The organism is Shewanella sp. 5_MG-2023 (genome assembly GCF_030547465.1).
Lineage (GTDB): Bacteria > Pseudomonadota > Gammaproteobacteria > Enterobacterales > Shewanellaceae > Shewanella.
Genome location: NZ_JAUORC010000001.1, coordinates 1 through 57,671, shown reverse-complemented (window position 1 = coordinate 57,671; position 57,671 = coordinate 1). Strand labels below are relative to the sequence as shown.

Below are 57,671 nucleotides of genomic sequence, written 5' to 3'. Positions count from 1 at the left end.
TTCGCCGTATCATGCCGTAAAAAGCGCGAGCTGTAAAGGCTTGAAACACTAAAGCATAGGTTCTTTTTCAATATGTTGCCATCCTTGAGCTGTTAAGATTTGATAAGGACGATATAAACGCTTGTAATTCATTTTACGATTTTCATCAATTTGGTAGCCTAAATAAAGAAATTGCTTATGTTTTTGCTGCGCGAGCTGGCATTGCAATAAAATCATATATGACCCTAAGGAACGTTTTGCATATTCGGGGTCAAAATAACTGTAAATTGCCGACATTGAATGCGTCATCATATCGGTTACAGCAACGCCAATGAGCTTTTGTTGGTCATAAACTTCAATGAAGGTATCAGGTAGCCACTGGCAAGCAAGAAAGTCGTTAAACTGGCTCTCAGAGGGAGGATACATAGGACCATCAAAATGGCGACCAATAATATATTGTTCATATAATTGATAATGTGCCGCCGTACGCTCGTGCGTAACTTTCCAGGTTAAATCTTGATTATTCTTTAAGGTTCTTTTTTGTCTTTTGGATACCTTAAACTGGCCAACATCCACTCGAATGGACTGACAAGCCTGACAGCTAGGACATCTGGGTTTGTAAATTGAACTGCCATTACGTCTAAAACCCATTCCTAACAATTGTTCGAATAAGTTTGCGTCAAGTTCAGACTCTTGAATAACAAGTAATTGCTCTTGTAAACCGTCAATATAATTACAATCAAACGGCTGGGTTAGGCCAACGCTAATGCTTCTAGAACTCAAAATAGACCTCTTGTTGTAACCAAGTATCATCGTTAATAACTTGATTTCGTAATTGTTTTAGTTGAGCTAAAAATGCTTTTCTGGGAACGTCTACGGCGCCTAAATTGGCTAGGTGAGGGTTCATAATCTGTGCATCAATGAGTTTAAAACCCTTGTCGAATAAATGCTGGTTGAGCATAGCAAAGGCCGCTTTTGAGGCATTAGATTGACGATGAAACATTGACTCGCCACAAAACACGCTTCCCACTGCAATGCCGTATAAGCCGCCAACTAGCTCATCATTATCCCACACTTCAATTGAATGTGCTTTTCCCAGTTTATGCAGCTGTATATAGGCCTGCTGGATGTCAGATGAAATCCAAGTGCCTTGCTGTGTGAGCCTAGGTTGTGAGCAAGCATGGATAACCTCAGTGAAGGCTTTATTAATACTAAAGCGCCATGGACTTTTTTTGAGCAGCTTTAACATACTTTTATTTACTGCATGTCGCTTGGGGATAAAAATGGCTCTAGGATCTGGTGACCACCAAAGGATGGGGTCGTGTTCATTAAACCAAGGGAATATGCCTTGATAGTAGGCTTCCACAAGGCGTTGCGGGCTTAAATCACCACCAACAGCTAGTAAACCATTGGGATCTGACAATGCTTGTTGTGGATCAGGAAACAAAGGCAGTTTATTTAAATAGGACAGTGAGTTCACAATTGAGTATATTAATGAGTAGACCTTATGCATACGTTAGCGGAATTTTGCCTATGTTGAAACTCACAAACTGTTCTCGAGCACTTTTTAGTGCGATTTTGTTTATCTTAATCTCAGTGCCAGCAAGTGCGGCCTACGACCGAAATCAAGCTGTCCCAGTAGAAAAGGTTGTCTACGGCCAAGTTGAATCAATTAAACATGTCACTCAAACCCAGTTGGTGGAAGATCGAAATGTTGGCTGGAAAACATTTGGCGGCGCCTTGGTGGGCGGCGTTATTGGCCATCAATTTGGTGGTGGCTCAGGCCAAGATGTTGCAACTGTGCTTGGTGCGTTAGTGGGCGGCGCTGCTGTAAATCAGTATGGAAACACGACCAGAACATTAGAATATAAACTCATTGAAATGATGATAAACCTTGATGATGGTAGCCAAGTGATGGTGATTCAAGATCAAGATCCTGGCATGGCATTTAACGCAGGTGACGAAGTGAGGGTGGTTTATCTAAAAGGCTATGTCAGAGTTGATTTAGCCATGTAAGTCTGGATGTGATTTACACAATAAAAAAGGAGCCTAAGCTCCTTTTTTATTGTGTAAACGCACCTGAAACTAGAAACCGCGAGGTAAGGTACTTTTACCTGCCGCAGCTAGTTTTTCACGCCATAATTCTTTTGGCGTTTTACCACCAGAAGTTGACGTTGCTGGTGTACTTGCAACTTTAACAGCAGGCTTTTTAGCAACTGCTTTTTTTGCGACAACTGCTTTAACCGGCTTATCTGCTACAGGCGCAACAGCGGTTTGACCTTGTGTGGCTTCAAGGTGCATTTTCTCAAGTTCGCTAAAGCGTATCGACTTGCCGCCATCAATTTTGTACCAACTGCCTTTCTGTTCAATTTCAACAGATTTACCAGTTTGATTTTCAAGAGCCGCGGTTAATTCAGCGATAAGCGCTTCTTTTGTCAAGTTTGACATTTTGAGACCTATTTTTATTTATTGAATAGTTTATTTAATGTGTTCAACATCCCGTGGGCTAATTTTAATGTTTAATGTACTTAAAAGTCCAATTTATGCAAAAATCGCTCAGCTATTAGCCAATCTTAACAAGGGTTTTTCAATAAGTATTGGTCTGCGTTACACTATTACTATCAATAAATTTAGGGTTAGTTTTATGTCATTAACGTCTGTATCTCGCCAACAATTGTCTAAATATCTCAATGATTTTCTGAATGTGAATCAGTTTAAAGATTACGCTCCCAATGGGCTGCAAGTGCAGGGCACTGAACACATCAGCACGATTGTGACTGGCGTTACCGCTTGCCAAGCATTAATCGATCAAGCTGCAGCATTAAATGCAGACGCGATTTTAGTGCACCATGGTTTTTTTTGGAAAAATGAACCCGAAGTGCTTACTGGTATGAAATACCAAAGAATAAAATCACTAATGACCCACGATATGAATTTATTCGGCTATCATTTACCTTTAGATGCACATCAAACACTGGGTAATAATGCTGAATTAGCTAAAGAATTAGGTATTGTCGATGTTGAGGTGTGTACCGATATACCGCAAAATTTACTATGGCAGGGGAAATTTCCTCAGCCATTAACTGTTGCACAAGTTAATGCATTATTAACAGAGAAGCTTAATCGAGTGCCATTACACATTGGTGACGAGACTGAGGTTATTTCATCTATTGCTTGGTGTACTGGCGGGGCGCAGGATTATATTGATCATGCTGCAGGCTTGTACGTTGACGCCTTTATCAGTGGTGAAGTGTCAGAAAGGACCTTTCATTGCGCTATGGAGCAAGGGATCCATTACTTTGCCGCAGGTCATCATGCTACAGAGCAATTTGGTATAAAAGCTTTAGGTGAACATTTAGCCAATGAATTTGGTTTAACCCATCACTATATTGATATTGTGAACCCTGTGTAATGTTTGTCACCTGAGCGCAAAATAACTACAGATAAGGAATAAATGGATGACTGAGTATTTTTTACAAGCGTTTATATATTTATCAGCTGCAGTTATCGCCGTACCATTGGCTCAACGTTTAGGGCTTGGCTCAGTGCTTGGCTATTTAATTGCCGGACTGGTCATTGGTCCCATCATCGGCCTTGTTGGCAGTGAAACCAGCACCATTCAGCATTTTGCTGAATTTGGTGTAGTGATGATGTTATTTCTGGTGGGCTTAGAGTTAGAGCCTAAAATGCTGTGGTCCATGCGGCATCGTCTTATTGGCATGGGCGGCTTACAAGTTGGCTTGTCAGTGGGCGGTGTGATGGCCATTGCGATGTTATTTGATATTCAATGGTCAATCGCATTAACCATAGGTTTGATTTTTTCATTGTCTTCAACAGCAATTGTATTGCAGACCTTTAATGAAAAAGGCTTAATTAAAACGCCTGCCGGTCGAAATGCATTCTCAGTGCTTCTGTTTCAAGATATTGCCGTGATCCCCATGTTGGCGTTAATCCCATTGCTAGCGTTACCTGAATTAGTCGCAGTGACACAAACAGCGGTGTCTGAGGCAGCAGCCCATCATGAAGAGTTATCCTTGGTGGCTGAACTCTCCAGTGGTGTGTATGCCATCGTTTTAGTGCTCTCAATCGCTTTTGTTATTTTTGGCGGCCATTATTTAACTCGACCCATTTTTAAATTTGTTGCAGATTCTGGTGTCAGAGAGATTTCAACTGCTGCGGCATTATTGTTAGTTATTGGCATTGCGGCATTAATGAGTTTGGTTGAGGTTTCACCTGCTTTAGGCACATTTTTAGCAGGTGTGGTACTGGCTAATAGTGAGTTTAAGCATGAACTTGAGGCGAATATTGCGCCGTTTAAAGGTTTATTACTGGGGCTATTTTTCATTACCGTGGGGGCGGGGATTGATTTTGACATCTTATGGCAATATCTAGGAGCCATTTTAGCCATTACTTTTGGGGTGATGTTTTTAAAGGCATTGGTGTTATTTATATTGTCTTTTATATTCCGAATTACAGGTAGTGATAGGTGGCTGTTTACCCTAAGTCTCGCTCAAGCGGGTGAATTCGGTTTTGTGTTATTGAGCTTTAGCCAACAAAATGATGTATTACCCATTCATATCGCCCAGCCATTATCTATTGTGGTTGCCTTGTCGATGTTTTTGACTCCAGGCTTATTCATCTTCTATGAAAAGTTTATTGTGCCCAAATATGAAAAGAACTCAAACGAGCGGGAACAAGATACGGTTGATGAGCAAGGTGTGGTGATCATTGCCGGTATCGGTCGTTTTGGTCAAATAGTCAATCGATTACTGTTATCTAACGGGGTGAAAACGGTTGTACTAGACCGTCAGGCATCCCAAGTGGATACATTGAGAAAAATCAAAACCAAAGCCTTTTATGGTGATGCCACCAGGCCTGATTTATTAGAAACAGCAGGTGTTGCCAACGCTGCCGCCTTTGTCATTGCCATTGATGATCAGCAAAGTAGTATTGAGTTGGTTAAGTACCTTAAACATAAATACCCACAGCTTAAAGTCATCAGCCGTGCTTTTGACCGTGGTCATGGGCACTTATTGCGAGAAGCTGGCGCAGATTTTGTCGAGTCAGAAACCTTCCACTCCGCCCTGAAAGTTGGTGCGGCGTCGATGCGGGCAATGGGATTTTCTGATGAGTTAGTCAGTCAGCAAAAGCTAACATATCAAAGAGTTGAAAAAGAAGCGGCAGATGCCTTATATAAAGAATGGTTGAAGCGACCTGAAGGTGAACGCTATGGCAATGATTTCATCAGTCTGTTTATGCTTTACGAAGAGCGAATGAAGCAAGCCATTGAAGCAGATACAGAGGCTTATAATAGCCGTAACTTTGCCAAAGAGGCGCCTTGTGATAGCTCTGATGATTGTCAAAATCCAAGTCAAAAACCATCTCAAAGTCTAGTATAAATCTCAGCCTAAAATCTGAGTGCTAGTGCCATAAAAAAGGCCATCTTTTGATGGCCTTACTATTCAAGCTTTGTTGCTAATTACATGACTCGCATGCCAGGTTTCGCGCCTGCATGAGGCTCTAAAATCCAGATATCTTTTCCACCAGGGCCGGCGGCTAATACCATGCCTTCAGATTCACCGAACTTCATTTTACGTGGTGCAAGGTTGGCAACCATCACAGTGTGTTTGCCAATCAAATCTTCTGGTGCGTAAGCAGATTTAATGCCTGCAAAAACCTGCTTGGTTTCGCCGCCTAAATCTAACTCTAAACGGAGTAGTTTATTGGCTTTTTCAATATGCTCAGCTTTTGAAATAAGCGCGATACGCAAATCAACTTTGGCAAAATCATCAAAAGTAATTTCAGGGCTTAGGGGCTCTTTCTCAAGCTCAGTTTGAGTAGCTTCCGGCGCAGCATCAGTCACTTTACTTGTAGTTACTTGTAAGTTTTCAGTTGATGCCTCAATGATAGCTTCAATGCTTTTCATTTCAATGCGCTGTATTAATGCTTTAAACTTAGCAATTTCATGGCCAGCTAGATCTACAGCTAAATTATCCCATGTTAATGGCGTCTGTAAGAAAGCTTCAACATTGTCAGCTAGCTTAGGTAGTACCGGTTTAAGGTAAGTGACTAAGATGCGGAACAAGTTAAGTGCATTGCTACACACTTGATGGGCTTCATCTTGCTTGTCTTCTTGTTTGATTAACTGCCAAGGCGCGGCATCAGCAACATAGGCATTTGCCATGTCAGCTAAAGCCATAATTTCACGCATCGCTTTACCAAACTCACGAGTCTCATATAAATCAGCAATGATATCCTGTTTAGCTAAAAAGGCCTCAGTCAAAGTCATATCGTTGATTTTAGCTAACTTGCCGTCAAAACGTTTACTGATAAAACCAGCGGTACGTGAAGCTAAGTTCACTAATTTACCAACTAGATCAGAGTTCACTCGCTGTGCGAAGTCTTCTAGATTTAAATCTAAGTCATCAACACGGCTGTTTAATTTCGCCGCGTAGTAATAGCGAAGATACTCAGGATCTAAATTATCTAAATAAGTACGCGCTTTAATAAACGTGCCTTTTGACTTAGACATTTTGGCACCATTTACCGTAACATAACCATGTGCATAAACAGCAGTAGGTTTACGAATACCCGCGCCATCTAGCACTGCAGGCCAAAATAAACCGTGGAAGTTGACAATATCTTTACCAATGAAGTGATAAAGCTCTGTTGTAGAGTCTTTTTTCCAAAATTCGTCAAAATCAAGGTCACCACGTTTATCACATAAGTTTTTAAACGAGCCCATGTAACCGATAGGTGCGTCTAACCATACGTAGAAAAATTTACCTGGTTGCTCTGGTATTTCAAAACCAAAATAAGGCGCATCACGGGAAATATCCCATTGCTGCAGACCTTGTTCGAACCATTCTCTTAGCTTGTTGGCAATTTCAGGTTGTAGTGAACCTGATGCAAGCCATTCACTTAACATGGTTTCAAATGCAGGTAAGTCAAAGAAGAAATGTTCACTGTCCTTCATTACTGGCGTAGCACCTGACACGACCGAGTAAGGATTGATTAAATCTGTGGTGCTATAAGTCGCACCACAGTTATCGCAGTTATCACCATATTGATCTTCACTCTTACATTTCGGGCAAGTGCCTTTGACAAAGCGGTCTGGTAAAAACATTTCTTTTTCAGGATCGAATAATTGAGAAATGGTTTTGGTTTTAATGTAACCACCATCACGCAACTTCAGATAAATATCGCTGGCAAGCTCACGGTTTTCTTTACAGTGCGTGCTATGGAAGTTATCAAAGTTGATATTGAAATCAGCGAAATCTTGTTCATGTTCTTTTTGAACTTGAGCAATCATTTCTTCTGGTGTAATACCCAGTTGTTGGGCTTTCAGCATGATTGGGGTGCCATGGGCATCATCTGCACAAATATAGTGACATTCATGTCCACGAAGTTTTTGGTAACGAGACCAAATATCAGTTTGAATATACTCAAGCATATGACCTAAATGGATAGGACCATTTGCATATGGGAGGGCACTTGTCACCAGAATTTTACGTTGTGAATTTGTCATTTTGTCTCAACAATCGATTACACCAAATATATGTTGATGATACTAACCGATCAAAGTGATTATTTCATCAAACAACAACAAAATGGGCTAAATTTGCGCTCATTTTTCTTGAATTCTGGTACACTTGAACAAATTTATCGCTGGGAGTTCTGCTTTTGTCTACTTCGCATACAGATTATCAATTAAGTGCTGACCTATTAGGTCCCGTGTTGAGTATTTTAGATGCATATCAAGATCCATATTTAGCCGAAGGGCTTGTATCTGCAGGTTGTGTCACTAAGCTTTCAATTGAAGGCAAACGTTTATCACTTGGGTTAGTTTATCCATACCCATGTATGACGCAATATCGTGATACTGTCATGGATGTGACTAAAAAATTAGCCGTACTTGATGCTATTGATGAAGTAGAGTGCGAAATTGATTTTCAGCCAAGAGTATTTTCTGCGGTTAGCTCTGTAGCGCCATTGCCAAATATTAAGCAAGTCATTGCTGTGGCTTCAGGTAAAGGCGGCGTGGGTAAATCAACCACGGCAGTTAACCTTGCATTAGCTTTAAAAGCAGAAGGTGCTGAAGTGGGCATCTTAGATGCTGACATTTACGGTCCTTCAATTCCTATGATGCTGGGTTTACAAGGTTTTAAACCGACTTCACCTGACGGGAAAATGATGACCGCAGCCAGTGCTCATGGCATTACTGCCCAATCAATCGGCTTTATGTTAGGTGATGGCGAAGCTGCAGTATGGCGTGGCCCAATGGCGGCCGGTGCTTTAAATCAGTTATTAACTGAAACCCAGTGGCCAGAACTTGATTATTTGGTTATCGATTTACCACCTGGAACCGGTGATATCCAATTAACCCTTTCGCAAAAATTTCCTGTGAGTGGCACGGTTGTGGTGACTACACCGCAAGATATTGCCCTTGAAGATGCGAAAAAAGGCATTACCATGTTCCAAAAAGTGGATATCCCAGTGTTAGGGATTATTGAGAACATGAGTTTTCATTTATGTCCAGAATGTGGCCATAAAGAACACCCATTTGGTACTCATGGTGGCAGTAAAATTGCCGAGCGTTATGAAGTACCGTTATTAGGTGCTTTGCCGCTTAATATCAACATTCGTGAATCAATGGATGAAGGTAACCCTGCAGTTGTGAGTCAGCCTGATTCTGAAGTGGCAGGGATTTATCGTGAGATCGCTCGTAAAGTTGGGGCTCAACTAGCCAAACAACAAAGTAAAAAGACAGTATCAATTAGTATTTCAGACGACGAGTAAGGTTTTAAATAATGAATTCTCCGCAATGTGTCATTATCGGTATCGCGGGTGCGTCAGCATCAGGTAAAAGTTTAATTGCTCAAACTATTTTTGAAGAGTTAAAGCGTGATTTAGGTACCGACCAAATTGGCGTAATCAATGAAGATGCCTATTATCGCGACCAGAGCCATTTATCAATGGAAGATCGTGTTAAAACCAATTATGACCACCCTAAAGCATTAGATCATCAGTTGTTGGCTGAGCATCTAAAACAGCTAAAACGAGGCGAGTCGGTTGATATTCCTTGCTACAGCTATAAGGAACATACTCGTATTGGCAAGACCTTAGATATGCAACCTAAAAAGGTGATTATTTTAGAAGGTATCTTATTATTAACGGATCCTAAACTGCGTGAATTAATGGATGCCAGTGTATTTATGGATACGCCGTTAGATATCTGTTTTTTACGTCGTCTATCACGTGATGTTGCTGAGCGCGGGCGTACCATGGAATCTGTGATTTCTCAGTATAAAGCGACCGTTAGGCCGATGTTTTTACAATTTATTGAGCCATCTAAGCAACATGCTGACATTATCGTGCCTCGTGGTGGTAAAAACCGTATTGCAACCGATATTCTTAAAGCAAGAATACAGCATTTATTGGCACGCTAGATATTAGCACGCTTAATATAGCCGTGTTTTGCGGATTAAAATTGTATTAAGATAAAATGATGACACAGAAAGGCTCCTACAAATGGGGCCATTCTTTTGTGTAAAACCGCTTGAATCGACATGCTAATATCAAGCTGGCAGTCAGATAACACTCAGGAACGAGAATGGCATCAGTATTTGTTAATGGATTACCACAACAGCAAATTAACCCACTGGATAGAGGTTTAGCCTACGGTGATGGTGCATTTGCCACCATGCGTGTGTTACAGGGTAAGGTGTTATTCATTGATGAACATATTGAGCGATTGCAGCAAGCATGTTTGCGTTTGGGCTTTGCATTACAAAATCAACTTGAGTTAATAAATCAGCTTGAGCAGCACGGCCAGGTTTTAAACCAAGGCTGTATCAAAATACTCATTAGCCGCGGTGTAGGTGGTCGAGGTTACAGTGCCCCAGACATTGTGGAGCAAACAAGCGTCATTTCCTTACATGATATTCCCGCTCACTATCAGCAATGGCAACAGCAGGGGATCAGTTTATCTTTAGCGGCGATTAGCTTAGCGCGCCAACCAATACTTGCTGGGATGAAACACCTTAATCGGCTTGAGCAAGTACTGATAAAGCAAAACCTATTACCACAAGGTTGCGATGACTGGCTGGTACTTGACACCGATGGCAATGTGGTTGAATCATCAATGGCCAATGTCTTTATTGTAGAAGGCCAAAATGTTTATACCCCAGCAATCAGCCACAGCGGTGTATCAGGGGTGATGCGACAACAAGTTATTATCGCGTTATTAGAAAACAACATTAACGTTTACGCTGAACCAATCAGCTTATCCAGGCTTAAGCAAGCAGATCATGTTTTTATCAGCAACAGCCTGTTGGGCGTTGTTAATATTAATCATCTTGATGATAACCAATATTCCAGCTGGCCTATGAGCCATAACTTAATTAAACAGTTACAATTATCACTCTAATATGAAAAAAATACTGACCGTTTTACTCGCATTTTTGATGACCCTAACCACAGTGGCTTGCATTGTCGGTTACTGGGGATATCAACAGATAATTGCTTATCCCAATCAGACTCTCACCGTCGATGCGCCTGTTGAGTTAACTATTTCACAGGGCATGAATGTCACCAAGCTTGCTAAAGATTTAGAGCATAAACAATGGCTAACAGATAGCTGGAAATTAAAATATCTGGTTAAGCTTAAACCTGAATATGCCCATATCAAAACAGGCTTATATCAAATTGAGCCGGGTGACAGCTTGGCCTCTTTACTGAATAAGATTAATTCGGGTGACCAAATCAGCTTTTCAGTAACGTTAATCGAAGGCAAGACCATTAAGGAATGGCAACAAGTGTTGGCCACATCACCGCATCTAACTTTTGATGAGCAAGTGTTCAATCGAGTGTTATTGAAAAATGGTGACGATTCAAATTTACCAGAAGGTAAGTTTTTCCCTGAGACCTATCAATATCATGCAGGCGATAGTTTAGAGTCGGTGCTGCAACGCAGTTATACATTAATGCAAACCACTTTAGAGGCTGCGTGGCAACAGCGCGATAAAGATCTTAAACTAAAAACACCCTATGAGTTATTGATCATTGCTTCAATCATCGAAAAAGAAACAGGCAAGCCAGAAGAGCGCGATTGGGTCGCTGCAGTATTTAATAATCGCTTAAAATTAGGCATGCGTCTTCAAACAGATCCGACCGTTATTTATGGCATGGGCGATCGCTACCAAGGTAATATCACTCGCAGTGATTTACGAGAACACACGGCATTTAATACTTATCGTATAAATGGTTTACCGCCAACACCGATTGCAGCGCCAAGTAAAGCTGCTTTGTTTGCAGCAGCAAAACCTGCTGAAGTCGATTATTTATACTTTGTCTCAAGAAATGATGGCAGCCATGTTTTTTCAAAGACACTTGCACAACATAACCGTGCAGTTAACGAATATCAGAGAAATAGAAAATGAGTAAAAACAACGCTAAATTCATTACAATTGAAGGATTAGAAGGCGCGGGTAAGTCCAGCGCAGTTGAATTAGTAAAGCAAATTATTACAGACCATTGTCATCAAGCGCCAATATGCACCCGTGAGCCAGGCGGTACGCCATTAGCAGAAAAAATTAGAGATTTAGTCAAAATTGCTGATGATAGTGATCCACTGTGTGATGAGGCTGAATGTTTACTGTTTTACGCAGCCCGTACTCAGTTAATTTCAAATGTCATTAAGCCCGCTTTAGCCAACGGAACTTGGGTATTAGGCGATAGACATAACCTCTCGTCGTTAGCTTACCAAGGCGGCGGTAGAGGATTAATGCCATTAGTAAAATCCATTAGTGATGCTTGCTTACAGGGCTTCAAGCCCGATTTAACCCTTTATTTAGATATTGAACCGCAATTAGGCTTAGCCCGCGCAGCCAAACGTGGTGAGTTAGATCGCATCGAGCAACAAGAATTGGATTTCTTTATTCGTGCTCGAGAAACCTTTTTAGCGTTTGCTGCTGAAGATAGCTCAATTTTAGTTATTGATGCTAGTAAACCCATTGATCAAGTCCATGAACAGATCCGAGTCGCATTAGCAGCGAATCTTGTGTAATGGTAATGACCTTGATTAAAACAGCGTAAAGTGAGTCATTGATGCAAGCTTTTGGATTAAATCAGTTGCCCTGGTTAGATGAACCGTTTCAGCGATTCTTAAATGAGTTAGCAAACGGGCATAGTGCTCACGCACAACTGTTAACCATAGATACCGGTCTAGGAGGGTATTTATTTGCTCATGAAATGGCCCATGCCGCCATGTGCCAAAACTTAACCCCTGTTGGGGCATGCGGTCAATGTAAAAGCTGTCTGTTATTTAAAGCGGGAACACACCCTGATTGTCATGTGATTAAAGCTGATGGCAATCAAATCAAGGTCGATCAAATTCGCGACTTATGTCAAAAATTAACGGTCACAGCCCAGCAAGGCGGTCAACGTGTCGCCATTATTCAAAACTGCGAGCAATTTAATTTAGCGTCAGCCAATGCGTTATTAAAAACCTTAGAAGAGCCGGGTAATAATATTTTAATTATTTTACAAACAGACGTGCCTTCAAGATTGTTAGCAACCATTAAAAGTCGCTGCCAGAATGTGGCCTTTAATGCCCCTGATAGACGCCAAGTATTAGCTTGGCTGTCTTCCCATCAATTATTACCACAACCTCCTTATGGCGAGAAAGCCCATGATGTGACTTGGTGTTTAAGTATGATTGGTGGGCCGTTGAAATTAGCTGAAAGCCTAGGTAATCAACATTACCAACAACTACTGCAATATCGAGTCGATTGGGCAAACAGTATTAAATCAGGACATTTGACTGGCAGTTTAATTAAGTTATCAGAGCAACAAATTATTGATGCACTTAATGTTTTATATTTGTACTTAAGGCAATATGTGTTAAAAAGTAAAGAGCTCGACGCATTAGCTGCGAGTAACATCATTGGTTTCTCATCGAAAGTCGCGCAAATGTGCCAAAAATTAGCGACGATGGCGAGTATAAACGCGCCTGCATTATGTCAAGACTACATTCTTGAATTTAGACAACTTATTCATTACAGACAATAGAATTACACTATGACCGATCTTGTTGTAAATTTTGATACTCTGCACCAGTTGTACAGAGCATATATGCCATTCATTAAACCTGCGGGTTTGTTTATTTCGACCACAGAAAGCCACTTTCTAGGTCAGGAGTTATCCATAGCTTATAAGTTGCCAGGTACTTCACAAATGGCTGATTTTCAAGGTGTGGTGGTGTGGATTAATCCACTTGGTGCATCAGGCGGCCGACCTGCGGGTATTGGCGTAAAAATAAAAACCGATCCTGAAAGTCATAAACATCATATTGAAAAGCTGCTTTCTACTCAGTTATCTTCAAGTGACATGACTTGTACCATGTAATAGTTAAACAAGGGTACTGTAAAGGTTCTTCCTCTATCATAGGTTTTATTTGGCTAATACAATTAAGTTAAACAAAAAATGTCAAAACCAAATCTAACCTTTGATTAAACTGTGGTAACTGCTGATATGAAAATCAGCTTGAAAGATAATCCTCCCCTAGGTATTCTTGCTGGCTTGTTTAAGCCTTTAAAGAATCATCATGTTAATCGACTCTCACTGTCATCTAGACCGCTTAAAATCCGCGCCAGATCAAGCTAGTTTGCACGCTATTGTAGATGCTGCAAAATCTCGCGGGGTTGAATATCTTCTTTGTGTTAATGTTCGCCAGCAAGGTTTTGAAGCCATGCGCGATAAAATGGCCGACTTTGATAATATATTCTTATCATCAGGGGTGCATCCACTTGACGTTAAAGACGGTCTCAATGTCAGTGAAATTAAGCAATTTGCCACTGATAAAAAAGTCGTGGCAATTGGTGAAACCGGCCTTGATTATTTTTATGCCCCTGAAACGAAAGTATTGCAGCAACAATGCTTTGAACAACAAATAGCCTTAGCCGTAGAGGTGAATAAGCCGCTGATTGTTCACACTCGTGATGCCCGCGAAGATACTATTAACATGTTAAAAGCTGGCTACGCAGACAAAGTGGGTGGGGTATTGCATTGTTTTACAGAAAACTGGGAAATGGCCAAAGCAGCGATTGATTTAGGTTTTTATATCTCGGTGTCAGGTATTGTCACTTTTAAAAATGCCGGTGAACTTCGTAGCGTGATCCGTAAAGTACCTAAAGACAGGCTACTGGTTGAAACTGACTCACCGTATTTAGCGCCAGTACCGCACAGAGGGCAAGAAAACCAACCAGCTTTTGTGCGAGATGTTGCTGAGTTTGTTGCCGAGTTACGGGGTGAGAAATATATCGATTTAGCCGAATATACCACGGAGAACTTTTTTAACTTGTTCAAAGAGGCTGCAATATTAGCCAAGCGTTAACTTACGCTTTTGTGGTAAATTTTGATATTAAGTTTAGGCTGAATTTTAGGCAAAAAGAGACCCAAAACTATCCAATTGTTCTGGGTCTAGGGGAACGGCTCTTTTAGAAAAGAGCCTTGCGCTACTGTCGAAAACCAATTTCACTAAAAATCTTACTTCTCAGTATAGACCCGTTAATCATACTTTGCCTAAAAATCGCGCAACCGGTCAGTGTTTTATGCCGCAATAGCTTAACAACTAGCGCCTACTGATAATTGTTAAACGATAAAAGTCGCTGAATTATCGGCAATAAAGTGTATCTACTCTATTTTATCTTTTACCAATTCTCTTGGTAAATTATTTTTCAATCTATGGCCTAAATGCTTTACCACCCCTAATGGACTGTGGTGATGAGTGACAATCATTTCGCCCTTTGGGGTTAAGTCTAAATCGCTAAAGCTATCAGTGGCGATATCACGGCCCATTAAAAAGTCTTTCGCTTGTTGAGCATCAAGTTCGATAATTTTATCGTCTGAGCTGATATAGCGCCTAAGGCAGATAATGGCTTCATGTTTCACCTTAAAGCCTTTTTTCATCACATCGGCCAATTTGACCCCAATGCGTTGATAACGCATTAAACCGGTGAAATCGTTAAATTCAGCTGGAAATAACCAATACTCATCATCACGGATCATCACCGTATGATCTGCAGGTAAAGTGAGATTAAAGGTGGTGCTAAAGTATTGTTCAATGGCGGATACTTGTTTGGCATTCGCAACAGAAAACGGGAAGTTACGCTGAGGCTTAGGCTGCTTTTTAATTCGTTCAACAGATGCGGTTTTAGCAATTTTAGCGACGAAGAAACCTTCGCTATCATAAATTTGTGGCCAAACGTGTAAAAAACCTTCTTGGGTACAGGCTTGTTCTGCGCCAGGGAATAAATCAGTTAGAGGAATAAATTCAACCGCATCGGCATAGGTTTGTTTTAAAAATTGACAAATTTGCTGATTTTCAAGCTGACTTAAGGTGCAAGTGGAATAAACCAATGTGCCACCGGGCTTTAAGGCTAAAAAGGCGGATTGGATCAGCTGTTTTTGAGTCTCGGCAATATCAACAACATCATCTAATTGCCAGTTTTTAAGCGCATTAACGTCTTTTCTAACCGTACCTTCGCCACCGCATGGTGCATCGAGCAACACAGCATCAAACTTTTCAAATAAATACTCCCCAAAGACTTTGCCATCAAAATGGGTGAGGGCACATTGCTTTACGCCCATTCTAAGCACGTTGGCGTGCAAAATTTTAACGCGACTGGCAGAGTACTCATTAGCAATTAATAAGCCTTGATTATCCATTAAGGCGGCTAACTGAGTCGTTTTTGAGCCAGGCGCTGAGGCGACATCGAGGATCAGTTTACTGTGGTTATCATTTTGTAGCAGCGCAACAGGTGGCAACATCGAACTGGCTTCTTGGATATAAAATAAGCCTTGAATATGCTCAATCATATTACCAATTTGCACATCATCGCTGACTGAAACCCAAAACCCTTCAGCGCACCAAGGGATAGCTTCAAACTGCCAGCCATTATCAGTCATTATTTGGGTAAATTGCGCCACGGAAATCTTTAAAGTATTTACTCTGATTGATTTACGTAAAGGACGATTACAGGCAGCAATAAAGTCGTCCATATTAAGATGTGCGGGGAGTTCTGTAGCAATATGGGTTAAGTATTGCGGATTTATTTGAGCCATAGTAAAAATATCGATAAAACAACTGTGTAATAATGCGATAGATTATATCATGCATTTTCACGGTGTCGCTCACCCTGTTAAAGAAAGCGCAACCAACACATTCGCTAACAGATGATGTTGAAAACTACAGCTGTGAAAAATAACGGAGTATTCAGTGCTAAATAGAGTTTGGTTGTTTTTTTTCTTAACGGCAGCAATCGCCATAATCGTGCAATTGTTTAATGGCCATGTTGAGGTATTAGGGGAGTCGGTTAAAGCTATTTTTAGTAGCGCTAAGTTAGCTGCTGAAATATCCATTGGCTTAATTGGTGTATTAGCGCTATGGATGGGGCTGATGCAAGTGGGTGAGAAAGCCGGTGTGGTTACGGTATTTGCTAAACTATTTGAGCCGTTATTATCAAAGTTAATGCCAGAGGTGCCAAGGGGGCATAAAGCTTACGGCAGTATCACCATGAATCTCACCGCAAACATGTTAGGCCTAGACAATGCAGCTACACCGCTTGGTCTTAAAGCGATGCAAGACTTACAAAGCCTAAACCCAAATAAAGACGTGGCTACCAATGCGCAGATCTTGTTTTTAGTGCTCAATACTTCCTCAGTCACTTTAGTGCCAGTGACGGTATTTTTGTATCGAGCTCAGCAAGGTGCAGTCAATCCTGCAGATGTGTTTTTACCTATTCTATTAACCACAGTGGCATCAACCTTAGTGGGTTTATCTGTCGTGGCAATTGTTCAGCGTATTTCTTTAATCAATAGTGTGGTGCTGGCTTATGGCGCAACTTTGTTTAGTATATTAATTGCGGGTGTGTTTTATTTATTAACCCTATCTGCTGAAGCCATTGGAACATTATCGACTGTATTAGGTAATGGCATATTATTAGCCTTAATTATGAGTTTTATCCTGATTGCTGGTTACCGCAAAGTCGCCATTTATGATGAGTTTGTCGAAGGGGCCAAAAGCGGTTTTTCCCAAGCAATAATGTTAATTCCATATTTGTTGGCAATGTTACTCGCCATTGGATTATTGCGCTCATCGGGCGCCCTTGACTTTGCCCTTCAAGGCATAGCAGGCCTAGTGAGCTTGTTGGGGTTTGACAGCCGTTTTGTCGATGCCATGCCTACGGCGTTAATGAAACCATTTAGTGGTTCAGGGGCAAGGGCGATGATGTTAGAAACGATGGAGCATCATGGGGTAGACTCTTTTGCGGGTCGTTTATCGGCGATTTTTCAAGGAAGCACAGAAACCACCTTTTATGTACTTGCGGTGTACTTTGGCTCTGTCGGTATTCGAAATAGCCGCCATGCATTGGGCTGTGGCTTAGCGGCAGACGTCGGCGGAATAATGGCTGCCATCGCCGTTTGTTATTGGTTTTATGGCTAAGCACAACAGCTATTAAACGAGCAATAAAAATCGGCAAATGCCGATTTTTTATTGGATGTTATCTACGCGCAGAAAGGTTATAAAGGCTTCACTTGTTCAGGTTTCCATTTACGCCATTCGGCTTTCATTTTGTTATGCAGGGTAAATCTTTCATCGAGAGCTAATTGATTCGTTTTATCCGTTACTTCCTCGGTCACGACTGAAATGCCACCTGAAAGCAGCGTTTCAAGAGAGCCTGTTTCAATTTGAGCGCCAGAGAAAATACCCACTTCAAGTTTTATACCTGATGCATCCCAAAACTGACTTGTTTGATTCACTAAGTGGGCATATTGTTTTTCAATGTGTGAATACATTAATACTTGGTTGCCATTGTAAGATAATGAGTAACCATCCACTTGCCCAATAGCAATACCTCTGAAGAAAATTGGGGTGCCAATTTTTATCGAACCAAGCTGACTATCAACTAGGGTCACTTTTAATGCATCTTCATCGATATCCGCATCGTAACGCGCAGCTAGGAGACCATCAAACTGTGTTGCTTGTCGTTCTGACGTGCCAGGTAACACGCCAATGTAAGGGCCGGTTATCAAGGTTTCTGGCGCTTTAATACCCACTAATGAAATTTGTGCATCGACGACAAAAAATTCACTGTCTTCTTTGGTGAAATGTTGTGCGTATTCACCATAAAGATAAGCACTCACGGTTAAGTTGGCTAAGTCTTGATTGAGTTTAACCTGTTGGATCACACCCACTTGATGGCCTTGATAACGAATCGCTGCTTTTGCAGCTACTTTGGCATCAGCTGGTAGTGATAGTGTTATGGCTTTGGCCTGTTTTAGGGCCAGCTCTTTAGAATCATATAAACGAGTTTGATTGCCTTGTTGGTTTTCTGGCAACAAACCTAGGCTAATACTGCCTTTTAAGGCGCCTTCTAATGGAGCGATATCAACATCAATGCCAGATAAACTTGCATTGATACTGGCGGCATCATTTCGCCAAAATACGCTGTTACTTCGAACCAAGTTAGTAAACCTTTTTTGAATGGCCACCGTGATTGAAAACTTATCAGTTTGACTGTTCCAATTTACTTCTGAGACAGAGCCAATACGCATTTTTTTGTAATAAACCGGTGAGCCATGAGCTAAACCTGCGCCATCAATACTGTCTAGCGCCAAGGTACTCATTGATGATTTATTCAAGGCCGTTAAGGCTTGATCAGCAGATTGATATAACGAAAATTTTGCTTGAGGTTTAACTACAGCCTTAGCTTTACCTGGCACCAAAGATACAGCGCCAGCAAGCAGGGTATTAATATCTCGGGTTTTGACCTTTACGCCATCTAAGGAGGCATCTATGGCAAGCGCCGATTCAGACACAAAATAACTGTCCACAGTGAGTAATGATGAATATTCAGGCTGAATGTCCACTGAGTATTCAACACGGCTAAAGTCATCAGATAATTTTACTTGGCTAATCTCACCAATAGGCATTTGTTTGTAACGCACCTCAGCCCCAGCGCTTAAACCACTGTGTTCATCAGACGTTAATTTGATGGTCAACTGGCTAGCTTGCATAAGGTCCGGTGCTTGAGATTGTAATTGATACTCTTGTGGCAGCGCGTTGTCGCTCACTCCAGGTAGTACATTGACTACACTACCAGTGATCAACCTTGCAGCGTGCTTAACGCCCTCTAAAGAAATATCAGCACCTGCAATCCAAAATTGGGTATCTGCGTTTAATAAGTGTTGGTATTGACTATCAAACTTAGCTAAAAACTTCACGCCGTTTTCAGTTAGTTGGGTTTGATGAATCTTACCCACATCAATGCCGCGATAAACTAACGTTGAGCCTTGATTAATCTCATCAGCATTATCGGCTAGCAGAGTGAATTCGATGCCTTTGACAGCACTTTCTTCATCAGGGTAAAGCACAAAGTTGTCACCATTTTGCGCCGCGGCAGAATTAGCGACTGAATTAAAACTAATTCCGCCAGCGAGCAGCGATGCCAAGCTTTCGGTATTGACTTTAATGCCCGACATAGACGCATCAATTTTTAGACCTGACACGTTCCAGAACTGGGACTCTTGTGTCACTAAATGGGCGTACTGTTGCTCGATAAACGTGCTGATATTAATGGTATCGCTGTCAATTAAGCGATAGTTTACAACTTTCCCTACAGGTATTTGACGGTAAAACACCATTGAGCCGATATCCAGTGAGCCTAATTTTGAGGTGGTCAGCGTAATAAGCACCCCATTAGTATCAGGAAGCATAGTTGGCGCATCTTTTAAGGCGACAAATTCAGATGCTGAGCTGCCATCACCGGGTTGAACGGCAATATAATTGCCTGAAAACAAGGTATCTAAACCTTCAATACCAGTGATACTGGCTTTAGGCGTGACCAACCAGAACTTGGAATTTTTATTGAGAAATGGTTCAGAGCGATAATCCATAATAATTTTGACATTAACGCCAGACAATTCATTGTCGATACTGATATCTGTCACCTTACCAACGGTCAAACCTTGGTATTTGACTAAGGTTTTACCGATATCGATACCAACGGCATTAGGGAAGTGCACAATAATCTCGATACCTGATTCTTTGATGCTTTTTACACCAAGCCAAGCGCCAAGGGCCAAGGCAACAATCGGTAATAACCAAATCGGCGAGAATAATTTCTTTTTAACAACTTTTGGTGATTCAATTTGTGTCATTGTTTTTTTCCAAGCGATCCCAAAGTAAACGAGTATCTAATACCTTTGCTGCTAACTGAGTCAGTAAAATGACTAACGCAAATGCGGTTGCTGCAGGTGCGGGTTTAGCATCAAGTAATTGCCCCATATTAACGACGGCGACAGTTAACGCAATAACAAATAAATCCAGCATCGACCATCTGCCAATCCATTCAATAATATGAAAGCCTATCATGAGTTTCTTTTTAGAAACTGGCAGATTAAAGCTAATAGCGATTAAGTAAATCGCTAAGCCTATAATTTTTAGCCAAGGTACCAATATACTGGCAGTAAAGACAATAATGGCAATAGGGATCATGTCAGAGTGAACCAAATGCACAATACCAGTAAATATGGTGTCATAGGTGACTTTGCCCTGATTGGTGAGCACAGTGATTGGGTAGATATTAGCTGGTATCAGCAAAATGGCTGCGGTAATCAATAACGCCCAACTTTGCTGTAAACTGGCATGATTACGTGTTTGGATTTTAGAATCACAGCGACTACAACGGTCACGACTGATGTTATTGATTTTTCGACAAACAGTGCATAAACAAAAACCGATTTGTATTCCTTGCCGCGCAGGAGTGTTAGCGCTCATAAGCCATTCCCCACATATGTTCTAAATTATATTCCCGTTGTAAAAATAAGATAACTAAAAACAGCATACAAAAACAGAAGGTGCCCATGCCTAAATAAATATCTGAGAAGTCAGACAAGTTAAACGCAGCTACTAAAAATGAAATGACGTAAATTTCAAGCATAGTAAGTTGCGATAAGGTCGCATGGTTTTTAAGCAGTGCGCGATATGTCTTTTGCCAAAAACAGGAGTGCAATTTAAGTTTAACTATGGTGACTTGTAATAAAATCGATAAAATTAATAATCCCGGGGCAATGACCGCTGCCGCCATCACAGCGATGCCAACTATCCAATAACCTTGCAGCCACACCGTCACAGCCGTTTCAAAAACTGTTGTTGTTCGCACACTGCCTAAAAAGTTGATTTCTATGATGGGTAAAAAGTTAGCCGGAATATAAAATAATAATGCCGCGATACACAAGGCAAGCATGCCATTGATTGAGCAGTAAGGAACGTCATAAAGTGCCGTATGGCAGCGAGGGCATAACGCGCGAACATTAGACGGTAAGGCGCGCTTTTGAACGGCTAAGTCACAGGAGCGGCATAATATAATGGTGTTCGGGTCAAGACTTTTCGGCATAGATAAAGGAAAACCGTCCATGTAGTGAAATATTAATGAGCAATAAAATAATAAAAAACGCTTTGTTTTGATTAAAAACACAGTGGAAATATTATTTATCAAGTTACAATAAAACCTAATAATACCAGAATAATCAGAATACTTGCATCAGAAGTTAGTTCTATGACACTCTATGCACTGTATATAAAAACAGTAAGAGGTTAATCATGGCTGTAATAACAAAGTTTGTCGTGGTAAGAGAAGGGGTTGAGAAGATGACGTTTACATCTAAGAAAGAAGCTGACGCCTACGACAAAATGCTCGACATTGCGGATAACTTAGTGCCTTTTATTTCTGGCGCTGAGCTGGAAATAGAGGAAAATAGTGTCGAAAAACTTGCTTTTTATCTTGCATCTAACAAGGATGAACTTGCAAATTTATTAAAAGGGATCGTAAAGCCTAAAGCGGCTACACCCAAAACAGCAAACAAAAAAGCCACTAAAAAAGCGGCTGCAGAATAATAAAAACCTCACTTAGGATGGAAAATGAAAGCTGAGTTTTATGACACATTAAACCGCCAAGTACTGGCATTAATGACCGGTGAAGACGACCTTATTGCAGGAATGGCAAACTTTTCAGCGTTATTAAATGACAACTTAGATGATATAAATTGGGTTGGCTTCTATATTAAGCGTGAAGAACAACTCGTTCTTGGTCCGTTTCAAGGAAAAGTTGCTTGTACACGTATTGTGATCGGTAAAGGTGTATGCGGCACAGCAGCGGCAAATGATGAAACACAATTAGTGGCAGATGTGCATCAATTTGCAGGACATATTGCCTGTGATGCTGCCAGTAATTCTGAAATTGTAGTCCCTGTTCGCCAAGGCAATGACGTAGTTGCGGTATTAGATATTGATAGCCCATCATTGAATCGTTTTGATACAGACGATAGAAAAGGCTTAGAAATGCTAGTAAAAAGCTTTGAATCTTGCCTATTTGCTTAATTAGCGACCAAATATAGCAAATTGCGGGTCGCAATCGCTGCCATGAGCTTTATAATACCGAACAGCGCGCATTGCTATGGATAAAATTTATTTACTGTAAAATTACAGCTAAGTGAGTTAATTTGTTAAAGCATGTTTCAATTGCTTTAGCAATCGAATAAGAAGTGCTAATTTGAACGTTAAGCAAGATCTGTTTAACGAAAGATAAACGACTGTACTCGCAAAGAAAGCTGAGACTCAGTCCCTTTTATAACGTGGAAGTAAAAATGGAATCAACAGACAAGTTGACCGACACCAACGCAGTTTTAGCGTATTTATATGAAACATTTCCTTTATGCTTTATTGCAGAAGGTGAAACTAAGCCATTAAAAATTGGGTTGTTTCAAGATTTAGCTGCTAGGTTGGCTGATGATTCTAAAGTAAGTAAAACACAATTACGTGTAGCACTTAGACGTTATACAAGCAGCTGGCGCTACTTGAAAGGCGTTAAAGCGGGTGTTCAACGTATCGATCTTGACGGTCAAGATTGTGGCGAATTGGAGCAAGAACATATTGACCACGCTCAACAAACGTTGAAAGAAGGTCAAGAAAAAGCCAAAGCTAAGCGTCAAGCTGTAGCGGCTAAAGCGGCCCCTAAAAAGCCAGCAAGAAAACCTGCAGCTAAAGCGCCGGTTAAAAAAGACCGTCCAGCTAAGCCTGCAAAACCTGCAGCGCCTAAAATTAATTATGTTGCTGCTAAATTTGACGAGCTTAAGCAAAAACAACGTGTTAGTGTCAAGTTAGGGCAAAACCCTGTACCTGGTGTTATCACTGACATCAAGAAAGAAGATATCCATGTACAGCTTGATACTGGATTAATCGTAAAAGTTCGTGCAGAGCATATTTTATTATCGTGATCATTTAAGGAGTAACTTGTTGATGCGAAAACTCACTTTGGCTGCGTCGATTGCCACTTTATTTGTCGGTTTTTCGGCTTGGGCAATAACACCAACGATTCAAATCAACGAGTTACCTAAACTTGAGCAAGAGCCTCAACACAAGGTTGCGAGTAAAAGGGTAACGAATTTATTTACTCGTTCTCACTATCATCGCTTTGAACTTGATGATGCTTTTTCTGAGTTGATTTACGAAAGATATTTGCAACAACTTGATTTTCGTCGCAATGTTCTAACTCAAGCTGATGTTGATACTTTTAAACAGTATCAGCATTCGTTTGACGATATGGTCAAATCTGGCAATATCTCACCTGCCTTTGATATGTACTCCCTAGTACAAAAACGTCGTTATGAACGTTTTACTTATGCACTTACTTTACTTGATAAAGAATTCGACTTTACCGAAGCTGGTGACGCTTACGAATTCGATCGTGAAGAAGCTGCTTGGCCAAAAGATGAAGCTGAATTAAATGAGTTATGGCGTCAGCGAGTTAAATATGACGCACTTAACCTAAAACTTGCCGGTAAAGATTGGAAAGAAACCGCTGAAGTATTAGGTAAGCGTTATAACAATGCCATTAAACGTTTAAGCCAAACTCAAAGTGAAGATGTATTCCAAGGTGTGATGAATGCCTTTGCGCGTACTGTAGAACCCCATACGAGTTATTTATCTCCCCGTAATGCTGAACGTTTCCAAATGGAAATGAACCTGAGCCTTGAAGGTATTGGTGCAGTTTTACAAATGGATGATGATTACACAGTAATTAAAAGTTTAGTTGCTGGTGGCCCCGCTGCTACCAGTGAAAAATTATCACCTGAAGATAAAATTATTGGTGTAGGCCAAAAAGACGGTGAGATAGTCGATGTTATCGGTTGGCGTTTAGATGATGTTGTAGAGTTAATTAAAGGCCCAAAAGGCAGTGAAGTTAACTTACAAATTTTACCTAAAAAAGGTGGCGCCAATGCAAAAGCATTTGAAGTGACCATTATCCGCGATAAAATTCGACTAGAAGATCGCGCTGCAACGTCAAAAGTCGTTGAGCCAACTGAAGGTGAATACGCCAACCGTAAAGTCGGTGTCATTCAAATCCCAGGCTTTTACATGAACTTATCTGTTGATGTAGAAAAAGAACTGGCTAAATTAAAAGAACAAAACGTTGAAGGCGTTATCATTGATTTACGTCGTAACGGCGGCGGAGCGTTAACTGAAGCCACATTATTAACGGGTTTGTTTATTGATATGGGCCCAGTGGTTCAAATTCGCGATGCAAATGGCCGTGTGACTCAAAACCGCGATAATGATGGCAAGAGCGCATATGATGGCCCATTAACTGTCATGGTTGATCGTTATAGTGCATCAGCGTCTGAAATTTTTGCTGCGGCATTGCAAGATTACGATAGAGCCTTAATTGTTGGTGAAGCTAGTTTTGGTAAAGGTACAGTGCAGCAGCACAAAAGCCTTGGCAGAATTTATGACATGTACGACAAACCAATTGGTCACGTGCAATACACCATTGCTAAGTTTTATCGCATAAATGGTGGCAGTACCCAACTTAAAGGTGTGACGCCAGATATTATGTTCCCAAGTGCATTAGAGCCGGGTGAATATGGTGAATCTGAAGAGAAGAATGCACTGCCATGGGACAAGGTGCCTGTCGCGCAATACGGCACCTTAGGCAATATCAAGCCAGAGCTAATTACTAAGCTTGATGAAAGGCATCAGCAACGTATTAAAGCAGACGTTGAATTTGGCTATATCTTTGAAGATATCGCTGAATTTAAGAAGCATCATGATGATAAAACCATTTCATTAGTTGAAAGTGAGCGAATCGCTTCCCGTGAAGATGATGATAAGCGCTTACTTGATAGAACCAATGAACGCCGTGTTAAAAATGGTTTAGAACCATTAGCCTCTTTAGATGACGATGAAGAAATCGAAGACGGTGCAGATACTAACACTGAGGCAACTGAAGTTGCACAAGCAAGTGATGAAGAAGCTGAAGATGAGTTAGTTGAGCCAGATGCTTTCTTAGAAGAAACAGCATTAATCACTTTAGACATGGTTGATGCAAAGAAACTCGCAGTGAAGTAAACTTTATTTCGTGCCAAAAAAACGCGCTTTTAGCGCGTTTTTTATTAAGTAAATTTTAGCTCTAACAAGAGCAGTGTTATTCAAGGATTACCTATGACTCAAGCACAAGCAAAACATCTTAAAGATTATAAATCACCTTTATTTACCATTAGCCATATAGCGCTAGATTTTGATTTAAATGGTGCAGAAACTCAGGTCGTTGCAAAGAGTAAAATCCAAAGAGTTGGCGAGCACAAAGAAGCGCTGCATTTAGTTGGTGAACAAATTCAGTTAACGTCAGTGTTAATTAATGGCCACAAAGCTAACTATAAAACAGAAAATAACCAGCTTATCATTGACACAGAGCTAACAGACTTTGAATTAACGGTTGTTACTAAACAAGACCCTGAAGCGAATTCAAGCCTTGAAGGTTTGTATATGTCTGATGGCGCTTATTGCACTCAGTGTGAAGCAGAAGGCTTCAGACGTATTACTTATTTCCTCGACCGCCCAGATGTTTTAGCTATTTACAGTGTCAGAATCGAAGCAGATAAAGCAGCGTTTCCTTTTTTATTGAGTAACGGTAATTTAGTCGAGCAGGGCACATGTGCTGATGAAAGTCGCCACTTTGTTCGTTGGCAAGACCCTTTCCCAAAACCGAGTTACTTATTTGCATTAGTTGCAGGTGATTTTGATTTATTAGAGGATAAATTTATCACCCGTAGTGGCCGAGAAGTAAAACTACAAGTATTTGTGGATAAGGGTAATTTACATAAAGCCAATCACGCCATGGTGTCATTGCAAAAGTCGATGGCGTGGGATGAGTCGCGTTTTGATTTAGAATATGACTTAGATATCTACATGATAGTCGCGGTAGATTTTTTCAACATGGGCGCAATGGAAAACAAAGGCCTCAATGTATTTAATACCAAGTATGTATTAGCTGACACCGCTAGCGCGACAGATGAAGACTATCATGGCATTGAATCCGTTGTTGGGCATGAGTATTTCCATAACTGGACAGGTAACCGAGTGACTTGTCGTGATTGGTTCCAATTAAGCCTTAAAGAAGGGCTCACGGTATTTAGAGATCAAGAATTTAGTTCCGATTTAGGTTCTCGCGCTGTTAACCGCATTCAAGCTATTCGTGTCATGAAAAATCAGCAGTTTGCCGAAGATGCTGGACCTATGTCACATCCTATTCGCCCTGAATCTGTCATTGAAATGAATAACTTCTATACCGTGACCGTTTATAACAAAGGCGCAGAAGTCATTCGCATGATGCACACCATTTTAGGTGAAGCTAAATTCCAGCTAGGAATGAAGTGTTATTTTGAGCGTCATGATGGTCAAGCTGTAACCTGCGATGACTTTGTCAACGCGATGGAAACAGCAAGCGGAATCGATTTGTCTCAATTTAGACGCTGGTATAGGCAAGCAGGCACTCCGGTGCTTAAAGTAACAGATCACTATAATGCTGCGACTAAGCAATATTCACTGACTGTTGCACAATCTGTGATGTCTAACGGTGTTGCAGGGGAGGTATTACATATCCCGTTCAGCATTGAGCTACTCGATACTCAAGGTCAGTCAGTTGCTAATACCGTGTTAGATGTAAAACAAGCACAGGAAACCTTTGTGTTTGACAATATTGCGTCAGCGCCAATTCCATCATTATTACAAGACTTTTCAGCGCCAGTAAGACTTGATTATCAATTTAATGTTGATCAGTTAGTGCACTTAACGCGCTACGCATCAAGCGAAGTGGCTCGCTGGGAAGCATCTGTTGGGTTATTTAGCCAAGCCGTGTGGCAAAACGTCGCCAGTCTTGAAGCGAAAGAAACGATGCATTTAGATGCCAGAGTCATTGAAGCTGTTAGAGGAATTATCCTCGATGAAAGCATCGATAAAGCGCTAGTGGCTGAGATTTTGGCATTCCCAAGTGCTGCAGCATTAATTGAACAAGTAGAGACAGTGAACTTAGATGCCTTGGCGGCTGCAAGAGAGTTTGTGGTTAATGAAATCGCAGAGTCTTGTTTAGACGAGCTGGTAACGCGCTATCGTAGCTTGATTAATGAAGATAATGCAGCAAGTCGTGCATTTAAGAATATTTGCTTAAGTTTGTTGTCTAAAGTGTCTTCTGAATATGAAGACTTGGTGATTAACCAATATCAGCAAGCTTCAAATATGACAGATAGCTTAGGCGCATTAAAAGCGGCAGTCTCGGGCCAGTTGACTTGTCAGCAGTCATTAATGCAAGATTTTGAGCAAAAGTGGCTAAAAACGCCGCTAGTGATGGATAAGTGGTTTAGCTTACAAGCCTCGCAAAATACCGCAGATGTGTTGGAGGTTATTAAAGGGCTCACTGAGCATGAAAGTTTTAGTTTCAATAACCCTAATCGCGTACGCTCATTAATTGGATTTTTCGTAGCGGCAAACACCTATCAATTCCATGATGCTTCAGGTAAAGGTTACCAGTATCTCACTGATGTGTTGATCAAGCTTAACGAGTTAAACCCACAAATAGCGGCAAGAATGATCACTCCGCTTATTCAATTCAGCAAGTTTGACGAAAACCGTCAGCAACTGATGAAAGCATCGTTACAGCGATTAAAAGCATTACCGAATTTATCGAAAGATTTATTCGAGAAAGTTGAAAAGGCGTTAGAGCAAGCTTAACTATCGTTTATAACAATTAACGCCCACAAGGGTTTAAGTAAATTATTGTGGGCTTTTTTATAGGGTTTTACCGAGTCATCATGGAATTTTATTTTTCAATATATGTAAGCTTTAATGATTTTCTGCCTTTTTACCAGGGCGTGGTAAAAAACGTCGAAGTTCTAGACCGTAACGGCAAAGTATTACATATAAATGGTAAGTATTTCAGACCATTTGTAACGGCCTCAGGCATCCATGGCAGTTTCATTTTACACCTCAATACCTCAGGTAATTTCATTTCACTAAACAAAATTTAGAGTATTTACTTCAAACGGTCGATTGATTAGAGAGTGTTAAATTAGCTGGAATTATCACCTCTAACTTATTGAAAGTTAACAATTACATTTAAAGATTACTCACGGCTCATATATTTAAGCCATTCAATTCAAATCAGTCTGACTTTTTTCACCCATAAAATCATCTAACTGCACCAATTCATTCATAAATTTTCTTTTTTTTGAACTTGCCGAAACATGTTAATTGCTGTAACAATGGTGTTGCCTGCAGGCTAACAAAATGTTGGTTCAAATCCTATAACAACGAATCCAGCAGGTTACGGAGAGAAGCAAAAATGAATATTGTTAAAAGACGCTTTAACAAGTCGGCACTCGCTTTGGGGGTGGTGTCGGCATTAACTTTGGGGATGAGCAGTAGCGTTAATGCTGTTTCATTTGATTGGGGAGAAGTTCGAGGTACTTTCGATTCTACTTGGACCGTCGGAGCTAGCTGGCGTGTATCAGAGCGAGATTGGGAAGGGCAGATCGGTAAAGTCAACCAACCACAAATGGATTGGTCTGGCTATTCTGCATTTGGTGCCCCTTTCGGACAAACACCTATATATTCTAAAGCCCAAATTTGGGATCAAGCGGGTTCTTACTCAAGTAACAACGATTTGAGTAACCTACTTTATTCAAAGGGTGATACCACCTCTGAACGTTTTAAAGGCTTGCATGAACTGTCTCTAGAATATAAAAACTTTGGCTTGTTTGTTCGTGGTATGTATTTCTACGATACAAAATTAAGCGATGGTGATTATGATTTTAATGACCCGCTAACCGGCAAAGAGTTTGACCCGTGTGAAGATAGCCGCGCATCAGAAGTGCAATGTAAAGATATTCGCTTATTGGATGCCTTTGTTTACGGTAACTTCGATTTAAATGATGGGAAAAACCCATTATCAGTGCGTGTGGGTAACCAAGTTGTTTCATGGGGTGAAAGTACCTTAATTCCTCATGGCATCGGTGTGATTAACGCAGTTGATTTAAACATCTTGAATGCCCCAGGAGCTGAGCTAAAAGAAGCATTCCGTCCACAAGGCATGGTTTGGGCTTCATTAGGTCTGAGTGAAAATTTAAACATTGAAGCTTATTACCAATATGATTGGGAGCCAATTTGGGTGCCAACCCCAGGTTCAAATTTTGCCACTAATGATTTTGCTGGTTTTGGCGGCTATAGCCAAAATGCACAATTGGGCTTCAACTCAAATCCAGATATTAATCTTGAATTCTTAATGTCTGAGTATGCCGCATTATATGGTGCGGCATCTCAGGTCACTGATCCTGATCAGCTTAAAGCTATGGCAGCTTATATGGTGCCATACGCAACCAAAGTAGCCTTGATTCAAGATGAAGCAGAGCCTGCTGATGACGGCCAATATGGTATCAAACTAGGTTATTACGCGCCTAATTTCGGTGAGACTGAATTTGGTTTGTATTACATGAACTACCATAGCCGTCGCCCAATTATCAGTGGTACAGCGTCAGATTTCTCTGATGATGCTATTGCGGGTGATTTCGGTAAGTTATTAGCAAGTGGCGGTGAAATCGATCGTGAACTCATGCTAAGCATGGAAACATTCACTAAAGCACAAATTGTTTATCCTGAAGATATTCAATTATATGGCGCAAGTTTTAACACATTAGTGGGCGATACCTCTGTTGCCGGTGAACTCTCCCATCGTATTGATGAGCCGCTGCAGATTGATGATGTTGAATTGCTATTTGCGGGTATGCCGCAACAACTTGCTAATGCAGGAAAAGCTCCAGAATTAGATGGTGTATCCCAAATTAGTGGTGTCGAAGCTGGTGAAACAATTGATGGTTTTATCTTGTCAGATACCACTCAAGCACAGTTTACGCTAACCCATTTATTTGGCCCTACTTGGGGAACGGATAATTTAGTGATGCTTGCTGAAGTGGGCGGCGTGTGGATCCATGACATGCCAGGATTTGATGAGCTACGTTTAAATGGCCCAGGAACAGCTCGTTCTGGTGGCAATCCTGATATGCCAGGGATTATCGAAGCATTACATGACGGTCCTGAAACTAATCCGTTCCCTACTGATTTTGCTTGGGGATATCGTTTAGTTGCTAAGGCTGACTTTAACAATGTCTTTGCCGGTGTGAATATGTCACCGCGGGTGATTTTCTCTCACGATGTTGACGGTATTACACCAGATCCAATGTTCTTATTTACTGAAGGGCGTAAGTCTGTGGCTGTTGGTCTAAACTTTGACTATCGCAGTCGCTGGGGGGCAGATGTGTCCTATAACAGCTTCTTTGGTGGCGTAGGCACAACTAATGCAATGACTGATAGAGATTATGTCTCTTTCAACGTCAAGTATTCGATCTAAAAGGATAATAATAATGAAGAAACTGACGATATTATCGGCTGCTGTCATGTTATCGCTGACTGCACCAGTAGCGATGGCGAAAGTATCAGAAGCCGAAGCTGCAAAATTAGGTACTGAATTAACCCCTTTAGGGGCAGTTATGGCAGCTAATGCTGATGGCTCTATCCCTGCATGGGATAAGGGGATTACATCAGCACCAGCTGGGTATGAGAAGGGCATGCATCATCCAGACCCTTTTCCAAACGATAAAGTGTTATTTACTATTACCAATGCTAACAAAGCACAATATGCTGAGTTTTTAACACCGGGTCAGGTGAAGTTATTTGAGCTTTATCCAGATACCTACAAAATGAATGTCTATGAGACTCGTCGTACTGCGTCTGTTCCTCAGTATGTTTACGAAGCCACTAAAGCGAATGCGTTAAACGCTGAATTAGTTTCAAATGGTAATGGCGTGAGTGGGGCATCTATTGGTGTACCATTTCCTATTCCATCAACTGGTTTAGAGGTGATTTGGAACCATATCTTGCGTTATCGCGGTGTTGATGTGGAAACTTATCGTAGCCAAGCTTCACCAACAAAAAGTGGCTCTTACACCTTGATCGAAACCGCTGAAGAGATCCGTTTTGAATATAGCCGTCCAGAGATCACGCTAGATAAACTCGCTGAAACGAATACCTTGTTTTTCTTTAAACAAGTTGTTCGTCAGCCTGCACGTCTTGCTGGTACAGCATTGTTAGTTAAAGAAACCATGGATCAAGAAGCATTACCTCGTCAAGCATGGACTTATAACACTGGCCAACGCCGTGTTCGTAAAGCGCCAAACGTTGCTTTTGATACGCCGGGTACTGTTTCAGATGGTCTAAGAACCACAGATGATTTTGATATGTTCAATGGCTCTCCAGTACGTTATAACTGGGAACTCGTTGGTAAGAAAGAAGTTTATATCCCTTACAATGATTACAAACTTCATTCTGATGCACTTGAATATGATCAAATCCTAAAACCTGGTCATATCAATCCTGAGTATGCTCGTTGGGAAAAACACCGTGTTTGGGAAGTAAAAGCAACTCTTAAAGACGGTATGCGTCATATCTATAAAACGCGTGTTTTCTATATTGATGAAGATTCATGGCAAGTATCGTTGACCGATATGTATGATAACCGTGATGAGCTTTATCGTGTAGGTACTGCACATTCTATCAACTACTATGAAGTTCCAACTCATTGGAGTACGTTAGAAATTTTCCACGATTTACAATCTCGTCGCTACTTAGCAATGGGATTAGATAACGAAGGCCGCATGTATAATTTTGATGCCAAGCTTTCTGAAGCTAATTTCACACCTGATGCGCTTCGTCGCGCAGGTATTCGCTAAGACCTTTATGGGGCGCATCATGCGCCCCAGCTATTCTTAAGGAAGTTTGTATGTCGTTTCGCACACTTCGCAATGTTGCCGTAATCAGTGTTAGCTGCTTTTTCGGTGTTGCATCAGCAAATGTTCAATTTGATCCGCTCAGCGTTCAACTCCAACCCCTCGCTCAATCATCTTTAGTTGTCGATATTGCTAAAGCTGGCGATAAGCTTGTTGCAGTGGGTGAACGTGGCCATGTATTAGTCAAACAACAACAATGGCAACAAGTTAGTACACCTGTTATCGCGCAGCTAACCAAAGTATTTTTTCTCGATGATATGCAAGGCTGGGCCGTTGGCCATGACGCAACCATCATTCATACCCAAGACGGTGGCTTAACTTGGGCCTTACAATTTCAGTCTCATGAGATTGAAAAACCGTTATTAGATATCTTATTTTTTGATGATAAAAACGGTATAGCGGTTGGGGCATATGGCTTGTTTTATCGCACCGAGGATGGCGGTCAAAACTGGCAAGAAGAATTCCATGAAGAGTTATTATTCGAAGAAGATATTGGTTATTTAGCGGATTTAAAAGCTGAAGATGAAGCGCTGTATTTATCTGAACGTGCCGCACTATTACCTCATTTTAACCGCATTATTCAATTAGCTGACAATAGTTTATTAATGGTTGGTGAACTTGGACTAGTGGCCACATCAATTGATAATGGTAAAACCTTTAGTGCACAAGATTTTGTTTATGACGGTTCAATGTTTAATGCCATTGAAACAGATAGCAATATCTTTTTGATGGGGCTTCGTGGTCATGTTTTTGTTACCGATAAACAATTTTCACAATGGAGTGAAATTGAATTACCGGTCAAGTCAACAATACATAACGCCTTTATCAACCCTGATGGCTCACTATACCTAGTGGGTAATGCTGGCATGATTATCCAACTTAATAACGAACTTGAGGCTAAGGTCATTGCTCGTAGACAAGGTGAAAACATTGTTGCTGTAGCCAGTGACAACCAAGGCGAACTTTGGTTTGCAGGTACTAAAGGCTTATTTCAACTTAAGTAAACATCACAAAATGATAACTATAAATAAAACAACAATAATAGGGCCGATAAGATGTTAGAAAAACTGGTCAATGGATTTGAAAGTTACCTCTTTAGACACAGGATGTGGGTAATATTTTCATTTATATTAATTACCTTCTTTCTAGGTTACCAAGCTAGCCAATTAAAAATGGATGCCGCTTTTAGTAAGAATATTCCATTAAATCATGAATACATGAAAACCTATACTAAGCATCAAAAAGATTTTGGTGGTGCCAATAGGATCATGGTTGCAGTAGAAGATACCAGTGGTAATATTTTTAACCCAGAGTATTTTGAAACCCTCAAAAATGTACATGATCAACTCTTTTTCATTCCTGGGGTTGAGCGCTCTCAAGTTAAGTCATTGTATTCACCTTCGACTCGATTTACTGAAGTTGTTGAAGATGGTTTTGCTGGCGGCCCTGTGATACCTGCAGACTTTCGAAATGATGACTATGGCTTAAATACTGTCAGAGACAATATTGAAAAAGCCGGTATTGTTGGCCGTTTGGTATCCAATGATTATTCCTCGGCAATGTTAACAGCTCAGTTAATGGAGTTTGTGGCAAAAACTGACGAAGAAATGGCTGCTTCTGAAGGCGCTGAAAAAGATGTTACTTTTAAGCCGTTAAATACAATTCAATTTGCTCAGCAACTTGAAAATGAATTACGCGCTAAATATGAAACCGATACCATCAAAATCCATATTATTGGTTTTGCTAAAATGGCTGGTGATGTAGCTGAAGGCGCTAAGGGCGTGCTGCTGTTTTTCTTGATTGCTATCGCAATCACAGCTGTGATGGTTTATTTATTTTCTAAGTCATTAATGCTGACGATTTTGCCTTTAGTATGCAGCTTAATTGCGGTGGTGTGGCAACTTGGGTTGTTAACAGTAGTAGGTTTTGGTTTAGATCCAATGTCAATTCTTGTACCATTTTTGGTGTTTGCAATTGGCGTAAGCCATGGGGTACAAATGATTAATGCGGTTAGGCGCCGTGTTGGTGATGGACAAGCCACTAAAGCTGCAGCTGCATCCGCGTTTCGTAGTTTATTAGTACCAGGCGGTATTGCATTATTATCAGACACCGTTGGCTTTTTAACCTTACTTGCAATCGATATCGGTATTATTAGAGAGTTAGCGATATCGGCATCATTAGGTGTTGCTGTTATTATTTTGACCAATTTAATTTTATTGCCACTGGTTATTTCTTACACCAACATCAAACCGGTTCAAGAGAATAAAGCGCAAAAAGATAAAATTGAAGGGATTTGGCGTAGCTTATCTAAATTTGCCACTCCTAAATATGCTGTCATTGTGCTGATTTGTACTGCACTGTTATATGCTTTTGGCTTGCAACAAGCCAGTAATATGAAAATAGGTGACCTTCAAGGCGGTGCGCCGGCATTGCATCTTGATTCAAGATACAACCAAGATACTTTTTATATTACTGATAATTATTCAATTACCACTGATTATATGACGGTGATTGTTGAAGCAACCCCTGAAGCCTGTACCTATCATTCCATATTAGCTGAGATCGATCAATTCGAATGGATGGTGGCCAATACCCCGGGAGTTGAATCAACAGCCAGTTTAGCGTCAGTGGCTAAGCAGGTTAATGCCGGCTTTAACGAAGGTAACCCTAAGTGGCAAATATTGCCAAGAACCACAGCAAGTTTAGTGCAAGCGGTAGGACGAGTACCAACGACATCAGGTTTATTAAACGGCAACTGTTCGGTGATGCCTATTTTCTTATTTTTGAAAGATCATAAGGCTGAAACCATTGAAGTGGTGATTGCTAAAGTCAAAGATGTAGCTGAAAAGCTCAATACCGAAACATTACAATTTAAACTGGCTTCTGGCCCTGTTGGTGTCATGGCTGCGACTAACGAAGCTGTTAGTGAAGCGCAGCTACCTATGATGATTTATGTTTATGGCGCTGTATTTATCCTATGTTTAATTAGCTTCAAATCACTTAAAGCGACGGTAGCAGTGATTGTGCCGTTATATGTGGTGTCGACATTAGCACAAGCATTAATGACTTGGCTTGATATCGGCCTTGCGGTGAGCACTTTACCGGTGATTGCATTAGGTGTTGGTATTGGTGTTGATTATGGTATTTATATTCTCTCGACTATGGCAGGTAAACTCAACAATGGCATGGCGGTGCAGCAAGCCTATTTTGAAGCGTTAATTGAGCGAGGCAGTGCGGTTATTTTTACCGGGCTTACTTTAGCCATCGGTGTGAGTACTTGGTTCTTTTCTGCGCTGAAATTCCAAATGGATATGGGAATTTTATTAACATTCATGTTTTTAGTGAATATGTTGGGAGCGATAATTATTTTGCCCGCATTATCAGCCGTTTTCTGGCGCAAACCCAAGTAAGTTAAAGGGTTTATAAATTAAAGAGGAGCTTAGCTCCTTTTTTTTTTTGCATAGTTAGTCTATCTAAACGCTTGATTGGTCAATTAGTGACTATAATTCTTGAATTAACAAGGGTTTTAGAGGATCTACCACTAAAATTTAGCTCGAAATAGCATGAAATTAGTAATAAACTTTGCGGCAGATCTCAGTTTAAGACGGGATCAACAAGCCGAAGCATCCAATATAATGATAAAAGCGCTGCCATAAACGCTTAAGGAAACTGCAACATGGCCTTTAAAGATGCAATGCCTTCAGTACTACTAGAAAATGTAGTCAATTTAATTCATAAAAAAATCCCTAATACTCAAGCAAAACAAGTTGAGCAATTTGCCCATTGTATATACGCCCATATGTCAGAAGACGACTTAAACGCTCGTAATGACAGCGATTTGTATGGCGCAGTATTAAGTCTTTGGAATGCCTTAAACAAATCTGCTGCAACCAATACCCACATTCGGGTATTTAATCCAAGTCAGTCAAAACATGGCTGGCAGTCAAGTCATAGTATTATCGAAATTATACAGCCTGATATGCCATTCTTGGTTGATTCAGTTGCTATGGCGTTAAATCGTATGGGGATTACTGCTCATATGATGCTGCACACACCAATGGCGTTGGTGCGTGAAAAAGAATTAGTTAAAGAAGTGTCTTTTATTAAAGATGCTGATGAAAACACAGAAAATGTTGCGGTGTTTTTGATTGAAATTGATCGCCAAAGCAGTGAAGCCGATATTAAAGCCATTGGTAAAGAACTTGAATCAGTTTTTGCTGATGTGGTGTCGTCAGTCGTTGATTGGCAAAAAATGTCTGACAAATTGTCAGAAACAGTAAAATTATTACCTAAGCAGCCTTTTCCAGGCGCGAAATGTGAAAAAGAAGAAGCAATTAGCTTTTTAACCTACCTAAATAATCATCACTTCACCCTACTAGGTTACCGCTATTATGAGTTAAAGCGTGTTGAAGGTGATGTTGAGTTAGTACCTGATTTAGATTCAAGTTTAGGATTAATGAGCCGCTCTGTTAATAAAAACGGCGAGCGTGGCTTATTACTGTCTTCGCTTTCTCAATCAGCAAGAAAAGAAGCTCTAGATGAGAGTCTGTTAGTGCTGACTAAAAGCTCGACTAAAAGCCGAGTTCATAGGCCCGCTTATGTGGATTACATCGGTATTAAACGCTTTGATAAAAAAGGTAACGTGATTGGAGAAGATCGCTTTTTAGGACTTTACGCGTCCAATCTTTATAACCGTAGCCCCAGAGAAATACCGCTGTTAGCTGAAAAAGTTGAACGGATTATGGAGCGCTCAGGTCTAGCACCACGTTCACATGACTACAAAGCGTTGATGAATACCCTTGAGAATTTACCTCGTGATGAGTTAATTCAATCTAAAGAAGATGAATTAGCCAGCGTTGCTCGTGGTGTATTACATATGCAAGACCGTGACAAATTAAAAGTATTTGTTCGTAAAGACGGTTTTGGCCGATTTTTGTCCTGTTTGGTGTATGTTTCAAAAGATCGCTACAACACTAAATTACGTCAAGACACTCAACGTATTTTAGCGCAGCATTTTAACAGCACTGAAGATGTTGAATTTACCACTTATTTCTCAGAATCGACTTTAGCGCGTACGCACTACATCGTGAAAGTTGATAATAATAATATGGATGTCGATGTGGCTGCTATTGAGAAAAACCTAATTGAAGCGGCGCGCTCTTGGGAAGATAAATTACAGAGTTCATTAACTAACTCATTAGGTGAGCAATCGGGTACTGGCTTAGTTAAACGTTACCTCAATGCGTTTTCACCAAGCTATAAAGAAGATGTATTGCCGAGTTCAGCCGTGGTCGATATTCAGCACCTTGAAGCGTTGAATGACGAGCATAAACTAGGCATGCTATTTTATCAGCCGCAAGAAACAGCCTTAAATGATAATAAAGTACGTTTAAAGTTGTTCCATAAAGATGAACCGATACATCTGTCTGATGTACTGCCAATGTTAGAAAACTTTGGATTACGGGTCATCAATGAGCGTCCATATGAAGTGAAAACTGAAGATGGTGCCACCTATTGGATCCTTGATTTCTTAATGATGGTGCAGGGCGCAGCAATTGAAAACTTGGCAGATAGCCAAGATCGATTCCAAAATGCGTTATCTCAAGTATGGCAAAAGAAACTTGAAGATGATGGCTTTAACCGCATGGTGTTGGCAACCAGCCTTACTGGCCGTGAAGTATCTATTTTACGTGCTTATGCCAAATATATGCGTCAAATAGATGCAACATTTAGCCAATCATATATCGAAGAAACCTTTAATCGTTATCCGCAAATTGCTGATTTATTAGTTAAAATGTTTATTCGTAAGTTTAACCCTAAACTTAAAACCCGCACTCTCAGTAAATTTTATGAGCAAATCGATTTACGCCTAGAAGATGTCTCTAGCCTTGATGATGACCGCATTATTCGCCGTTACTTAGATTTGATTAACGCAACGCTGCGTACCAACTTCTATCAAACGATTAACGATGTTGATGTTAAACCTTATATCTCATTCAAGTTTTTACCTGAAGATATTCCTGAGATGCCGCGTCCATTGCCAAAATTTGAAATCTTTGTGTATTCACCAAGGTTTGAAGGGGTGCATTTGCGTGGTGGTAAAGTCGCTCGTGGTGGCTTACGTTGGTCAGATCGTCGTGAAGATTTCCGTACTGAAGTACTAGGCTTGGTCAAAGCGCAACAAGTTAAAAATACCGTGATTGTTCCTGTTGGTGCAAAAGGCGGTTTTGTGTGTAAGCAGCTGCCTACAGACGGCGGCCGTGAAGCCTTCTTTAACGAAGGGCAAGCGTGTTACCGCTTATTCATTCGCGGGTTATTGGACATCAGTGACAATATCATCGAAGGCAATGTTGTACCGCCAAAAGATGTGGTTCGTCATGACGAAGATGATGCCTATTTAGTGGTTGCAGCCGATAAAGGCACTGCAACATTCTCCGATATTGCCAACGAAATCGCCATTGAATACAACTTTTGGTTAGGTGATGCATTTGCATCTGGCGGCAGTAATGGTTATGACCATAAGAAAATGGGCATTACCGCCAAAGGGGCTTGGGAGTCTGTCAAACGTCACTTCCGTGAAGAAGGCATCGATTGTCAAACTACCGACTTTACCTGTCTGGCAATTGGCGACATGGCTGGTGATGTATTTGGTAATGGCATGTTGTTATCCCGTCATACTAAGTTAGTGGCGGCATTTAACCATATGCATATCTTCATCGATCCCAATCCTAATGTTGAAACCAGTTATATCGAGCGTGAGCGTTTATTTAATTTACCGCGTTCAAGTTGGGAAGATTACAATACCAAGCTAATGTCAAAAGGCGGGGTAGTATTCCAACGTTCAGCTAAGTCATTAAAATTGACTAAAGAAATCAAGCTGATGCTGGATACTACCGAAAACACCATGACGCCAAATCAACTCATGCAAGCTTTGCTAAAAATGCGTGTAGATTTAATTTGGAATGGCGGTATTGGTACCTACGTTAAGGCGACGACTGAAACTCATGCTGAAGTTGGCGATCGTGCTAATGACGCTATTCGAGTCAACGGTAATGAACTCAACGCTAAAATCATTGGTGAAGGTGGCAACTTAGGTGCAACCCAATTGGGTCGTATTGAATTTGCAGCCAATGGTGGCCGAGTCAATACTGATTTTGTTGACAATGTCGGTGGGGTTGATTGTTCAGACAACGAAGTGAACATCAAAATCTTACTTAATACTATTGTTGCAGACGGTGAACTTACGGTTAAACAGCGTAACCGTCTGTTAGAGTCAATGACAGATGAAGTCGGTGAGATTGTTCTGCAAGACTGTAACGATCAAACCCGCACCATTTCTGTGACTCTGGCACATGGTGTTGCTCAGTTAAAAGAGCATATCCGATACATTCAATATCTTGAAAAAGATGGCAAATTAGATCGCGCCCTAGAATTTTTACCAACAGATGATGAGTTAGCCGATCGCTTAGTAAATAACCGTGCACTGACTCGTCCAGAGCTATCAGTATTGGTTGCTTATGGCAAAATGGTCCTAAAAGAGCAATTGGTCACCGCTGAAATCACTGAAGATAGTTTTTTAAGTAAATTGCTAACGAACTATTTCCCGCAGCAATTGAAAGATAAATATGCAGATAAGATGATTTCGCATCCTTTGCGCGGTGAAATTATTGCAACCTCATTAGCCAATGAATTGGTTAATGATATGGGCTTTAACTTTGTACAGCGTATGCAAGATGAGACCGGTGCCTCAGTTGCTGAAGCGGCAATTTGCTACACTATGGCTCGAGAAATATTTAGCTTAACTGAACTAACACAGTCAATTACTAAGCTTAATGGAATTGTGTCTGCTGACGTTCAAAGTGAAATGTTGCACCAATTACGTCGTAACATGCGCAGAGCGTGTCGCTGGTTAATTCGTCACCGCAAGAAAGGTGAAAATATTGAGCAAACTGTAGCATTCTTCAAACCTGTGTTTGATGAATTAAAAGCTAATGTTGATCAATATATGATTTCTGCAGAAGTTATGGCTATTTCAACTGAAATTAAATTACTCCAGGAACAGCAAGTACCAGAGTCTTTAGCGCATGTTATCGCTAAAATGAGTACCTTATTCTCAGCATTAGATATTGCTCAAATTGCCCAACTTGAGGACAAATCAGTAAAACTGGTTGCTGAAACGTATTTCAGATTAGGTGCAAAAGTTGAATTACATTGGTTCTTAGAACAGATTAGTATTCAACCAGTGTCCAATCATTGGCAAGGATTAGCCCGCGCAGCCTTCAGAGAAGAGTTAGATTGGCAACAGCGCTCATTAAGCTCTACAGTCCTTCGAGCCTGTACAGACTCTTGCGATGCAGATGTGATCATTAACCAGTGGATTGATAATAATCAAAAGTTGTTAGAACGCTGGTTTAACCTACTGACTGAATTTAAGGTGTCTCAAAGCCATGATTTTGCAAAATTCTCAGTGGCACTGCGAGAACTTAATTTATTGATCCTTCATTGCGAAGGACCGAGATAATTATTTATAATAAGTGAACGAGCCCTGGCGATAGCCGGGGCTTTTTTTAGGTTTAGGAGAAAGCATGTTTTTTTATAAAGTTGCACAAAAAGTAATGTTTCAGATGGATCCAGAGATCGCGCATAATATCGCTATCGGAAGTTTAAAAAATACTGGAAACAACCCTTTAAACCTATTTTACAGTCAAAAAGTTGCCTCAGCGCCTGTGACTTGTATGGGCATTAATTTTAAAAATCCAGTTGGCTTGGCGGCTGGATTGGATAAAGATGGCGAATCAATTGATGCATTTCATGCGATGGGATTTGGTCATATTGAAGTCGGTACGGTAACGCCTCGTCCACAACCGGGTAATGAACAACCGCGTTTATTTCGCTTAAAACCTGCAAAAGCAATCATTAATAGAATGGGTTTTAACAATAAAGGTGTAGATAATTTAGTCAGAAATTTAATGGCGAAGAAATCCGATATTATTGTTGGTGTAAATATTGGTAAAAATAAAGATACGCCAGTAGATGAAGGTAAGAATGATTATTTAATCTGCATGGAAAAAGTCTACCAATATTCGGATTATATTGCGGTAAATATCTCATCACCTAATACTCCAGGTCTACGTACGCTGCAATATGGTGAGTTATTAGACGATTTACTATCTTCATTAAAAGAAAAACAAACAGAACTCGCTAAAAAGTACAATAAGTATGTACCAATAGCACTAAAAATTGCCCCGGATTTAACCTCTGAAGAAATTGAAAAGATTGCTGAATCGCTATTAAAAAGTAAATTTGATGGCGCGATTGCGACAAATACCACTTTAACCCGTGATGCGGTTGTTGGCTTAGACAATGCTAACGAAGCGGGTGGCTTAAGTGGTAAGCCGTTGACGGATCTTTCTACTCAAGTGATCAAACAATTAGCGGGATATTTGAACGGTGATATCCCGATTATTGGCGTCGGTGGAATAAATAGTGCCGAAGATGCCTTAGCTAAATTTGATGTAGGTTCAGAATTGGTACAGATATACACTGGCTTTATTTATCAAGGTCCGGGTTTAATAAACGATATTGTTAATGCTTATAAAGCTAAATAATATAAGTTGATCTAAAAATTAGTCTTTTGATCCAATAAATCAGATCTAATCAAGTTATAGCGATCGCAATCACGATCTTTCGATCGTTATAACTTGATGATAAATATATCAAAGTTTTTAAATAATATTTTGATATTGTCTGAAATATAAACTATTATCAGATTGTATTGTTAAAGTAGGTATTTAAAAATGTTATTAATGCCAAATAAGGACTGGCAGTGGGAATATAATGAAACTTTTAAGCAATTAAGTATTTCATTAGGTTCCGAAATGGAGTTCTTAACCCCATATAAAACCAAATCTCTTATCCCTGATGCATTAATGACGTCAGAATTTAGTGTGGATCATGCTAAATTCTATATAAACCTACTTGAAAGTCTGCCTAAAGCGTTAAAAATGTCCGATGCTGCAGTCGTACAAACAGCGCTGAATGCCACCGCAGCGCATTTTATGATCAAACCACAAATGCCAAAATCTTGGTTTTTTGAAATCAGTCAAGAATGTGTTTATTGCGAAGTAGGTAAGTTATTTTCGTTAAATGCCAATGGAACCTCTGTTTTAGTTCTAGTGGTTGAAAACAGCTTGCAGGCAGCGTTAGTGATGGTGTTATCAAGTGAGTGCCCTTTAACAGAATCTAAAGTATTACAGCAATTTGATACCATTAAAGTTATGCACAATCGCTTAAATCCCCTAAAGAAATCTAGGCATGTCGTTGCTGCCTAAGCAATATTTGTTAGTTCGTGTTTAATTTACTTGTCTCATGTTGTGTATTTCTTTCTAATCAAGAAATAGATTAATCAGAAAGTCCATGTCAGTTATCCTGCTTATAGAACACCCACCTATATTATTATGTAATAACACGATTGACTGTGGCGATACATGCTCAGCTTCAGCGGTTTATCTAATAGACTGACAAACAATCTCTCTCATGCTTATTGCACTTCGCATGTTGCATTACCTATATCAGCCTGATGAAAAAATGGCACAGTTCGACGATAAACGATAAACGATAAACGATAAACGATAAACGATAAACAATAGGCTTCAATCATGAAATAGAAGGCCGTTGCTGCGGCCATATTTGAGGGGAAACTCTGTTAACCTACCATAACATTAGAAAATTCACATATATTTCAGAAGCATATAGAGGCAATTAGAGCAAAGATTTACGCCTGAACAAATGTAATGTCTTTTATTGCGGATTTATTTGATAATCTAGTTTAAATACCGGCCTGTTAAGTAACATAAAAAGTTTATGAAAATTGTAATTGAACCAATAATTTCACAGCAAGATCAACAAGTGGCAGCCATCATTGAATCGGTTGGCAAAGAGTTTGGTGCAATTGGCGAAGGCTTTGGCCCATCAGATGCTGAAGTGGCACATATGAGCCAATATTATCATGCAAAAGACCGCAGCATTTATTTGGTTGCTTGTGTTGATAATCAAGTGGTAGGCGGTGCTGGCATTGCTAAGTTTAATGGTGATGACAAGGTTTGTGAGTTAAGAAAACTGTTTTTACTTCCTGAAACTCGAGGCCTTGGTTTGGGTAAGCGTCTTACAGAGCAATGTCTTACATTTGCAAAAGCAAACGGTTTTGAACAATGTTATCTCGATACGTTAAATTCAATGACAGCGGCAATTACACTCTATGAAAAGATGGGCTTTCAACATTTAGATAAGCCCCTTGTTGGTACCATTCACGGTGGCTGTGATGTTTGGATGCTAAAAAGCTTATAGTAATAATTTATAGACATTATTATCAAATGTAGGTTATCGATAACACGATAAATTTATTGTGTGAGTAATAACCAGCTTTAGTCGCTAATAACGATGGTTCGATGATCCTTATTGACTGTTTTAATGTGATAATTATAGATTTTGCCACAATACGCATGAATAAGAATAAGTGATTATAGTATCAGTAATTTATCTGTTATTCTGAGGGTATTATTGTTACTACGAACTTTGTAACATTTATCTTATTTTTAAATGAGTTTCCTAATGAGTCCAATTAATAAGAGTAAATCAAGCACTAAAATCACTATTCAAGATGTTGCTTTAATGGCTGGTGTGTCGAAAATGACCGTTTCTAGGGTGTTAAACAAGGACGAAAAAGTCAGTGACAAAACACGAGCGAAAGTCCAGCAAGCGGCAGATCAACTAAACTATCGCCCCAATATTTCAGCTAGGCGTTTAGCGAGTTCTAAATCTTATTTAATTGGCTTACTTTACGAAAACCCAAGTGAAGGTGGTTATGTTAGTCAGTTCATGATGTCGGCTTTAAAAAGTTGCCGCCAGCAAGGTTATCATTTAGTGGTAGATGAGTGTGAAGGCACCCAAGAAGAAAAGTTAAAAATCACACGTGATTTAGTTGAAGAAACACGAGTTGATGGCGTTATTCTATTACCGCCTTTTTGTAACAATATTGAGATTCTCAAAGAGCTTACTGTATTAAATATTCCTTTTGTACGAGTATCACCAGATGTGGAGTTAACCTTATCTGCTTTTGTTTGTATGGACGATTATCAAGCGGCTTATGATATGACCAATTTGTTAGTCAATAAAGGCCATAAAGACATTGGCTTTATTATAGGGCACCCAGACGTTGGTGCCAGTCGTCTTCGTTATCAAGGATTTTTAGATGCAATGCGATCTAAACAGTTAAACATTCCGCCAGAGTTTATTGAGCAAGGTATGTTCAGCTATAAGTCTGCATTAGGAGCTGCTAAGGCTCTATTAGATAGAGAAAATAGACCAAGCGCGATATTTGCTAGTAATGATGATATGGCAGCAGCAGTTGTTTCGGTTGCCAATTCCTTAGGCTTAAATGTACCCAAAGACTTAAGCGTTGCCGGTTATGATGATACCCCGCTTGCTACTACGATTTGGCCACATATCACCACAGTGAAACAACCTATCAATGCGATGGCTGAAACAGCTATCACATTACTGACTTCTGGCCAAATGAATCAAGTGACTTCAGATAGCCTATCAAATTTACGCCATGTTTTAGACTTTGAATTAAAAGAGCGAGATTCAACAACTCAGTTTAATGAATTAGCTTAATAGTGATTGTATGTTATTTAATATCTTGTTTGTTTAACACGCCATGCTCAACCAGTTGAGACAATAGCTGCTGGGTTTTCTCTCTAAAAAAATCACGTAATAAGCGCACTGTTGGGGTAATAGACTGACGGCTGGGGCACACAAGCCACAATTCAGTCGCAGTTGGCTTATATTCCGGCATGACGTTTACCACACGACCAGTTAGCAAATCATCCGCCATATCAAGACATGACTTAATCGCAAACCCGTGTCCCGACACACACCAACGCCGCACCAAATCTCCGTCATTAGATGCACGATTACCTTTAAGCTTTACTTTATGGCTTTGGTCTTGATGACTAAAGCGCCACTCGTTCTGAACAATATCCTGTAACTGGTAAAACAGCCCATTGTGACTTTTGAGTTCATATGGCGTTGTTGGGACGCCATTTTTGTCTAAATAGCTTTGTGTGGCGCATAGCACTCGCGGAATACTGCAAATTCGAAAACCATACATACTGGCATCGCTTGGCTCACCATAGCGCAGCGCCATATCAACAGAGTCACGATAAAAATCAATATTACTGTCAGTGATATTACTGCGTAAAGCCACGTCGGGATATAGCAGCAAAAAATCATCCAACCACGGGGTGACCACATTACGGCCTAGATCAGATGATAGCGCAATTCTTATTTCACCTTTTAGTACATCTAAATCTTCCTGAGCATTTTGCTGGGCATTGTCTAACAGTTGCACAGCCAGTTCGCATTGAGGTAAATAGCGCTCACCAGCAGGGGAAAGCCTAAGTTGGCGCGTAGTGCGTACAAATAGCTCAACGCCTAATGCTGCTTCAACACGCTTGACCGCAACACTAGCGGTTGCCATACGCATATCAAGGCTGTTTGCAGCCGCAGTAATACTTCGAAATTCAGCTACTTTGAGAATGATGTGCAGGTCTTGTATAAGCATATTGTCAATCCAAATTTGAGAATACGATAATCAATGTAGCGTTTTTAGCGGAGTTAACAACAGGTATTATTTACTTATTCGATAAAATAGCACGCACAGGTGATAACAATGCAATAAGTTTATTTTCAACAAGGTCTAATATGTCCGCCATCTGAGTCTGGCAGTCTTCTTATTAGAATCACTCAAGACTGTCGTGAGTTAATGCAGCTTTTACGCCTTATTAAAGACGTTGAGTTTGCTATTCGACCAGTTGAGGGTATTAAACGCGATATTTGGGCAGCAAAAGCTTTTTATGAAAACCGTCAACAAGTTAACTTTGCCACGTTTAGCGACTTTAAATTAAGCGAGTACTAACCCAGTAAAAACCACCTAAAAAGGCGTTTTTGTAACTGGGGTACAGTTACTTTGCCTTCGAGAGTAAATTAAAGGGGTATTCTGACATAAGGTAGGCATTTTCTCTTGCTGATGAATTGTTCAATCAAGGTCTCAATCGTGCTCTAAATAACGCCTAGCACATGTTTATTTAATGATTTCCAATGGTCTGCTAGACAATTCAGGCGATGCTTCCTATATTTACTATAATGCTCTAATTAACTGTATTTGTGTGTTTTTAAGAACGTTAAAATAAGTATGCAGCCTCATAAAATATTCGTTTATCTCAAGCTATTAAAATCGATTAATGAGTTGTTTACTAGGGGCAAATTGTGCTGAATATAGGATATGTATGTCTAACGTTCCTGCAAAACTTTTACAAAATGTAGCCGAGCAAACACCTAAAGCCATGGTTGCGATGTTGATTGTCTCTATTACTTACGCCTTAGTATTTAACATCTTCATTCCGTTTAATATTTTGATGACTTGGTTTTGTTTACAAATTCTCTTAGCAATATGCCGAGTTTATAATGCAAAAATGTTTGAAAAGCATTTAGAAAAAGAAGATGGAAAAAGACTCGCTAATGATGAAGTAATTTTTATCGCGCTTAATGTATTTCAAGCCTTTATGTGGACGGCATCATCGGTGATGTTAATAATTTATGCTCGTCAACCGTTTGAGTTTGTCGGTTTTATTCTAATTATCGGAATTGTCACAGCCGCAACATTATCGATGTCGTCTTTCTTTAAAGCCTATTTGGTGTTTTTCATTTTAATGATAACGCCGCAGATTGCTATTATGCTTTATTTTGGTGAATACCAACATTTTGCTTTATTGGCGTTTATTGTTAGCTATATTCCTGCAACCATTTTATTGTCAAAATCAATGTTAGATAGTCGTATATCTAGCATAAAAGCCCACGAGGATGTAGAAAAGAGCGCCGAAGAATTTCGTAGATTATCAATCATGGATAATCTAACTAACATATATAATCGACGCTATTTTTTTGAAATGGCCAAAAAGATAATGGCGATTGCTTCAAGACAACAAACTAGCGTTTCACTGTTAATGATTGATATCGATCACTTTAAAAAAGTGAACGATAATTATGGCCATCAAGCAGGTGATTTTGTATTAATACATCTCGCCAGAGTCGTAGAAGCTAGTATGCGAGAAAGCGACATTTTCGCACGAATTGGTGGTGAGGAATTCGCTATTTTACTCAACAATACATCAATGAATGATGCCAAGCGTATTGCTGAGAAAATACGAATTATCATTGAGAGTAAAGATTTCCTTTATAATACCATTTTGATTGATACAAGCGTCAGTATCGGTGTCGCTGAAATGACTCAAGAAATCACTACAATTGAGGCATTATATAAACAAGCAGATACCCATCTTTATTTAGCAAAAGGTCACGGCAGAAATAGAGTGTATCCAGTTTAGCTAAAACGGTTTTAATACATTTGAAATTCAAAATTAAAGGGGCTTTTCTCAATTCAAATTGCTATTTTTCAACCCATTGTGGCACCGTGATAGGCAGACCAAGTGGACGATATCCCAAATGACATTAAAGGATTTATTGGCGATATTTATCAAGCATCATTCAAATAGTAGCAACCACAGAGGGGAAAGGGCAGTTCTTGCTAAGCCAAGTACCAACTTAACCCGCAGTGAAGAGGTTTTGTTTGAAAAGTAAAAATCAAAATGAACATATACCTTCGAATAGCGATAAGGTTTTTGTAGGTTTGGTTATGCAAGCTAGTTTTGGGTAGATTTAAAATATAAATTATTTACATAGCCGGATTATAAACAATTTAGGCTTACCCCCAAGTAAACCTAAAAAGATATAAAGTAATGCGATTATAAGATTGGACAATTAAATCAGCCAATAAAAATAGTTAGAGTATCAATTTGTGTTGAACTTGAGTCTTTTAGTATGAAGATTTTACTATTTAATTTGGGTTCTAGACTATTTATTTTTGTTTGATTGAAATCATGATTTCAAGTACTTCTTGGTAAGAAATACGATATTCTCTAGACAGTTGTATGACTTTAGATTTGTAGGTTTGAACTTGCTCTTGCTTCTTTAAGGCTGATTTTTTTTGCTCAACCATTTCTGAAACGACTTCATTTAAAATGTTTAATCGACGTAAACTGTAATCAAGAGAGTCAAGATAAGTTTTCATTTGCAATTTGTTGCGGGCACTTTCAAGACTTTTAGTTGTTCTATTTTCGAAATCTAATTCATCAAAGGCGTTAATTACATTTTGTAAATTAATATCAGTCATATGGATAACTACTTAGGATTATGAGTAAATGAATGCTATTTAGCATGGGTACTCTCTATCTTCCATGAATAGTAACAGAGCATTATTGATAGTTTATTCAGATTAATGATTTGTTTCAATAGAGCATGACGTTTATATTAAACATTAATTTATTTACTTTAGTACAGGATGTGCAAAATGCTAGATTTATTACCTGATTTATTTGACCACTATGGTTCTGAATTAACCTTGATACCCGCCAATTGGCAAAGTTACGGCGCCAAACGGATATTTTATGGTGAAGTGGTTACGGTTAAGTGTTTTGAAGATAACTCTAAAGTGAAGTCAACGTTAGCAACCGCTGGTAAAGGTAAAGTGTTAGTGGTCGATGGCGGCGGCGTGTGTCGGCGTGCTTTGCTAGGTGACATGATTGCGGAGTCGGCGGCCAATAATGAATGGGAAGGTATCATCATTTTTGGTGCGGTAAGAGATGTGGGCACATTGTCGACCATTGGTATTGGTGTGCAGGCGCTAAGTGCTAATCCCATTAAAACAGAAAAAAAAGATGTTGGCCTTGTGAATATAAATATCGAGATTGCCGGTGTCTCAGTAAAACCTGCCATGATGATCTATGCCGATGAAAATGGCATAGCCGTTACTGAAAAACCTTTAGATTTAGCAGTATTAAGCTAAACTTAGATGAATTAATTTATTTTTACATTAAAAATCAATTTGCTTACAAGGATGCAAACATGAAGGCACTTAAATGGCTATTAGCTATAGTCGCTAGCGTAATCTTATTGCTGGTTATTTATTTAACGGTATTTTTTGATCCAAATAGTTTTAAACCACAAATTGTGGATGCCGTTAAAAAGCAAACTGGCCGTGATTTTGTCATTAGCCAAGACTTAAGTTGGAGCTTTTTCCCGACACTTGGGATTAACCTCGGTGGCATTTCACTATCCAACCCTGAGAACTTTTCTCCAAGTACATTAGTTGAAGTAAACCAAGCGGTCGCCAGTGTGGCATTAATGCCGCTTTTAAGCCAACAAGTGGAAATTGCACAATTATCCCTTGATGGTTTGACTATGAATATCGTCACTAAAAAAGACGGTTCAACCAGCTTTGATGGTTTGGGCGGTGCTGCATCACCTGAAACCACAACCGCGTCAGAACCAGCATCATCAGCTAATACACTCGAATTGCAAAGTTTACAAATCGGCGGCGTGTCTATTACCAATACCACCATCAACGTAATTGATGAAGCGGCAGAAACCAAACAAATATTTAGTTTAAATAGTTTAAACCTTGGTGAGTTTTCATTAGGAAACGCTGCAGACTTTGCTTATGAATTTACTGCACAAATGCCTGATATGATGCTGGCAAGTTCTGGTAATGGTCAATTGACCATTAGTGAAGATTTGACTCAGGTTATTATGGCTGATTTAACCATTAATACTGATGTGACCGGTGAGGCTATCCCTAATAAAAGTGTTAGCAGCCAGCTGATTACTGATATTAATGTGGCTTTAGATGCTAAAAAATTAGATGTTGCTATAAAACAATTGTCAGCGATGGACATAAGCGCCACTGGCGATGTTTCACTCAATTACGGCGCCACAATCCCTAAAATTAACCTGCAATTAGATGTCGGTGATATCGATGTTGATAAATTACTGCCGCCATCAGAGACCGAAGCTAAAGCAGAAGACACTGAACAAGTTGCAGCGAGCAAGCCAGCTGTAGAGCCTGATTTGTCCGCATTAAAAACCATTGATTTAACCTTAGGCATGTCGGTTAAATCAATCAAGGTCGCAAATCTACTCACTCAAAACTGGGTAATGAAAGCCAAGGTCAAAGATGGCGTCGCCGATTTAACTCAGTTTTCTGCGAATTTATATGAAGGTAGCATTAAAGCGACAGCCCAGCTTGATGGTCGTCAGAAAGTAGCTAGTTATCGCTTTGATGAAACATTAACGGGGGTGCAATTTAGACCGCTGTTAAAAGATGCGGCGGATATTGATTTAATTTCAGGAGCGGCAAATTTTAAAATTTCTGGTTCTGGTAAAAGTTTAATTCCAGATAACTTAAAGAAAAACCTGCTGGCACAGGGTAATTTCGAAATTGCCGATGGCTCGTTATACGGAGTGAATATCCCGCAAATGATCCGTAGTGCTCAAGATAAGTTAAAAGGGGATTTATCTGCAAAAAATACTGAAGAACTTAAAACTGATTTTACTAGTTTAACCGGTAGTTTTAGTTTGAAAAATGCTGTTGCGACTAACCCAGACTTAGCTATGGCGTCGCCACTCATTCGCCTTAGCGGTAATGGCAGTGCTAATATTGATAATGAAACTGTGGACTATAAGCTAACGACGTCAGTGGTGGGCTCATTAGCGGGTCAGGGTGGTGAAGATGCCTTAGCTGGCGTGGACATTCCGCTTACCATAACCGGCAGCATGAAAGATCCTAAATTTGGTATCGATACCAGTGCTTTATTAGATTCTAAACTTAAAGATGAAACCGATAAACTCAAAGGTAAGTTATTTAAGAAATTAGGTTTTTAATGATGTGATTAAGCCCACTTGGGCTTAGTCAGCGGCTATTTTTATCATAAGTAAAAATATCCAAGGGATCATGTTAACCAAGACTTTGGATCTTGTACTTCTTTAAACTTGGTATAGATGAGTTGATTACATCAAGTTTAAAAATCGCTATATAATAAAAAACGGCAAGGATCACCTTGCCGTTTTTTGTTTTAAGTCGCGAAATACTTACTGCGAAATTGCTAAGAAGTTAGCTTATAGACTCACTACGCATTGACCTTGGTGACATCCACAATCAATCTTAACATCTGTCCTGGCTGAATATACTTACTGTTTTGAAGTCTATTCCACTCGATCAAATCATTGACTGAAACGTTGAATTTACTGGCAATTCTAGCCAATGAATCCCCAGAGCGAACTTTGTAATTAACGGTTCTTTCTGCATTGTTTTTGCTACTTGATACTGCGCCAATCTTTAATTGTTTACCAATGCTTAAAGTGCCGTTTTTAGGCAGACGATTCCAGCGAATTAAATCATCAACACTGACATCATTTTTTCTGGCAATGACCCATAATGAATCGCCTGATTTAACCGTGTAAGTTTTAGTCTTAACTGAGCTTGGTTTTGCTTGTGCTAATAACTGTTCAGTTGTGAGGTTTGCGCCTTCAGCAGGAACTGGAATAATAAGGTACTTTCCGGCTCTAATATTATTATTTTTCAGGCCATTACTTGAACGAATAAAAGAAGCCGAAGTATCAAAACGCTTGGCAATATGGCTTACGGTATCGCCAGATTTAATTTGGTATCTATGCCAGTTCAATTTTGATTTAGGATCAAGGTTTGCAAGTTTTTGTTCAAACTGCGCCGCTTTATCAAATGGCACCACCAATGTATTAGGGCCATCAGGTGATGTTGCCCAGCGATCTAAACCTGGGTTTAATGCTTTTAATTCTTTAACTGGCATATTGGCTAAATCTGCCGCAAGTTTAAGGTCAATCTGGCTTTGGGTATCAACCACAGCAATATGCGGTTCATTACTGATTGGAGATAGTTTGATGCCATATTTGTCAGCATTTTTAACCACATCTGATAATGCAATCAGTTGCGGTACGTAGCGTTGAGTTTCTCTGGGTAATGATAGCGCCCAAAATTCAGTGCTTTTACCTGCGGCTTTATTACGGCGAACAGCATTATTTACTCGGCCTTCACCCGTATTATAGGCCGCAATGGCATATAACCAGTTTTGTCCGGTCCTATCGTATAAGTACTCTAAGAAGTCCAGTGCTGCAGTGGTGGATGCGGGAATATCACGTCTGCCGTCATACCACCAGTCACTTTTAACACCAAAGTAATTAGAAATAGGCGTAGTTAATTGCCATAAACCTGAAGCGGCACTCGCAGAGTAAGCTGAAGGGTCAAACGAGCTTTCAACAATAGGTAATAATGCTAGTTCAATCGGCAGATTACGTTTTTCTAATTCTTCGACAATATAATGTAAATACGGCTCTGCACGTTGAGAGACAATTTCTAAATGTCTTGGGTTCGCTAAATACCAGTCTCGATATTTATTCACCAGTTTTACATCATCAATTGGCATGGTAAGTTGCAAACGGATCCGTTGCCAAACATCGGTGATTTCAACCGGTGCTGCAACTTCGTCTACAACTTTTTCAGGCTTAATTGGCTGAGGAACGACAATCGGTGAAGGCTCGACTTTTGTTGGAGTGGCAGTTTGGCATGCGGTTAGAAATGCCAAGCTTCCAACAAAAAGGTATAAAGGTTTATGCATCTAAAAAAAATCCTAAATCTTGCAAAGCTGGCAGATCAAAGGCGTCTACCAAATGTGTTTGGTCAAAATTGAGGCGGCATTGTAGTGTAAAATGGCTTTAATGTCTTTGCTAACTTAGCAAGTGTCGCCGCGCTCAATAGCTTAAAAGTTATTTTTCCACTCTCTGAGTAAAGTAAACGTCTGTAGTGCTGTTGGTTTTTCAACTTGAAACTTAGCAGCGATGACTTGTTTTATTTCTTTACTGTTACTTCTTAAAAATGGATTTATGGCTAATTCTGTTGCGATTGTAGTTGGAATTGTAGCCATATTGTTATTACGAGATAAAGTAACTGACTGACTGTATTGCTGCAACGCTTTATTGTTAGGTTCTGCTTGTAACGCAAATTTAAGATTAGCCGCGGTATATTCATGGGCGCAGTAAACTTGGGTGTGAGGTGGCAAGTCAGCGAGTTTTGCTAACGAGTTTGCCATTTGTTCGGCTGTGCCTTCAAACAATCTTCCACAACCGCCGCTAAATAGGGTGTCTCCGCAAAATAACGCTTCACAGTTTACACTATCTGGCTGTTGATAAAAGTAAGCTATATGACCTAACGTATGGCCCGGCACACTAATGACTTTAAGCTTTGTATCAAGCTCCTTGAGTTTGAGTAATGGCTCGCCTTTTATTGGATGCGTAATACCGCTAATATTTTCACTTTCAGGTCCATAAACCTCGAGCTTATTATTAAAAGCCTGTTGTAATTGCGCAATGCCACCAGTGTGATCTGCATGATGGTGAGTGATTAATATCCCCGCCAGCTCTAATGGGGAGCCCTTGAGGTAATCGAGCACACTTTGGCCACAGCCAGGGTCAACAACATAGGCTTGATTGCTATTTTTTTGATGTATAAGCCAAATGTAGTTGTCATTAAACGCTGAAATACCGATGACTGAAAGCATGATTAAATCCATAAGTGAAATCTTACCGCTAGGTTAACGGATTATATGTAAAAGGCCAATAGAGTGAATATGCTTGGGCTGAACTAGGCTTGTATACTGTTACATTTAAAGTAAACAACTGGTTGAAGTGACTAAATAAGGTTATGTAAACGCGCTAATTAACAATAAATTTAACACTTTATTCGTCCCTTTTTTAAATGATATCAACTATGGGTAAAATGCTAACGACAAAGAGCCATAAGTCGTTATACTCAACCTAGGGCTTTTGAAATTAAGGGAGTATCAGGTTAATGTCGATAAATCAAAAACCACAATTATGGCAAGAGTTACCCTGTGGTGATGAGATTCAATTGGCCCTAGAACAAAAGTTAACTGATTGGTGGCCGAGGATTTTTGGTTACCATTTATTAAAGCTAGGTGCGCTTAGCGCTCAAGTGTCTAGTTTACATTGCAATATTGCGCGGCATTTTTCTATTCATGATGCCCAAGGCGCATCAATTCAAGCCGATCCCCATCATTTGCCCCTGCAAACAAGCACCATGGATGCCGTGCTGATGAGTTTTTTAATGGAATTTGAACATGACCCATATCGTTTATTACGGGAAGTTGACCGAGTAATGATTTCCGGCGGCTATATTTTTGTTTGTGGTTTTAACCCTGTCAGTACCACCTTTATGGGTAAGCTTCTACCTAAATATCAAACTCAATTACCTTGGTGTGGTCAGTTTTTTATGCCAGCGAGGGTAAAAGATTGGTTAGGTTTATTAGGTTATCAAATCCTGCAGGATGAACGTTTTATTTATCACCCTTTGCTTGGACAAATGAACCAAGGCCGCTGGTGGCAAAATAGATTAGAAAAGTGGTTACCAGGCGTTGGCAGTGTGTATTTGATTGTGGCCAGAAAAATGGAGTCGCCATTAACGCCCATCAGGGAAAAGCGAAAAGCGCGTACTCGTCAATGGGCGACAGCGCCGACAGCAGGCAGAGCTGGGCACAGTAAACATACTAAATTGCTCTCAAAATAAGCTAAAGCGTATAGCCAATAATATATTGGCTATACAACAGATTTGGGTTTTAGGCTTTGGCTTCAGGCAGATAATTAACATCAGCTTGCTGAGGTTTAGCTTCGGCGGCTTGCCTGGCTAAATCATCACAGCGTTCATTTTCAATATGCCCAGCATGTCCCTTAACCCAGCGCCAATCAATTTGATGCAGTTGACTGGCTTTATCTAACCTTTTCCATAAATCGACATTTTTAACTGGGGTTTTAGTTGAAGTTATCCAACCTTTTTTCTTCCAGCCATGGATCCATTGGGTGATCCCTTGACGCATATATTGACTATCACTGGTTAAGATGATTTTACACGGTTCATATAGCGCTTCTAACGCCACAATAGGCGCTAATAATTCCATCCGATTATTGGTCGTCAGCTTAAATCCATCAGACATTTCTTTGGTATGCTGCTTATATTTCATTACAATACCGTATCCGCCGGGACCAGGGTTACCCAGACATGAGCCATCAGTAAAGATATTGATAAGTTTTAGTTCTGACATCAAATTGTTACCATATACACAGCAATAAACATTTCGGCAATTATACCTAAATTATTATCAATTAATTGAGTTACCTATGAATATTATTTCAGGCGCCAGTCGCCAAATCATTTTAGATACTGAAACAACCGGTATGAATCAGGCAGGTGGCCCCGTTTATATTGGCCATAGAATTATCGAAATTGGTTGTGTTGAAGTGATTGACCGTAAACTAACCGGTCGTACTTATCATCAATATATCAATCCAGGTCAGTTAATTGATCCAGAAGCCATTGAAGTACATGGTATTACTGATGAACGAGTTGCTAAAGAACCGCGGTTTCATCAAATCGCACAAGAGTTTATCGACTTTATCGCCGGTGCTGAAATTGTCGCACATAACGCACCGTTTGATATCAGCTTTATGGATCATGAATTTAGTCAGCTTAGGCCCCAAGGCCCCAAGTCAGCAGATATCTGTGACATACTCGATTCGCTAGACATTGCAAAATACCTGCATCCTGGTCAAAAAAATAATCTAGATGCACTCAGTAAACGTTACGGTATCGATACCTCTAGGCGTACCTATCACGGCGCACTATTGGATGCTGAAATCCTTGCTGATGTTTACTTAGTGATGACCGGTGGACAAATTGGCTTTAATTTATCAAATGAAAAAGTGGGTCAAGAAGGTGGTGGCATACAATTAATTGATCAAAATGAGTTTAATCTTAAAGTGATCCAAGCAACGGCCGATGAATTAATATCACACGATGAAAGACTTGATTTAGTCAAAAAATCAGGCAAATGCCTCTGGAGAGGTGAAGCATAAAAGTGAGCTTAATGAAATCATACTGTCTGGCGGTTATTTTTATCTTAGTTGCTACCGTTACGCCACAATTGGCAACAGCGGTGCCTTATACCCAAGCAAGTGAGTTACAGAATAGATTTCGTATTGATCATATGGTCGATGAAGTGACCTTATTGGTGCAAAGAACTTATGGCTCCGCTCCAGTGATAATCGTGTTGCCTGACGGTTCCAAATGGTATTCCGAAAGGCACCCTGATAATGTCAATTGGGCCGATGGCTTAACTGGCGATATGATTAAAATCAACAATCCGATGCCCGGTCCTTGGCAATTAATCGGCAGTTTAGCGCCTAATTCCACTATCCAAAAAGTATCGCAACTTGAAATTGACGTTGAGCATATCCCCCAGCCTCTATTTCAAGGTGAACGTTTAAAAGTCACTGCTAAGTTACTTGGTGACGGCTTAACGGTTCGTCTGCCAGGGCTTGATTACATGTTCGAATGGACGGTTAAATTTACCAGCCATCATAAAAATACCGAAGCCAACTTTACTACCGGCACTGTTACAGTCGGTTCTTACAGAGATAATGGTGAAGGTTTGGATGAGATACCCGATGATGGGGTGTTTACGGGCAAACATAATCTAAATCAACCTTGGGGAAGCTACACCTTAAGTGTTGTCGCGCGAAATAATGTATTTGAGCGTGAAATTAGCTACCCAATCTATTTATCAGAAACTCCCATTCAAGTTGAAGTAATTGAACCCGCGGATAAATTAACCGGTGTTTGGCAGATTCAAATAAATGTTGATGACGAAATACTCAAACTTGAGCAAACCCATATTCAATTCGATATCGTTGGCCCTGCAGGGCTTAAGTTACCGATTGTTGTTAATGAGCTCACTGAAACACCAGCTTTAGTCGCGATACCGCAAGTGACCGATTTTGGCAGTTATAGAATCAAAGGCAGTGTTGCCTCAACCAGTATTGCAGGGCGTGAGTTAATACTGGATTTACCGGAATTGTTTTTTAATTTAATTGAACCGCCTCAACCTCCACCCAGCGCTGAAGAGTTAGCTGCAAGAGCTGCGCAGCTAGCAGCGCAAGAAGAGCAAGCTGCAAAAGATAAGGCTATCGTGTGGATTGCATCGATTAATGGCCTACTGTTAATCATAGGAGGGGTAGGGTTAATTTTTTGGCGTAAGAAACTTGCGTTAAATAAAGCACTGGCAACAACCAAATTAAGACTTGAACAAGAAGCTGCGAAAAAAGGTGATATCACTGCTGCTATTGATGATTTTGATTTAACCATGCCAGATGAAAAATAATTGTTTGCTGCTAATTATATTAGCTTAGATTAAATTGATCTCTTTTTAGTCAAAAAGTTTATAACTTAATCGCTGCTGTATGTTTTTTAGCTAAACGGATAAAAACTTAAAAAAAACTGTTGACGGTTTTTGACGACGACCTTATTATTCGTGCAACTTAAGTGGAGCGGTAGTTCAGTTGGTTAGAATACCGGCCTGTCACGCCGGGGGTCGCGGGTTCGAGTCCCGTCCGCTCCGCCA

Annotated in this window: 47 protein-coding genes and 1 tRNA gene; 35 read left to right on the top strand and 13 right to left on the bottom strand. The window is 40.1% G+C overall.

The window, feature by feature from the left end:
- Positions 1-48: 48 nt before the first annotated feature.
- Complete coding sequence (locus tag Q4557_RS00240; protein WP_102437866.1) at positions 49-792, bottom strand: arginyltransferase; 744 nt, start codon at positions 790-792, stop codon at positions 49-51.
- The gene (gene aat / locus Q4557_RS00235) at positions 752-1,459 is read right to left on the bottom strand and encodes a leucyl/phenylalanyl-tRNA--protein transferase (RefSeq protein WP_102437907.1); all 708 of its coding nucleotides are present in this window, start codon (positions 1,457-1,459) and stop codon (positions 752-754) included. Before aat ends, Q4557_RS00240 begins: the two co-directional genes overlap by 41 nt.
- Positions 1,460-1,512: 53 nt before the next feature.
- On the opposite strand from aat, the gene Q4557_RS00230 reads away from it, so the two are divergent.
- Positions 1,513-1,995 (top strand): glycine zipper 2TM domain-containing protein, encoded by a 483-nt coding sequence (locus tag Q4557_RS00230; protein WP_303409901.1) that lies wholly within the window; start codon positions 1,513-1,515, stop codon positions 1,993-1,995.
- 69 nt (positions 1,996-2,064) lie between these two features.
- Here Q4557_RS00230 and Q4557_RS00225 read toward each other — a convergent pair whose 3' ends face one another.
- Positions 2,065-2,427: a hypothetical protein gene (locus Q4557_RS00225; RefSeq protein WP_102437862.1), complete on the bottom strand. Its 363-nt coding sequence runs from the start codon at positions 2,425-2,427 to the stop codon at positions 2,065-2,067.
- A 196-nt stretch (positions 2,428-2,623) separates the two neighbouring features.
- Between Q4557_RS00225 and Q4557_RS00220 the strand changes: the two genes are divergently transcribed.
- The gene (locus Q4557_RS00220; RefSeq protein ID WP_303409898.1) at positions 2,624-3,391 is read left to right on the top strand and encodes a Nif3-like dinuclear metal center hexameric protein; all 768 of its coding nucleotides are present in this window, start codon (positions 2,624-2,626) and stop codon (positions 3,389-3,391) included.
- Between the two features lie 46 nt (positions 3,392-3,437).
- Positions 3,438-5,378: a monovalent cation:proton antiporter-2 (CPA2) family protein gene (locus Q4557_RS00215; protein WP_102477247.1), complete on the top strand. Its 1,941-nt coding sequence runs from the start codon at positions 3,438-3,440 to the stop codon at positions 5,376-5,378.
- An 80-nt stretch (positions 5,379-5,458) separates the two neighbouring features.
- Here Q4557_RS00215 and metG read toward each other — a convergent pair whose 3' ends face one another.
- Positions 5,459-7,507, bottom strand: coding sequence for a methionine--tRNA ligase (gene metG / locus Q4557_RS00210; RefSeq protein WP_303409895.1), 2,049 nt, complete (start codon positions 7,505-7,507; stop codon positions 5,459-5,461).
- A gap of 155 nt (positions 7,508-7,662) precedes the next feature.
- On the opposite strand from metG, the gene apbC reads away from it, so the two are divergent.
- The 8 genes from apbC to Q4557_RS00170 all read left to right on the top strand — a co-directional run bounded on the left by apbC (position 7,663) and on the right by Q4557_RS00170 (position 14,374).
- Positions 7,663-8,778 (top strand): iron-sulfur cluster carrier protein ApbC, encoded by a 1,116-nt coding sequence (apbC, locus tag Q4557_RS00205; RefSeq protein WP_303409893.1) that lies wholly within the window; start codon positions 7,663-7,665, stop codon positions 8,776-8,778.
- 11 nt (positions 8,779-8,789) lie between these two features.
- A complete protein-coding gene (gene udk / locus Q4557_RS00200) occupies positions 8,790-9,428 on the top strand; it encodes a uridine kinase (protein WP_102437854.1) in 639 nt (212 codons plus the stop codon).
- Positions 9,429-9,592: 164 nt separating this feature from the next.
- Positions 9,593-10,408, top strand: coding sequence for an aminodeoxychorismate lyase (pabC, locus tag Q4557_RS00195; protein WP_102520018.1), 816 nt, complete (start codon positions 9,593-9,595; stop codon positions 10,406-10,408).
- A gap of 1 nt (position 10,409) precedes the next feature.
- Positions 10,410-11,420: an endolytic transglycosylase MltG gene (gene mltG, locus Q4557_RS00190; protein ID WP_102437848.1), complete on the top strand. Its 1,011-nt coding sequence runs from the start codon at positions 10,410-10,412 to the stop codon at positions 11,418-11,420.
- A complete protein-coding gene (gene tmk / locus Q4557_RS00185; RefSeq protein ID WP_102437847.1) occupies positions 11,417-12,046 on the top strand; it encodes a dTMP kinase in 630 nt (209 codons plus the stop codon). The genes mltG and tmk overlap by 4 nt, the downstream gene beginning before the upstream one ends.
- A gap of 41 nt (positions 12,047-12,087) precedes the next feature.
- A complete protein-coding gene (gene holB / locus Q4557_RS00180) occupies positions 12,088-13,050 on the top strand; it encodes a DNA polymerase III subunit delta' (RefSeq protein WP_102437845.1) in 963 nt (320 codons plus the stop codon).
- Positions 13,051-13,059: 9 nt separating this feature from the next.
- Entirely contained in the window at positions 13,060-13,386 is a 327-nt protein-coding gene (locus Q4557_RS00175; protein WP_076536275.1) for a PilZ domain-containing protein, read from the top strand.
- A gap of 199 nt (positions 13,387-13,585) precedes the next feature.
- Positions 13,586-14,374 (top strand): TatD family hydrolase, encoded by a 789-nt coding sequence (locus Q4557_RS00170; protein WP_102437843.1) that lies wholly within the window; start codon positions 13,586-13,588, stop codon positions 14,372-14,374.
- 299 nt (positions 14,375-14,673) lie between these two features.
- Here the strand turns inward: Q4557_RS00170 and rsmF are convergent, their stop codons facing one another.
- Entirely contained in the window at positions 14,674-16,104 is a 1,431-nt protein-coding gene (rsmF, locus tag Q4557_RS00165; RefSeq protein ID WP_102437841.1) for a 16S rRNA (cytosine(1407)-C(5))-methyltransferase RsmF, read from the bottom strand.
- A 154-nt stretch (positions 16,105-16,258) separates the two neighbouring features.
- On the opposite strand from rsmF, the gene Q4557_RS00160 reads away from it, so the two are divergent.
- The gene (locus tag Q4557_RS00160) at positions 16,259-17,485 is read left to right on the top strand and encodes a nucleoside recognition domain-containing protein (RefSeq protein WP_102437839.1); all 1,227 of its coding nucleotides are present in this window, start codon (positions 16,259-16,261) and stop codon (positions 17,483-17,485) included.
- 77 nt (positions 17,486-17,562) lie between these two features.
- On the opposite strand, the gene Q4557_RS00155 is transcribed toward Q4557_RS00160, so the two are convergent.
- Genes Q4557_RS00155 through Q4557_RS00145 form a run of 3 tightly spaced genes read right to left on the bottom strand, consistent with a single transcriptional unit; the run spans position 17,563 to position 21,440 of the window.
- A complete protein-coding gene (locus tag Q4557_RS00155) occupies positions 17,563-20,202 on the bottom strand; it encodes an MlaD family protein (RefSeq protein WP_303409884.1) in 2,640 nt (879 codons plus the stop codon).
- Positions 20,189-20,821 (bottom strand): paraquat-inducible protein A, encoded by a 633-nt coding sequence (locus Q4557_RS00150; protein ID WP_102437835.1) that lies wholly within the window; start codon positions 20,819-20,821, stop codon positions 20,189-20,191. Before Q4557_RS00150 ends, Q4557_RS00155 begins: the two co-directional genes overlap by 14 nt.
- On the bottom strand, positions 20,811-21,440 hold the full coding sequence (locus tag Q4557_RS00145; RefSeq protein ID WP_102437903.1) for a paraquat-inducible protein A: 630 nt from the start codon (positions 21,438-21,440) through the stop codon (positions 20,811-20,813). The genes Q4557_RS00150 and Q4557_RS00145 overlap by 11 nt, the downstream gene beginning before the upstream one ends.
- Positions 21,441-21,646: 206 nt before the next feature.
- On the opposite strand from Q4557_RS00145, the gene Q4557_RS00140 reads away from it, so the two are divergent.
- The 15 genes from Q4557_RS00140 to Q4557_RS00070 all read left to right on the top strand — a co-directional run bounded on the left by Q4557_RS00140 (position 21,647) and on the right by Q4557_RS00070 (position 44,889).
- Positions 21,647-21,940 carry a YebG family protein gene (locus tag Q4557_RS00140; RefSeq protein ID WP_102437833.1) on the top strand — a complete coding sequence of 98 codons (294 nt, stop codon included), beginning with the start codon at positions 21,647-21,649 and terminating at the stop codon, positions 21,938-21,940.
- A gap of 24 nt (positions 21,941-21,964) precedes the next feature.
- A complete protein-coding gene (locus tag Q4557_RS00135) occupies positions 21,965-22,423 on the top strand; it encodes a GAF domain-containing protein (RefSeq protein ID WP_102437831.1) in 459 nt (152 codons plus the stop codon).
- A 266-nt stretch (positions 22,424-22,689) separates the two neighbouring features.
- Positions 22,690-23,319: an RNA chaperone ProQ gene (gene proQ, locus Q4557_RS00130; protein ID WP_102437829.1), complete on the top strand. Its 630-nt coding sequence runs from the start codon at positions 22,690-22,692 to the stop codon at positions 23,317-23,319.
- Positions 23,320-23,341: 22 nt separating this feature from the next.
- Positions 23,342-25,450: a carboxy terminal-processing peptidase gene (gene prc, locus Q4557_RS00125; RefSeq protein ID WP_303409877.1), complete on the top strand. Its 2,109-nt coding sequence runs from the start codon at positions 23,342-23,344 to the stop codon at positions 25,448-25,450.
- A 93-nt stretch (positions 25,451-25,543) separates the two neighbouring features.
- Complete coding sequence (gene pepN / locus Q4557_RS00120; protein ID WP_303409875.1) at positions 25,544-28,108, top strand: aminopeptidase N; 2,565 nt, start codon at positions 25,544-25,546, stop codon at positions 28,106-28,108.
- Between the two features lie 80 nt (positions 28,109-28,188).
- Positions 28,189-28,404: a DUF2835 domain-containing protein gene (locus Q4557_RS00115; protein WP_102437823.1), complete on the top strand. Its 216-nt coding sequence runs from the start codon at positions 28,189-28,191 to the stop codon at positions 28,402-28,404.
- A gap of 314 nt (positions 28,405-28,718) precedes the next feature.
- Positions 28,719-30,779 carry a DUF1302 domain-containing protein gene (locus Q4557_RS00110; protein WP_303409872.1) on the top strand — a complete coding sequence of 687 codons (2,061 nt, stop codon included), beginning with the start codon at positions 28,719-28,721 and terminating at the stop codon, positions 30,777-30,779.
- 13 nt (positions 30,780-30,792) lie between these two features.
- Complete coding sequence (locus tag Q4557_RS00105; RefSeq protein ID WP_102477260.1) at positions 30,793-32,157, top strand: DUF1329 domain-containing protein; 1,365 nt, start codon at positions 30,793-30,795, stop codon at positions 32,155-32,157.
- Between the two features lie 50 nt (positions 32,158-32,207).
- Positions 32,208-33,218: a YCF48-related protein gene (locus Q4557_RS00100; RefSeq protein ID WP_303409869.1), complete on the top strand. Its 1,011-nt coding sequence runs from the start codon at positions 32,208-32,210 to the stop codon at positions 33,216-33,218.
- 51 nt (positions 33,219-33,269) lie between these two features.
- Positions 33,270-35,624, top strand: a complete 2,355-nt coding sequence (locus Q4557_RS00095; protein WP_102531775.1) for an RND family transporter — start codon at positions 33,270-33,272, stop codon at positions 35,622-35,624.
- 266 nt (positions 35,625-35,890) lie between these two features.
- Positions 35,891-40,735: an NAD-glutamate dehydrogenase gene (locus tag Q4557_RS00090; RefSeq protein WP_102437814.1), complete on the top strand. Its 4,845-nt coding sequence runs from the start codon at positions 35,891-35,893 to the stop codon at positions 40,733-40,735.
- Positions 40,736-40,799: 64 nt separating this feature from the next.
- Positions 40,800-41,822 carry a quinone-dependent dihydroorotate dehydrogenase gene (gene pyrD / locus Q4557_RS00085; protein ID WP_303409862.1) on the top strand — a complete coding sequence of 341 codons (1,023 nt, stop codon included), beginning with the start codon at positions 40,800-40,802 and terminating at the stop codon, positions 41,820-41,822.
- Positions 41,823-42,011: 189 nt separating this feature from the next.
- A complete protein-coding gene (locus Q4557_RS00080; protein ID WP_076536309.1) occupies positions 42,012-42,545 on the top strand; it encodes a cell division protein ZapC in 534 nt (177 codons plus the stop codon).
- Between the two features lie 532 nt (positions 42,546-43,077).
- Entirely contained in the window at positions 43,078-43,560 is a 483-nt protein-coding gene (locus tag Q4557_RS00075; RefSeq protein ID WP_303409859.1) for a GNAT family N-acetyltransferase, read from the top strand.
- A gap of 264 nt (positions 43,561-43,824) precedes the next feature.
- Positions 43,825-44,889 (top strand): LacI family DNA-binding transcriptional regulator, encoded by a 1,065-nt coding sequence (locus Q4557_RS00070; RefSeq protein WP_102477265.1) that lies wholly within the window; start codon positions 43,825-43,827, stop codon positions 44,887-44,889.
- Positions 44,890-44,902: 13 nt separating this feature from the next.
- On the opposite strand, the gene Q4557_RS00065 is transcribed toward Q4557_RS00070, so the two are convergent.
- Complete coding sequence (locus tag Q4557_RS00065; protein WP_303409855.1) at positions 44,903-45,838, bottom strand: LysR family transcriptional regulator; 936 nt, start codon at positions 45,836-45,838, stop codon at positions 44,903-44,905.
- A gap of 201 nt (positions 45,839-46,039) precedes the next feature.
- Here Q4557_RS00065 and Q4557_RS00060 point away from each other — a divergent pair, with 201 nt between their 5' ends.
- Positions 46,040-46,192, top strand: coding sequence for a hypothetical protein (locus Q4557_RS00060; RefSeq protein ID WP_157936127.1), 153 nt, complete (start codon positions 46,040-46,042; stop codon positions 46,190-46,192).
- A 370-nt stretch (positions 46,193-46,562) separates the two neighbouring features.
- A complete protein-coding gene (locus Q4557_RS00055) occupies positions 46,563-47,660 on the top strand; it encodes a GGDEF domain-containing protein (RefSeq protein WP_303409851.1) in 1,098 nt (365 codons plus the stop codon).
- Between the two features lie 530 nt (positions 47,661-48,190).
- Here Q4557_RS00055 and Q4557_RS00050 read toward each other — a convergent pair.
- Positions 48,191-48,505 carry a hypothetical protein gene (locus Q4557_RS00050; RefSeq protein WP_102437802.1) on the bottom strand — a complete coding sequence of 105 codons (315 nt, stop codon included), beginning with the start codon at positions 48,503-48,505 and terminating at the stop codon, positions 48,191-48,193.
- A 177-nt stretch (positions 48,506-48,682) separates the two neighbouring features.
- Between Q4557_RS00050 and Q4557_RS00045 the strand changes: the two genes are divergently transcribed.
- Positions 48,683-49,177, top strand: coding sequence for a putative 4-hydroxy-4-methyl-2-oxoglutarate aldolase (locus Q4557_RS00045; RefSeq protein ID WP_102437800.1), 495 nt, complete (start codon positions 48,683-48,685; stop codon positions 49,175-49,177).
- A 59-nt stretch (positions 49,178-49,236) separates the two neighbouring features.
- Positions 49,237-51,051 carry an AsmA family protein gene (locus tag Q4557_RS00040; RefSeq protein ID WP_303409848.1) on the top strand — a complete coding sequence of 605 codons (1,815 nt, stop codon included), beginning with the start codon at positions 49,237-49,239 and terminating at the stop codon, positions 51,049-51,051.
- 245 nt (positions 51,052-51,296) lie between these two features.
- Here Q4557_RS00040 and Q4557_RS00035 read toward each other — a convergent pair whose 3' ends face one another.
- Both Q4557_RS00035 and gloB read right to left on the bottom strand, forming a co-directional pair.
- On the bottom strand, positions 51,297-52,820 hold the full coding sequence (locus Q4557_RS00035) for a LysM peptidoglycan-binding domain-containing protein (protein WP_303409846.1): 1,524 nt from the start codon (positions 52,818-52,820) through the stop codon (positions 51,297-51,299).
- Positions 52,821-52,961: 141 nt separating this feature from the next.
- A complete protein-coding gene (gene gloB / locus Q4557_RS00030) occupies positions 52,962-53,759 on the bottom strand; it encodes a hydroxyacylglutathione hydrolase (protein ID WP_102437901.1) in 798 nt (265 codons plus the stop codon).
- A gap of 290 nt (positions 53,760-54,049) precedes the next feature.
- Between gloB and Q4557_RS00025 the strand changes: the two genes are divergently transcribed.
- Positions 54,050-54,784 carry a class I SAM-dependent methyltransferase gene (locus Q4557_RS00025; protein ID WP_102520033.1) on the top strand — a complete coding sequence of 245 codons (735 nt, stop codon included), beginning with the start codon at positions 54,050-54,052 and terminating at the stop codon, positions 54,782-54,784.
- Between the two features lie 49 nt (positions 54,785-54,833).
- On the opposite strand, the gene rnhA is transcribed toward Q4557_RS00025, so the two are convergent.
- Entirely contained in the window at positions 54,834-55,316 is a 483-nt protein-coding gene (rnhA, locus tag Q4557_RS00020; RefSeq protein WP_102437793.1) for a ribonuclease HI, read from the bottom strand.
- Between the two features lie 76 nt (positions 55,317-55,392).
- Here rnhA and dnaQ point away from each other — a divergent pair, with 76 nt between their 5' ends.
- The 3 genes from dnaQ to Q4557_RS00005 all read left to right on the top strand — a co-directional run bounded on the left by dnaQ (position 55,393) and on the right by Q4557_RS00005 (position 57,671).
- Positions 55,393-56,127: a DNA polymerase III subunit epsilon gene (dnaQ, locus tag Q4557_RS00015; protein ID WP_102477270.1), complete on the top strand. Its 735-nt coding sequence runs from the start codon at positions 55,393-55,395 to the stop codon at positions 56,125-56,127.
- Between the two features lie 11 nt (positions 56,128-56,138).
- On the top strand, positions 56,139-57,431 hold the full coding sequence (locus tag Q4557_RS00010) for a TIGR03503 family protein (protein ID WP_102520034.1): 1,293 nt from the start codon (positions 56,139-56,141) through the stop codon (positions 57,429-57,431).
- A 163-nt stretch (positions 57,432-57,594) separates the two neighbouring features.
- Positions 57,595-57,671 (top strand) — tRNA-Asp (locus Q4557_RS00005).

Coding starts and splice junctions, on each gene's coding strand:
- Q4557_RS00240 (WP_102437866.1), bottom strand. CDS start 792: ATGATACTTGGTTACAACAAGAGGTCTATTTTGAGTTCTAGAAGCATT.
- Q4557_RS00230 (WP_303409901.1), top strand. CDS start 1,513: ATGTTGAAACTCACAAACTGTTCTCGAGCACTTTTTAGTGCGATTTTG.
- Q4557_RS00225 (WP_102437862.1), bottom strand. CDS start 2,427: ATGTCAAACTTGACAAAAGAAGCGCTTATCGCTGAATTAACCGCGGCT.
- Q4557_RS00220 (WP_303409898.1), top strand. CDS start 2,624: ATGTCATTAACGTCTGTATCTCGCCAACAATTGTCTAAATATCTCAAT.
- Q4557_RS00215 (WP_102477247.1), top strand. CDS start 3,438: ATGACTGAGTATTTTTTACAAGCGTTTATATATTTATCAGCTGCAGTT.
- metG (WP_303409895.1), bottom strand. CDS start 7,507: ATGACAAATTCACAACGTAAAATTCTGGTGACAAGTGCCCTCCCATAT.
- udk (WP_102437854.1), top strand. CDS start 8,790: ATGAATTCTCCGCAATGTGTCATTATCGGTATCGCGGGTGCGTCAGCA.
- pabC (WP_102520018.1), top strand. CDS start 9,593: ATGGCATCAGTATTTGTTAATGGATTACCACAACAGCAAATTAACCCA.
- mltG (WP_102437848.1), top strand. CDS start 10,410: ATGAAAAAAATACTGACCGTTTTACTCGCATTTTTGATGACCCTAACC.
- tmk (WP_102437847.1), top strand. CDS start 11,417: ATGAGTAAAAACAACGCTAAATTCATTACAATTGAAGGATTAGAAGGC.
- holB (WP_102437845.1), top strand. CDS start 12,088: ATGCAAGCTTTTGGATTAAATCAGTTGCCCTGGTTAGATGAACCGTTT.
- Q4557_RS00175 (WP_076536275.1), top strand. CDS start 13,060: ATGACCGATCTTGTTGTAAATTTTGATACTCTGCACCAGTTGTACAGA.
- Q4557_RS00170 (WP_102437843.1), top strand. CDS start 13,586: ATGTTAATCGACTCTCACTGTCATCTAGACCGCTTAAAATCCGCGCCA.
- rsmF (WP_102437841.1), bottom strand. CDS start 16,104: ATGGCTCAAATAAATCCGCAATACTTAACCCATATTGCTACAGAACTC.
- Q4557_RS00155 (WP_303409884.1), bottom strand. CDS start 20,202: ATGACACAAATTGAATCACCAAAAGTTGTTAAAAAGAAATTATTCTCG.
- Q4557_RS00150 (WP_102437835.1), bottom strand. CDS start 20,821: ATGAGCGCTAACACTCCTGCGCGGCAAGGAATACAAATCGGTTTTTGT.
- Q4557_RS00145 (WP_102437903.1), bottom strand. CDS start 21,440: ATGCCGAAAAGTCTTGACCCGAACACCATTATATTATGCCGCTCCTGT.
- Q4557_RS00140 (WP_102437833.1), top strand. CDS start 21,647: ATGGCTGTAATAACAAAGTTTGTCGTGGTAAGAGAAGGGGTTGAGAAG.
- Q4557_RS00135 (WP_102437831.1), top strand. CDS start 21,965: ATGAAAGCTGAGTTTTATGACACATTAAACCGCCAAGTACTGGCATTA.
- proQ (WP_102437829.1), top strand. CDS start 22,690: ATGGAATCAACAGACAAGTTGACCGACACCAACGCAGTTTTAGCGTAT.
- prc (WP_303409877.1), top strand. CDS start 23,342: ATGCGAAAACTCACTTTGGCTGCGTCGATTGCCACTTTATTTGTCGGT.
- pepN (WP_303409875.1), top strand. CDS start 25,544: ATGACTCAAGCACAAGCAAAACATCTTAAAGATTATAAATCACCTTTA.
- Q4557_RS00115 (WP_102437823.1), top strand. CDS start 28,189: ATGGAATTTTATTTTTCAATATATGTAAGCTTTAATGATTTTCTGCCT.
- Q4557_RS00110 (WP_303409872.1), top strand. CDS start 28,719: ATGAATATTGTTAAAAGACGCTTTAACAAGTCGGCACTCGCTTTGGGG.
- Q4557_RS00105 (WP_102477260.1), top strand. CDS start 30,793: ATGAAGAAACTGACGATATTATCGGCTGCTGTCATGTTATCGCTGACT.
- Q4557_RS00100 (WP_303409869.1), top strand. CDS start 32,208: ATGTCGTTTCGCACACTTCGCAATGTTGCCGTAATCAGTGTTAGCTGC.
- Q4557_RS00095 (WP_102531775.1), top strand. CDS start 33,270: ATGTTAGAAAAACTGGTCAATGGATTTGAAAGTTACCTCTTTAGACAC.
- Q4557_RS00090 (WP_102437814.1), top strand. CDS start 35,891: ATGGCCTTTAAAGATGCAATGCCTTCAGTACTACTAGAAAATGTAGTC.
- pyrD (WP_303409862.1), top strand. CDS start 40,800: ATGTTTTTTTATAAAGTTGCACAAAAAGTAATGTTTCAGATGGATCCA.
- Q4557_RS00080 (WP_076536309.1), top strand. CDS start 42,012: ATGTTATTAATGCCAAATAAGGACTGGCAGTGGGAATATAATGAAACT.
- Q4557_RS00075 (WP_303409859.1), top strand. CDS start 43,078: ATGAAAATTGTAATTGAACCAATAATTTCACAGCAAGATCAACAAGTG.
- Q4557_RS00070 (WP_102477265.1), top strand. CDS start 43,825: ATGAGTCCAATTAATAAGAGTAAATCAAGCACTAAAATCACTATTCAA.
- Q4557_RS00065 (WP_303409855.1), bottom strand. CDS start 45,838: ATGCTTATACAAGACCTGCACATCATTCTCAAAGTAGCTGAATTTCGA.
- Q4557_RS00060 (WP_157936127.1), top strand. CDS start 46,040: ATGCAGCTTTTACGCCTTATTAAAGACGTTGAGTTTGCTATTCGACCA.
- Q4557_RS00055 (WP_303409851.1), top strand. CDS start 46,563: ATGTCTAACGTTCCTGCAAAACTTTTACAAAATGTAGCCGAGCAAACA.
- Q4557_RS00050 (WP_102437802.1), bottom strand. CDS start 48,505: ATGACTGATATTAATTTACAAAATGTAATTAACGCCTTTGATGAATTA.
- Q4557_RS00045 (WP_102437800.1), top strand. CDS start 48,683: ATGCTAGATTTATTACCTGATTTATTTGACCACTATGGTTCTGAATTA.
- Q4557_RS00040 (WP_303409848.1), top strand. CDS start 49,237: ATGAAGGCACTTAAATGGCTATTAGCTATAGTCGCTAGCGTAATCTTA.
- Q4557_RS00035 (WP_303409846.1), bottom strand. CDS start 52,820: ATGCATAAACCTTTATACCTTTTTGTTGGAAGCTTGGCATTTCTAACC.
- gloB (WP_102437901.1), bottom strand. CDS start 53,759: ATGCTTTCAGTCATCGGTATTTCAGCGTTTAATGACAACTACATTTGG.
- Q4557_RS00025 (WP_102520033.1), top strand. CDS start 54,050: ATGTCGATAAATCAAAAACCACAATTATGGCAAGAGTTACCCTGTGGT.
- rnhA (WP_102437793.1), bottom strand. CDS start 55,316: ATGTCAGAACTAAAACTTATCAATATCTTTACTGATGGCTCATGTCTG.
- dnaQ (WP_102477270.1), top strand. CDS start 55,393: ATGAATATTATTTCAGGCGCCAGTCGCCAAATCATTTTAGATACTGAA.
- Q4557_RS00010 (WP_102520034.1), top strand. CDS start 56,139: ATGAAATCATACTGTCTGGCGGTTATTTTTATCTTAGTTGCTACCGTT.